Here is a 55,702-nt window from a genome sequence, read left to right as displayed (position 1 = left end):
CTCCTGGAAGTGGTAGGCGTAGGTCTCCGCGTCGATCTCGGTGATCCGGCCCTCCTCGGCGCGGACGGCCCCGGCGAAGTAGCGGAAGTGGTCGATCGCCAGAGGCAGGTCGGCGGCGAGCGTCTCCCGGACGGGCTTGCCGTTGTCCCAGCTCTCGGCGACGGCGAGCAGCTCCAGGTGGTCCTCGATCGCGTCGGCGATCGCGTTCAGGACGGCGGCGCGCTCGGTCGGCGAGCGGGCGGCCCAGTCGTCCTTGGCGGCGTGGGCGGCGTCGAGCGCCAGCTCGAGGTCGGCGGGAGTCGATTCGGCGACCCGGCAGAAGACCTCGCCGGTGACCGGGGTGCGATTGTCGCGGTAGCGGCCCTCGACCGGGGGCACGAACGCGCCGCCGATGAAATTGCCGTACTGCGGCAGGACGGTCACCGGGCTGTCGGCGGAGCCGGGCTCGGGGAAGGCGGTCGGGGTCTTGAGGGTGGTGGCCATGGAGGGTCCTCGGGTCGATGTTCGGAGTTCCTCCAGCGGACCATGCGTGCCTCCCGGGCACATCGCGGAACCGTGGCGGGCCGGCTGCGGCGGAGTACGCGACGGGGACCGTGGTCCGTCCGCGGTGCTCGTCCGGGGTCCGGTCTTCCCGTCCGGGGTCCGGTCGTCCCGAGGAGGTCCACGCGGGGGACGAACTACGCGGTCCCCGCCGGGGTCCCTCCCGATGACGCGCCGGGAGCCGCGGGTGAAGGTGGACGGGCCCGGCGTCCCGTCGGGACCACCCGAGGAGCACGCCATGAAGGCCGCCGTCGTCCACCAGTTCACCGACCCGCTCACGATCGACGAGATCCCCGTGCCGCGGCCCGGGCCCGAGCAGGTCCTGGTCCGCGTCGAAGCGTCCGGGCTCTGCCACACCGACATCCACGCCGCCCACGGCGACTGGCCGGCCAAGCCGTCGCCGCCGTTCGTGCCCGGCCACGAGGCCGTCGGCCTGGTCGAGCAGCTCGGGCTGGGCAACGCCCACGGCCTCGAGCTCGGGATGCGCGTCGCGGTGCCGTGGCTCGGCTACGCCTGCGGCGACTGCCGGTACTGCAACTCCGGTCGCGAGACGCTCTGCGCGTCCCAGGAGAACACGGGCTACTCCGTCGACGGCGGGCTCGCCGAGTACGTCGTGGGCTGGTCGCGCCACGTCGTCCGGGTCCCCGACGGCATCGACCCGGCGGACGCCGCACCGCTGACCTGCGCGGGCGTCACGACCTACAAGGCGGTCAAGGAGTCCGGCTGCACGTCGTCGAGCCGGGTCGTCGTCTTCGGCGTCGGCGGTCTGGGCCACCTGGCGGTGCAGTACGCGCGGATCACCGGCGCCGAGGTGATCGCGGTGGACATCAACCCGGAGCGGCTGGCGACCGCCACCGCCCTCGGCGCCGACCACGTCGTCAACCCGCTCGAGCAGGACCCGGTCGCCGTGATCCAGGCCCTCGGCGGGGCCGACGCGGCGATCGCGACGGCCGTCAGTCCACGTGCGTTCGAGCAGGCCCTCGGGTCGCTGTCGCGCGGCGGCACGCTCGTCTGCGTCGGCATGCCGGCGGAGAACGAGATGGGCGTCCCGATCTTCGAGACCGTCGTCGGCGGCCTGACCATCAAGGGGTCGATCGTCGGGACGCACCAGGACGTCGTCGACGTCTTCGAGCTGCACCGCCGCGGACTCACGCGGGTCGAGCGGACCGAGGCCCGGCTGGAGGACGTGAACGAGGCGATCGCCGCGGTCCTCGACGGGACGGCCGGTGCGGCGCGGACGGTGTTCCGGCTCCAGCCGGCGCCGCTGCGCCCCGAGGCCGTCGCCGGCGTGGGCGCGGTCGCCGCTCCGTAGTCGTCCGCAGCCGGTCGCGGATTCCGCACGGATGAGCGGCGGAGAGGGGCTTCGTAGCGTGGCGGGGCGGCCGGAGATCGGTCGTCCCTCCCTCTCTCCTCGGCGCGAAACGACCCCATGCTCCTCGAGCTCGCACGCTGGCAGTTCGCCTTCACCACCGTCTTCCACTTCATCTTCGTCCCGCTGACGATCGGCCTGTCGGGCCTCGTCGCGCTGATGCAGACGCGGTGGGTGCGTTCAGGCGACGACCAGTACCGGCGGATGACGCGGTTCTGGGGCAAGCTGCTGCTGATCAACTTCGCGATCGGCATCGCGACCGGCCTGGTGCAGGAGTTCCAGTTCGGCATGGCGTGGAGCGCATACTCGCGCTACGTCGGCGACGTCTTCGGCGCGCCGCTGGCCATGGAGGGCCTGGCCGCGTTCTTCCTCGAGTCGACGTTCCTGGGGATCTGGATCTTCGGTTGGGACCACCTGCCGAAGAAGCTCCATCTCGCGTCGATCTGGCTCGTCTTCGTCGGCACGAACCTCTCCGCCTACTTCATCCTCGCGGCGAACGCCTGGATGCAGCACCCCGTCGGCTACCGCATCGACCCGGAGACCGGCAACGCCGCCCTGACCTCGATCTGGGCGGTGCTCTCCAGCGGCAACGCCGTCTTCGCGTACCTCCACACGATCCCCGCCGCGGTCCTGACCGCCGCCGGGCTGATGGCCGGCATCTCGATCTGGCACCTCGGACGCCGAGCCGGACACGAGACCGCGTTCTTCCGCCGCTCGCTGTCCTGGGGTCTGAAGGGCATGCTCGTCGCCTCGCTCCTGACGATCGTCGTCGGCCACTTCTTCGGGCAGTACATGACCGAGAAGCAGCCGATGAAGATGGCCGCGGCCGAGGCGCTCTACACCACGGAGAAGAGCGCCCCGCTGTCCCTGATGACGATCGCCCCGCTGGAGAAGAAGCCCGACCGCCCGTCGTTCGAGCTGAAGATCCCGGGGCTGACCTCGTTCCTCGCGACCAACAGCTTCAACGGGACGGTCGAGGGCATCGACGACCTGCAGGCGCAGGACGTGCGTCGGTTCGCGCCCTACGAGCGGGCGCAGGGCCGCGACCCCGCGGAGGCCGAGTACTACCCGATCGTCGGCGTCACCTACTGGACCTTCCGTCTGATGATGGGGCTCGGCTTCTGGATGCTCGGGGTCGCCGTCGTCGGGCTGCTGCTGATGCGCCGGGCGCCCGGACGGATCGAGCGGCTCGCCACGCGCACGTGGTTCCGGCGCCTGGCGCTCGGGACGCTCGCCGCGGGCTTCCTCGGTCACGCCGCCGGCTGGATGTTCACCGAGGTCGGCCGCCAGCCGTGGGTCGTCACCGGCCTGCTGAAGACCCAGGACGCCGTGTCGAAGATCGGGGTCTCGACCATCGCGATCTCGCTGGGCGTGTTCATCGTGCTCTACGTCGCGATCGGCGCGATCGAGTTCCGGCTGTTCACGACGCTCGCCCGGAAGGGCCCCGAGGGTGGCGACCGGCCGCCGGCGGCCTCCGGGAACGGCGACGCACCGACGCCGGAGCGGGACGAGCTGGACGACCACGACCACGACGAGGACCACGAGCACCCGCACGTGCCGCTCCTCGTCTACTGACCTCCGACCGCGAATCGATCCGGCACACGCTCATGGACCTCCCCACCGTCTGGTTCCTCCTCATCGCCGCCTTCTGGGCCGGCTACCTCGTCCTCGAGGGCTTCGACTTCGGCGTCGGCATGCTCCTGTTCGTCCTGGCGAAGACCCCGGGGGAGCGCGACCAGATGGTCCGCACCTTCGGGCCCGTCTGGGACGGCAACGAGGTCTGGCTGATCGTCGCCGGCGCCTCGATGTTCGCGGCGTTCCCCAACTGGTACGCGTCGATGTTCAGCGCGCTGTACCTGCCGCTGCTGATCCTGCTCGTCGCGCTGATCCTGCGCGTGCTCGCCATCGAGTACCGCCGCAAGCACGAGGACGACATCGTCTGGACCACGCGCTGGGACCGCGTCCTGGTCGGCTGCTCGGTGCTCGCCCCGGCGATGGTCGCCGCCGCGCTCGCCGACGTCGTGCGCGGGATCCCGCTCGACGCCAACAGCGACTTCACGGGGACCCTCCTCGACCTGCTGAGCCCCTATGCGTTGCTCGGCGTCGTCGCGATCCTCTCGCTCTTCGTGCTCCACGGCGCGACGTTCCTCGGGGTCCGGACCGAGGGGGCGCTGCGCCAGCGCAGCCGTCGGCTGGCGCTTCGGGCGTGGCCGGTCGCGACGGTGCTCGTGGGGGCCTTCGGGCTGTGGTCGCTGTTCGGTCAGGGCGGCGGCGCGTCCGTCGTCGGAGCCGTCGGGGTCGCCGTCGCCGTCGCCGGCCTGCTCGCCGGCGGAGCGGCGCTCCTGCGCGGGCACGAGTCCGCCGCGTTCGCCGGGACGGTCGTGACGATCCTCGGCGCCGCGGTGCTGCTGTTCGCCCAGCTGTGGCCGAACGTGCTGCCCTCGACCGACGACCCGGCCGGCACGCTCAGCGTCGCGAGCGCCGCGTCCTCGCCCTACACGCTGAAGGTCATGACCTGGGTGGCGGTCGTCATGGCACCGATCGTCTTCCTCTACCAGGGGTGGTCCTACTGGATCTTCCGCCACCGGGTCGCCGCCGACGGGTTCTCGACGGCGGCGAGCCCGCTGGACGCCCTGCAGCGGCGGCGCGCCGCCGAGGACGCCTGAGATGGCCGCCGAGCCGCGCCGCGGTCGCGGGCGCCGCGACCTCACGGTCCTCGCCCCGGAGCTGCGGCCGCTGACCCGGCGCACGGCCGCGCTCGGCGTGGCCGCGACGGCGTGCACCCTGGCCGGCGCCGTCCTCCTGGCGCACGCCATCGCGATCGGGGTGGAGGGCGTGCCGCGGACCGACGACGCCGTCCGGACCCTCGGAGCGCTGGCCGTCGCGGTGCTGCTGCGGGCCGCCCTCGGGGCGGCCGCGGAGATCGACGGCCGCCGCACCGGGCACCGCGCGGTCGCGGCGCTGCGGCGACGCGTCGTGGTCATGACCCTCGCCTCCGCGTCCTCGGGTGCCGCCCGGCCCGGCGCCCTGGCGGCGACCAGCGTCCACGGCGCCGGCGCGCTGGCGGACTACGCCGGCCGCTACGTGCCCCAGCGCGCCGTCGCCGGGGTCGGGCCGATCCTCGCGCTCGCCGCGGTCGCCGCCTTCGACCCGCTGTCGGCCGCGCTCCTGGCCGTCGCCGTCCCGATCGTGATCCTCTTCCTCGCCCTGGTCGGCCTGCAGGCCCGCGACGCCGCCGAGCACCGCACCGCCGCGCTCGGGCTGCTCGACGGGCATCTGCTCGACGTGCTCCGGGGCCTCCCCGTGCTGCGGGCGTTCGGTCGGGAGGACGTGCAGATCCGGCAGGTGCGCGTCGCGGGCGAGTCCTACCGCCGCGGCACCATGGCCGTCCTGCGCGCCGCGTTCCTCTCGGGCTTCGTGCTCGAGTTCGTGGCGATGCTCGGCACCGCGCTGGTGGCCGTCGCCTGCGGCATCCGACTGGCCGCGGGCGACATGGCGTTCGCGCCCGCGATCGCCGCGCTGGTCCTCGCCCCGGAGGTCTTCGCCCCGCTGCGCCGCCTGGGCGCGGAGTACCACGCGGCGGCCGAGGCGGAGCCCGTCCTGCGGGCGCTGGTCGAGGGCGGCGACCGCGACCACCTCGTCCCCACCGGCGAGCCCGACGGACCGCTGCCCGATCCGGCCCGCGAGGCGCTGGTCCTGCGCGGCGTCCGGGTGGCCGCCCCGGGCCGCGAGCGCCCGGCGCTCGACGGCCTCGACCTGCACGTGGCGGCGGGTCGCACGACCGCGCTCGTCGGCCCGCCCGGCTCCGGCAAGACGACGGTCCTGCGCCTGCTGGCCGGCCTGCGCGGCCCCGACGGGGGGACCGTCGGCTGCGGCGACGTCGCCCTGGCCGACGCGGACCTCGACGGCTGGCGGGCGGGCGTCGCCTGGATCCCCCAGCACCCCGTCCTGCTCCCGGGCACGCTGCGCGAGAACGTCGCTCTCGGCGCGGACGCCGACGACGCCGCGCTCGGGGAGGCGCTCCGGGCGGTGGGACTCGGGCCGCTCCTGCGGGCGCTGCCGCACGGACTGGACACCGTCGTCGGTGACGGCGGGCTGCCGCTCTCGGCCGGTGAGCGGCGCCGGGTGGCGATCGCCCGCGCGATCGCGAGCCGCCCCCGCCTGGTCCTCGTCGACGAGCCGACGGCCAACCTCGACGCGGTCACCGCGGCCGGGGTCGTCGACGCCCTGGAGCACCTGCTGCGCGGTCGGACCGCCGTCCTCTGCACCCACGACTCGGCACCGCTGAGCCTGGCGGACGAGGTCGTCGCGCTCCGGGACGGGCGGCGCGACGGGCCGGTCGGGCCGGTCGGGGATCCGCCGCCCGGTCTCCCGGCCGCGGTGCCCGCGACGGCGGGGGCCCGGGCGTGAGCACCGTCGCCCGCGAGGGCACCCTCGCCACCGTCCGACGCGCGGTCCGGATCGCCTCGCCCGACGAGCGGCGCCGGCTTGCGGGGGCCGCCGCGCTGGGGGCGGTCTCCAGCCTGGCGGGCACCGCGCTCCTGGCCCTGTCGGGCTACCTCATCGCGCGTGCCGCGGAGCAGCCGCCGGTCCTGTCGCTGACGGTCGCGATCGTCTGCGTGCGGGGCCTCGGCGTCCTGCGTGCCGTCTCGCGGTACGCGGAGCGGCTCGTCGGGCACGACGCCGTCCTCGGCACGCTGACCCGCCTGCGGGCGGGGACCTTCGCCGCGCTCGTCCCCCGGATCCCCGGCGCGGTCGGCGGCCGCTCCAGCGCCGAGCTCCTCGACGGGATCGTCGCCGACGTCGACCGCGTCCAGGACGTCTTCCTCCGCTCGCTGGCCCCGCTCGCCGCGGGCCTGCTCGTCACCGTCGCGGGCGTGGTCGCGGCCGCACTCGTGCTGCCGGCCGCGGCGGTCGTCGTGCTCGTCGTCGCGGTCCTCCTCGGGGCGGTCGTCCCCGCGGTCGCCCGCCGTGCGGCCCGCGGGACCGCCGCCCGCCTGGCCCCGCTGCGCGCCCGGGTCGTCCGGGACGTCGCGACGACGCTCGACGCGGCCCCGGAGATCGTGATGTCGGGCGCCGCTGACCGGCACGCCGAGCGCGTCGCGAGCGCGTCCGACCGCCTCACGGCGCTGGAGCTGCGCGTCGCCACCCGCGACGCCCTCGTCGGGGCGACCGCGGTGGCGGTGGCCGGTCTGGGCACCGTCGCGGTCGTCGCGGTCGCGCTGCTCGCGCGCGCCGACGGGCGCATCGGTCCGACCTCCGTCGGGCTCCTCGCGCTCCTGGCACTCGGGCTGGGCGAGGCGTTGACCGGGCTGCCGCAGGCGGCCCGCGAGCTGCACGACAGCACCGACGCGGTCCGCCGCGTCGAGCGCCTGGCCGCGGCGCCGGCGACCGGTGGGGCGGCACGGCCGGAGGACGGCACCGGACGCCCCGACGGCGGGGTCGTCCGGCTCCGCGACGTCGCGGTCCGTCGTGGCGGTCGGACCGTCCTACGCGGCACGTCGATGACCGTCGGCGCGGGGGAGCGCGTCGCGCTCGTCGGGCCCAGCGGCGTGGGCAAGAGCACGATCGTGGACCTCCTGGTCGGGTTCGTCGACCCCGGGGAGTGGACCGGCGAGGCCTCCGTCGGCGGCTGCGACCTGCGCACCGCCGACGGCCGTGCGCTCCGCCGGACGGTGCTCGGTCTGCCGCAGGACCCCTACGTCTTCGACGCGAGCCTGCGGGCGAACCTCGTCCTCGCCCGACCCGACGCCGGCGACGACGAGCTGGTCGCGGCGCTGCGCGCCGTGGGGGCGGGGGCCTGGCTCGCCGGTCTGGAGGACGGCCTCGACACGCCGCTGGGCGATCGCGGGGCCCGGTGCTCGGGCGGCGAGCGCCAGCGGATCGGCCTGGCCCGCGGGGTGCTGGCCCGCGGCCACGCGCTCGTCCTGCTGGACGAGCCGGCCAGCCACCTGCCGCCCGCGGAGGCGGTGGAGGCCCTCCGGGCGGTCCTCGACGCCGTCCCCGGTCGCGCGGCGCTGATCGTCGCCCATCGGCCCGAGGAGGCCGCGCTGGCGCCGCGGGCCGTGACGCTCGCGGCTGACTGAGCGCGGGGAGTTCCCCGCACGTCGGCCACCGGGACCGCCGATCGCCGTGCCGGGCCGCCGCGGGTCAGACGGCGTCGCGCGCGTCGCGTGCGTCCATGCGGGCCAGCGACGAGTCCAGGAGGGCGTACTCGGCCTCGTCCAGCGCGGCGTAGGCCAGGGCGAGAGCGGCGTCGGCGTCGGCGCCGGCGCGGTCGGCGCGGGCCTCCGCGCGCTGGGCGTCGTGGTCGGCCTTCGCGTGGTCCTCGGTCCTGCGGATGCGCGCGACGTTGGTGCTCCAGCTCCGGTGCAGGTCACCCCACCAGGCGGAGACGTCGTCGCGGACGACGGCGGCGCCGGCCTGCAGGCCGGACGCTCCGTGGTGCGCCGCGTCGCGGGCGTGCGACACCTGCTCGGCGAGCTCGCCGCGGGTGCGCGACGCCGCCCCGTTGGCGGCGTCCTCGACCTGCTTGGCGCGGTGGGAGAGGGAGGTCAGGGGCGCGATCGTGGTCATGGACCGAGCGTAGGAGCGGCTGACGGCCCGCGCATGGGGGCGGAGCCCCCGGCGCGCTGCGGACAACCCCGGAGGACGGGCCGTGGAAGGCCCCGATGCCCGGCCGGGTCGCGATCGCGACAGTCGGCTGCATCGCCCCGACCGAGGACCACCGATGAGGACCACCGACCGCCGAGCGGTCACCGCGCCGGCGGCCCCTGCCGACGTCCCGGCGCGGTGGTCGGACGTTCCGCCGTCGCCGTCCGACCGGCGCGCGCGTCGGCTGGCGGGTCAGGTCCACGACGGTCAGATGGACCGCCTGGGCGGCCACATGCTCGACCACGTCCTCCGGGTCGCGGCGTCCGTGCCGCCGGCTGCGCGGACGGTGGCGCTCGTCCACGACGTCTGCGAACGGGACGGCGGGACACCGGACCAGGTCGCCGTCCGGCTGCACCTGACGGCCGAGGAGCGCGAAGCCCTCGTGCTCCTCACGAAGACCACCGGGGAGCGCCTCCTCGACCACACCCGTCGGGTGATCGCCGCCCCTGCCGGTCCCGCGCGGGACCTCGCGCTGGTGGTCAAGCGGGCCGACATCGACGACCACCGTGCGCGTGCCGCGGCCCCGGACCCCAGCTACGACGAGGTGCGAGAGCTGGTGCGGGGCGCGTTGTCGGCAACGACCGCGGCCGGTCCGGGGCTCCCGGACGGTGTGGCCGCGGCTCGGTAGTCGCCCGGTCCTGCTCGGACCCGCTCAGGCGGTGGCGGCCCCCGCGGTCGGCGCGGCCCCCGGGCCCGGCGGATCAGCGGGGCGCGCGAGGAGCCGCGCGAGCCGCAGGGCCGGCTCCAGCTCCGCGAAGACGTGCCCCGTGCGCTCGACGTCCTCCAGCGCGCCGACGGTGCGCAGCAGGCCGGCGTGTGCCGGGTCCGCGACCTTCAGCAGCACCTCGATGTCGCGGTCGTGCAGCTCCTGCACGATCGCCCCGAGGGCCCGCGCGCCGGTGGCGTCCAGCATCGCCAGGTCGCCGAGCCGCAGGACGACGACGCGGACGTCGGTCGTGGCGGTCAGCTCCCGCAGGAACCGGGCGGCGACGGCGAAGAACAGCGGCCCGTCGAGCCGGTAGACGAGGACGTGGCGGCGGAGGAGCTCGCGCTCCGTCTCGTCGTCCACGCCGAAGTCCTGCTCCACCCGCACCGCCTGCGCGGTCCCGGCCAGCTTGACGACGGCGACCAGCACGGCGACCGCGATGCCGAGCTCGACGGCGGTGACGAGGTCGAAGACCACGGTGGCCCCGGCGGTCAGCACGAAGACCGCGGCGTCGGTGCGGGTGGAGCGCAGGACGGCCGCGACCGTGTGCCGCTCGACCATCCGCCACGCCGTCACGAGCAGCACGCCGGCGAGCGCGACGAGGGGGATCCGGGCGACGACGCCCGACGCCGCCGCCATCAGGGCCAGCAGCACGAGGGCGTGGACGACCGCGGCGGCCCGCGTGCGGGCGCCCGAGCGGACGTTGACCGCCGTCCGGGCGAGCGCCCCCGTCGCGGGCAGGCCGCCGAAGAACGCCGACCCGACGTTCGCGACGCCCTGGCCGACGAGCTCGCGGTCGGGGTCGTGGCGCTCGCGGTCGCTCATGCCGTCGGCGACCTCGGCGGAGAGCAGGCTCTCCAGCGCGGCCAGTGCGGCGACGACGAGTGCCGGTACGACGAGCCCGCCGAGCCCGGTCAGGTCGGGCAGGGCGGGGGTCGGCAGACTGCTGGGCAGTGCGCCGATGCGCGCGACGTCGAGGCCCAGGACCCCGGCGAGCAGGGTCGCGACGACGATCGCGACGAGGCTCGCCGGCAGCGCCCGGTGCAGACGGGGCAGCAGGGCCGTCAGGCCGGCGGCGATTACGAGCAGGCCGACGACGCCGACGTCGGGGTGCTCGGCGAACCGGCCGATCGCCCGCCCCGCGACGAGCGCCGCGTTCTCGCCGTCGGGCTTCTCGACGCCCAGGGCGGAGGGCACCTGCTGCGCGGCGATGACCACGGCGATGCCGAGGGTGAAGCCCTCGACGACCGGCCACGGGATGAAGGCGACGAGCCGTCCGAGCCCCAGGACCCCCGCGAGGACGACGAAGACGCCCGCCAGCAGGGCGACCGCGGGGACGACGCCGACGCCGTGGGCGGCGACGAGCGGCACGAGGACGACGGTCATCGCGCCGGTCGGGCCCGAGACCTGGACCGACGACCCGCCGAAGACCGCCGCCAGCGTCCCCGCGACCACGGCGGTCACGAGCCCGGCGGTCGCGCCGACCCCGGACGCCGCGCCGAAGGCCAGCGCCAGGGGCAGCGCGACGACCGCGACCGTGACGCCGGCGACCAGGTCGCCGGTCCATCCGCGGGACCGCAGGCCGTCGTAGTCGGAGGCCCGGGGCGCGAGCGCGCGCAGGCGGGCGACGAGGGCCGGCACCGACGCCGCCCCGGTGCCGGGGTGCGTCATCGCCCTGACGGGTCGCGCCCGGACGGCACGGCCGGGCCGTCCGGGGCGGAGGTGCCCGGGACGGTGCGGCCTGCGGGGCGGTGCGTCAGCAGCGAGGCGGGGGAGTGCTGCACGGTCCGCGGGGACGCCGGGACGGACGGGGCCACGACGTGCTGCCTCCCGGCGGCGCCGGCGGGATCCGTGAGCAGAGCGAGGAAGCGCTGCTCGAGCTTGGCGAGGGCCTCCCAGTCCGTGAAGTCGGTGTCGTGCCCGGCGGCGGCGTCGAGGCCGTGCCGCGCGGCTTCCTCGCGCAGCCCCGCCCGGGCGAACGGCGGGGTGCCGTCGTGGTCCACCGCGCCCCCGATGCTCGCCGCGATGGCCGGGGAGACGTCCGACCGCAGGACGAGCTCCGCCAGGAGCGCCCGTGCCTCCGACCTCGAGCCCGCGCTCGTGCCGGCGGCCGCGAGCGAGACGGAGAGCACGAGCGTCGGCCCCCGGTCGATCGCCGCCCGATGGCGCGCCATCCACGCGACCGTGTCGCCGTCGTGGCTGCGGTGGTGGACGGGTGCGACGACGACGATCCCCGTGGCGTGCTCGGGGTCCGCCGACCGGGCGTCGTGCGCCGGGACGGTCCGCGCCCGCAGACCCGCAGCCGTCACGGCGGAGGCGACGTGCTCGGCGATCCGGCGCGCGTGGCCGTGGACGCTGGAGTAGAGGACGAGGACGGTGGGGCTGAGCACGGGTCCCGAGCGTAGGTCCGGCCGCCCGCTCGGACATCGGGGCGGAGCCGGCGTGATGCTGCGGAGGTCTACGCATCGCGCGCCGTCGCCGCCCCTAGATCCAGCCCTCCTCCCACGCGATCCGTGCGGCATCGGCGCGCGACGAGGCCCCGAGCTTCGCCATCGCCGCGGAGAGGTAGTTGCGCACGGTGCCCGGCGCCAGGTGCGCGGCGGTGGCGATCGCACCGGCGCTCAGGCCCTCGCGGACGAGCCGCAGCACCTCGAGCTCGCGGTCGCTGAGCGGGCAGGCGCCCTCGGTCAGGGCGGTGGCCGCGATCTCGGAGTCGACGTACCGGCCGCCGGCGTGCACGTCGCGGAGGATCCGGGCCAGTCGGTCGGCCGGGGTGGTCTTGGGCACGAAGCCGCGGACCCCGCCGGCCAGCGCGCGACGCAGGACCCCGGGGCGCGCGTGGCGCGTCACCAGCACGATCGGCACGGTGCGGTGCGCGAGGATCCGCAGGGCGGCCTCGACGCCGTCGAGCCGGGGCATCTCGAGGTCCAGCACGACGAGGTCGGGCTCGTGCTCGGCGGCCAGGGCGACGGCCTGCTCGCCGTCGCCGGCCTGCGCGACGACGGTCATGTCGGCCTCGAGCCCCAGGAGCGACGCGAGCGCGTCGCGCAGCAGGTCCTCGTCGTCGGCCAGCAGCAGACGGATCATCGGGGCGCCCGCCCGGTCAGCGCGAACCCGCGGCCGGGCAGCGCGCCGGCCTCGACGTGCCCGCCGACCGCCGCGAACCGCTCGCGCAGGCCGACCACGCCGGTGCCCGGCTCGTCCTCCGCGTCGTCCGGTGGGCGGGCGACGCCGTCGTCCTGCACCCGCAGCACGACGTCCGTGCCCTCGACCCGGACCGACAGCGTGCAGCGCCCGGCCTGCGTGTGGCGCAGCAGGTTGGTCGCCCCCTCGCGGACGAGGGAGCCGAACAGGGGCTGGAGCGGCTCGGGGACCTGCTCGGGCGTCCCGGTGATCGTGGTCTCCACCCCGGCGGCGCGCAGGATCTGGACCGCGTTCTCGAGCTCGGTGACGAGCCCCACCCGGCGGTAGCCCCGGACCAGCGCCCGGGTCTCCGCGAGCGCCTTGAGGGTCAGGTCCTGGACGTCCGCGGCGTGCCGCCGCGCACCGTCGTCGTCGGTGCCGACGAGCCGCCGGGCCAGCTCGGCCTTCAGCGAGATCGCCTGCAGGTGGTGGCCCTGGACGTCGTGCAGATCGGCCGCGAAGCGCAGGCGCTCGCGCAGGACGGCGAGCTCGCCCGCGGTGGAGCGGGCCTCGTCGAGGCGGACGGTCACGTCCCACAGCCACATCTGGAGGACGTCCGCCACGGCGATGAACACGACGGCGACGACGGTCGCGATCAGGATGCCGAGGACGTCGTTCCCGGAGGCGGCGGCCGCCGCCCCGCCGACGGCCGCGGCCAGCACCGCGCCCGCGACGATGAACGCCCGGCGGCGCCGCGCGGGGAGCCAGAGCGTCGCCGCGCCGAGCAGCCCGGCGAACGGCAGCCCCCACCACGTCTGGCCGGTGGAACCGTCGCCGGAGGAGAGCACGGCCAGCAGCGCGAGCGCGACGAGTCCGGCGGCCGGCACGCGCGGCCGCCGGAGCTCCCGCTCGTCGACCACGTCCATCGCGCCCAGCAGGAGCCGGAGCTGCTCGGCACCGACGACCAGCAGCGCCAGGGCGACCGCGGCGACGGCGGCCGGCGCGAGGTCCCGCCCGGCGAGGTCGACGACGGGCAGGGCCACGGTCATCACCGCGACGAAGATCAGCGACCAGCGCGTGAAGGTGCGGACCCGGGCCAGGTCGTCCGGCCGGCCGGACGACGGCGGCCGGGTGGCCGCGCCGCCGGGACCCGGAGCGTCGGCGTCGTCCGGACGTGCGTGGGCTGCGGCCATCACGATCAATGTAGCGGCGCCCTGACGCTCGCCCGCCCCGGGATGACAGGTGCACGTGATCCGGTGACGACCGGGCTCTGGTGGCCCCCTCGTCGTGCCGCGATGGTGCGGTCCATGGAGACGAACGACAGAGCGATCGACGTCCAGGGACTGCGTGCCGCCTACGGCGACCACGTGGCGGTCGACGGGGTGGACCTCACCGTCGACCGCGGGGAGCTGGTGGCCCTGCTGGGCACCAACGGCGCGGGCAAGACGACGACGATGGAGACCATCGAGGGGCATCGGGCGGCCCAGGGCGGGACGGTGACGGTGCTCGGCCACGACCCGTGGAGGGACCGCGACGAGATCCGCCCGCGGATGGGGATCATGCTCCAGTCCAGCGGCTTCGCCGGCGAGCTGACCGTCCACGAGACCGCGAAGCTGTGGACGCGCCTGCGCTCCCGGGCCGGCAGCCCCGACGCCGCGCTCGAGCGCCTGGACCTCGCGCACCGCCGCGACGTGCAGGTCAAGCAGCTCTCCGGCGGTGAGCAGCGCCGCCTCGACATGGCGATCGCGCTGCTCGGCGATCCCGAGGTGCTCTTCCTCGACGAGCCCTCGACCGGGCTGGACCCGCAGTCGCGACGACGGACGTGGGACGTCATCGCCGACCTCGTCGCCGGCGGCACCGCCGTCCTGATGACGACGCACTACATGGAGGAGGCCGAGAAGCTCGCCGACCGGATCGCGATCCTCGACGGCGGGCGGATCGCCCGCGAGGGCACGATGGCGCAGCTCGTGGCGGGCCTCGACGGCACGATCTCGTTCGTCCTCCCCGAGGACGACGACCCGCGGAACCCGCCGCCGGCCCTGCCCGACCTGGCCGGGACCGTCGAGGCCGCCCGCGGCGGGGTGGTCGTCGTGACCACCGACCACCTGCAGCGGGACCTCGCGACGCTGCTGGCCTGGGCCGACGGCCACGACCTGGCGCTCGGCCGGCTCCAGGCGTCCGAGAGCTCGCTGGACGACGTGTTCGCCGGGGTCCAGGCATGAGCCCCTCCACCGGGGGCTCGACCCGGACGACGCTCGACGACACCACGCAGGCACCCACCACCACGAAGGAGCACCCGACCATGCGTCCCGCCGCGACCCCGACGACCTCCCCGCCCACCGGGAACGTCTCGACGACGAAGGCGATCCTCGCCCTGGCGGGCAGCGAGGTCCGCCTCCTGCTCCGCAACCGCCTGGTCGCGACGACCGCGCTGGTCATCCCGGTCCTGATGGCGGTGGGGTACGGCGCCTCCGGCCTGCGCTACGGCGACGGGTCGGGCACCACCATCGCCCTCATGGTCCTCACCATGCTGCTCCTGACCGTCTACATGGCGGCGACCACCTCGATCGCGGCGCGGCGCACCGGTCTGGTGCTCAAGCGCATGCGCAGCGGCGAGACGCGGGAGTGGGCCATCCTCGCCGGGATGCTGCTGCCGACGGTCGTCCTGGCGGCGGCCCAGTCGGTGCTGATCGGCGCCGTGTTCGTCGCGTTCGGAGCCGACCTGCCCGAGAACCCGCTCCTGGTCCTCGCCGGCGCGGTCGGCGGGGCGGTGCTCTTCGCCCTCTTCGCACTGGTGACCGTCCGGGTCACCGCGACCCCCGAGACGGCGCAGGTCACCACGCTGCCGCTCTTCTTCGCGGCCCTGGCCGGCGCGTTCTGGACGATCACCAAGCCCCTCGACGAGGCCACGACGCTGATGATCGTCAACCCCGGCGGCGCGATCATGCACCTGGTCCAGGGCGGCTGGGACGGCGGCGGCGGCGACATGCTCACCGCGGCCGCGGCGCTCGTCTTCTGGGCCGGCCTGGCCTACGAGATCGCCAAGCGGACCTTCACCTGGGAGCCCCGGAGCTCGTGACCGCTCCCGGCCCGACCCCGGCCGCCGGCTGCTGCTGGGTGATGCAGTGGACGCCGCCGCCGCGCGCGAAGAGCTCGCGCGCGTCCACGCCCACGACGGTCCGGCCCGTGTAGGCGCCCCGCACGATCTCCGCGGCCCGTTCGTCGGCCTCGGGCTCGCCGAAGGCGCAGAGCACGACGCCGCCGTTGACGACGAGGTGGTTGATGTAGCTGTAGTCGACCGGGCCGTCGTCGTCGTGGGTGCACGCCGGCGCGGGGACCGGGACGACCTCGAGGAGCCGGCCGCGGGCGTCGCGCTCGCCGCGGAGCTGCTCGATCGTCGTCCTGCTCACCTCGTGGTCGGGGTGCGCGGGGTCCTGCTGGTCGTGGACGAGGACGACCCCCGGGCTCGCGAACGTCGCGACGATGTCGACGTGGCCGCGGGTGCCGAACTCGTCGTAGTCGCGGGTCAGACCGCGGGGCAGCCAGATCGCCCGCTCCACCCCGAGGGTCCGGGCGAGCTCGGCCTCGACGTCGGCGGCGCTCCAGCCGGGGTTGCGGCCCTCGTCGAGCTGGACGGTGCGGGTGACCAGCGCGGTGCCCTCGCCGTCGACGTGGATGCCGCCGCCCTCGTGGACCATCGGCGACGCGACGACCTCCGCGCCCGCCGCGCCGGCGACGGTGCGGGCGAGCTGCGCGTCGTGCTCCCACGAGGCCCACGCCTGCCCGCCCCAGCCGTTGAAGACCCAGTCGACGGCCCCGAGCCGGCCGTCGGCCCCGAGCACGAACGACGGGCCGCTGTCGCGGATCCACGCGTCGTCGATCGGGGTCACGAGGACCTCGACGCCGGGCGGGAGGTGACGCTCGGCGTCGGCGACCGAGCCGGGGTCGACGACCATCGTCACCGGCTCGAACGCGACGACGGCGGCGGCCACGGCGGCCCAGGCACCCCGGGCCCGCTCGGCGTCCTGCGCGCTGTCGCCGAGCGTGTAGCCCGCCGACGGCCACGCCATCCAGGTGCGGGCGTGGGGCGACCACTCCGCGGGCATGCGCCAGGCCCCGGACGGGCCGGAGCCGGTCATCGCGCGTCCTCCACCGGGTCGGTCAGCCGGCCGTAGGTGTCCGGACGGCGGGTGCCCAGGAACGGGAACAGGTCGAGCCAGTCGCGCCGCTGGTCGAGGTCGAGGTCGGCGACGAGCACCGCCGGCTCGTCGCGCGGCGCCTGCACGAGGACCCGGCCGTAGGGGTCGGAGATGAACGACGACCCGTAGAAGACGTTGCCCGTCGTCGTGCCGTCGGGACGCTGCAGCCGCTCGTCGCCGATGCGGTTGACGACGACCATGAACGTGCCGTTGGCGATCCCGTTGCCGACGATGACCTGCTGCCACAGCGGCTGGGTGTCGAACTCCGGGTGGTCGGGCTCGGACCCGATGGCGGTCGGGTAGACGAGGACCTCGGCGCCCGCGAGCGAGTAGGCCCGTGCGACCTCGGGGAACCACTGGTCCCAGCAGGTCGGCAGCCCGATCCGGCCGTCGGCGAGGTCCGGCCCGAGCCGCAGGACGGGGTAGGGGTCGTCGGCCGCGGGGCCGGGCCGGAAGTACCGGTCCTCGTAGTAGCCGGCGGTGACCGGGATGTGGAGCTTGCGCGTCCGGGCGACCATGGTGCCGTCCGGGGCGACGACGAACGCCGTGTTGAACCCGCGCCCGTCGGCCTCGGGGGCGCGCTCGAAGACCGACGCGTGGACGTGGACGCCGTGCCGCGCGGCGGCGGCCGTGGCGAACGCGTGCGTCGGGCCGCCGGGCAGGTCCTCGGCCGTCGCGTCGGGCGCGCCGTCGGGGACGACGTCGGCGAAGTACCGCGCCAGCGTCAGCTCCTGCAGGAAGACGATCCGCGCCCCGTTCTCGGCGGCGAGGCGAATCCCCTCGTCGAGGCCGGCGAGGTGCCGCTCGAGGTCGGTGTCCCAGTGGTGCTGGACCGCCCCGACGCGCAGCGGCGCACGGTCGGTGTCCCGGACGCGGGCCGGCGACGTGCCGGACCCGAAGTTGGTGATCAGCTGCATGGGAGGACCTCCGCCGGCGGTTCGAGACCGTCCTGAAACTTTTTCAGGACGGGTCGAGCGTGCCAACGGGAGGCGCGGAAGTCAAGGCGCGCGGGCCGGGGCGGCCCGCGTCGGAGCGGGGTTACTCCGCCGTCCCCGGCAGGACGTGCTCGACGGCGGCGCGCAGGTGCTCCCGCGCGCGGTCGAGCGTCATCGTGCCGGCGAGCCAGCGCAGGCTCAGGCCCTCGATCATCGTCGTGAGGTACTCGGCGGCGTCCGCGGCGCCGCCGGGTGCGCGGGCGGAGCCGTCCGCCACGGCGGCCTCGACGGCGCGCACGACCTTCGCGTTCCAGTCGTCGGTCACCCGCCCGAGTGCCTCGCGGAGCGCGGGGTCGAAGATCGCCGACGCGCTGACCTCGTTCCAGACGACGGAGTTGTTGCGCACCTGCGGGGCCTCGTCGAGCTCGGCCAGGAGTGCCGCGACGAGCCGGGAGCGGACGCCGTCCGTGCCGTCCCCGACGACGGAGTCCAGCGTGCTCGGGGCCTGCGCGTTGGCGTGCTCCAGCGCCGCCCGGACGAGTCCCGAGCGGTCGCCGAAGTGGTAGTAGAGGAGCCCGTTGGAGATCCCCGCCGCGCGGGCGACGTCCTCGATCCGCATCTGCCGGACGCCGCGGTGGGCGATCACGGAGGCGGCCGCCTGCAGGATCCGCTCCCGGGCCTCGCCCCGGCGGATCGTGGACCCGGTGGCCGGCTCGTCGGGCATCGCGCGCAGGGTACCCCCGGGCGCCCCGGGCCGGAGGGGTCGTCCCGTCCCGGGCGCCGCGCGGGCGTCGGCGACGGCGGGGGACGGGGAGGACCGCGGCGGCCGGGCCCGGCCCCGCCGTCCGTCAGTCGACGACGCGGAGCTCGTCGAGCGAGAACTCGCGGCCGATGGCCTGCTCGAACTGGACCTCGACCTGGCGCTCGTCGTCCCGGGTCGAGAGGACGGTGCCGTAGTAGCCGGGCCACCCCTCGGTCCGCGAAGGCAGCCATACGCGGGTGCCGGCCTTGAGCTGCGTCCTCGTCGTCATAACCGGAAGCTACGCCCGCCGCCGCGCCGCGTCCGGGCCGTTCAGGGGGTCGCGGGCGGCCGGGCGGGCCGGTCTCCTGCTGGGGGTTGAGGATTCGCGTGGTGCCTGGACGAACGTCCAGGGCAAACTGGTCAACGGAACTGGACGGTGCGTGGAGGACGTCCGTCCAGCCCCGCGTCGTCGATGGGCTCCCTCCGTCGCCGATGCCCCGCCACGAGTGGTCTTCCGGGCACCGACGTGGGGTGACGCGTGCGGTGGACGGCGAGCGGCGGGGTGTGAGCGGATCCTGAGGATCGCTTGCGGAGCCGGCGGCCCCGGGGAGATAGTCGATCCATGGAAGAGCGCCCCCAGGGCCGGACCGACGACGCGAGGGCGGCGGGCGACCGGCTCACGCCCCACGTGTTCGCGGACTGGATCACCGAGGACGTCGCCCAGCGGCTCTACGCCTCGCGTCAGGACATCGCCGACGCGGTCGTCGGGCTGCCCGCCGTCGACGTCGACGCCGAGGAGATCCGCGACCGCCTGCTCCACGTGATCCGGAACCTGCAGGACCTCGCGACCCGCCTGCGCGCCCGGCCCGAGGCCCACGCCTCGCCGGAGGAGCTCGCACGGTGCGCCGCGGCGGTGGCAAGCGAGTGCGAGGAGGCCCAGGCCCTGATCGCGCGGTGTGCGGGATCGCTGACCGAGGACCGGCGGATCCGTGCCGAGGGCGAGCGCCTGGCGCGGGACGGTCGGCGCCTGCAGCGCGCCTCGGTGGCGGTGGGGTCGGGCGCGACCGCCTGACGCCGGTCGCGGGTCACCGGCTCCAGCGGCCCGGCGGCTCCCTCAGGTCACCGGCTCCAGCAGGAAGGTGTCCGTCGTGGCGTCGGCCCGGGCGTTGAACCCCGGGACGTACGCGCCCACGGCGCGACCCGTGGCGCGCTCGACGACCGCCTCCATCTCCGGGGCCATGCCCGTCTGCAGGCGCTCGTGGACCGCTTGGGCGACGCCGGCGTGGTCGTACTCGACGAGAGACCTCTGGGCGGGGGTGTTGACGCCGCGCAGGACGCAGACGACGGCGTCCCCGGCGACGTGGACGTCGATGCGCAGCGGGCCGCGCCCGTACCGCGCCTTGTAGACGCGGGCGATCCCGTCGGCGATCTCCACGGTCGTCGACGGCGGCCGGTCCTGGACGGTCACGCCGCCTTCGGCTGCGCCGGCGCCGTGTCGGGTCCGGGCCCACCAGCGGCCGCGCGCATCCTGGCGAGGCCGCGCTGGATGCGTGCCTTGACCGTGCCGAGCGGGAGCCCGAGCCGCACCGCGATCTCCGCGTGGGAGAGCCCGCGAAAGAACGCCAGCTCGACGACCTGCTGCTGGTCGGCGTCGAGGACGTGCAGCAGCCGCCGGGTGGCGAGGGAGCTGACGTTGCGCAGGGCCGAGGACTCCGTCCCGCCGAGGGGATCGGTGGGCTGCAGCTCGACGGACGCGTCGTCGAGCGCATCCCGGTCGGTCGTGCGCTGATACACCCGGAGCTGGTCGATCGCGCGGTTGCGCACGATCGCCAGGACCCACGACCGCGCGGTCCCTCGCGCCGGGTCGAAGCGCCCGGCGGCCCTCCAGACCGAGAGGAACGCCTCCTGGCAGACGTCGTCGGCGCGCTGCGCGGTGCCCACCGCCCGGAACGACACGGCCCAGGCCGACGAGATGTGCCGGTCGTAGAACGCCTCGAACGCCCGCGCGTCGTGGTGCGCGGCACGCCGCATGAGCGCGTCGTCGGGGACGCACGACAGATCCGCGGGGGACGTCGTCGAGGGGCGCTCGGAGGTGACCATCGGCCCAACGTAGACGGCCCCCCCGCGGACTACGAGGAACCGGCGGCGGTGTACACGTCTTGTCCAGGTTCTCCGATCCCGCCGGTCGCGGTGGGGCGTGGGCCCCGCCCCTCCCCGAGCGCGAGGGCGGCGGAGACGGGATCGCCGGAGAGGAACTCCGCCCCGATCCTCTCGGCGAGCCCCTCGAGCGCCCCGGACCCGCCGATCGCGCAGCGCCGTGTCGCGGCCAGGCCGCGGAGGACGGGTCCGTCGACGAGACGTCCGCCCAGCGACGCGGTCACCACGACGAGGTCCGCGTCGATCTGCTCCGCGGCGTCCGCGACGACCTCGATCGGGGTGTCGGCTCCCAGGTTGACGATGCGCCACCCCTGTTGATGGAGGGCGATGCCGAAGCAGACGAGCCCGAGCGAGTGGCGTTCCCCGGGCGCGCAGGCCAGCAGGGCGCGCGGTCCGGATCCCCGATCCCAGCCCCGGGCGACGGCCATCAGCCGCACCTCGAGGAACGAGCTCGCGAAGTGCTCCTGCGCGATGGTCAGGTGCGCGTCCGTCCAACGCCGGCCGACGTCGGACATGTACGGCAGCAGCACGTCGCGCAGGACCGCCAGGCGGGAGTGGGCGAGGAAGAGCCGCTCCAGCACCCGCTGCCCGGCGGTCTCGTCGAACGCGTCGAGCGCCTCGCGCAGGTCCCGGTGGGCGACCAGGACCTCCGCGGGCCCGACCACCTGCTCCGTCCCGACGGTGGCCCCCATCCGGATCTCGAGGGTGCGCTCCGCGGCGAGCGCGGCCGGCGTCCCGAAGGCCAGGTGGCCGCGCATGATCCGGACGCGCTGCTCGTCGAGGTTGGAGTACAGGCGCTGGTTGCCCGCCGTGCGCCGGGGGTGCAGCAGCGCGTAGCGGCGCTCCCAGGCCCGCAGGGTGTCCGACGGCACCCCGGTGTGGAGTGCGAGCTGGCCGATCTTCATCCACCGGACCGGGTCCGGGTCCACGCCCGGGTCGGGACCGCGAGGCCGCGCCGCCCGGTCGGGGAGGTCGTGCTGCGGCACCACGGGACTCTCGGGCATGCGGGCCTTCGGACGACCACGAACCGGAAACCCCGGCCGTCCGATCCGGGAACCGGATCGTCTCCTTGGGCACGTCGTGCGGGACGGCCCCGACGCGACGCGACCGCGCTTCGCCTCCGCCCTGCGCGACCAGCCTAGTCCCCGGAGGCGCGGGGCACCGGTCGTCGCCGCACCCGGGCCCGGCGTCGCACCCGGTCGGCGCCGCTCCCCGGCCCTACCCGCCGAGGAGCGGGTACGTGCCGCGGCTGAACACCATGGGGTGGTCGTCGCCGGAGACGACGTCGAGGTCCAGGACGCGACCGACGGCCAGGAAGTGGTCGCCGAGCTCGATCTCGCGGTCCAGCTCGCAGTCGATCCAGGCCACGATGCCCTCGCGCAGGATCGGCGCGCCGGAGTGCGGCGCGGGGTGGGTCTCGACGCCGTCGAACTTGTCCCCACCCTTGCGGGAGAACTGGCGGGCGATCCCGTCCTGGCCCTGGGCGAGGACGTTGACGACGAAGCGCCCGGCCCCACGGATCGCCGGCCAGCTCGTGGAGGCGTGCGTGGGGTAGAAGCCGACGAGCTGCGGCGTCAGCGAGATCGAGGTGAACGAGCCGATGACCATGCCGGCCCTCGCCCCGTCGGCGTCGACGCCGGTGACCACGACGACGCTCGTGGGGACGTGGGAGAGGACGTGCCGGAAGGCCGCCGGGTCACCGTGCGGGACGACGCGGCGCGTCTGCGGAGCCGAGCGCATCGGCGTCAGCCCGAGACGCGCGCCGACGGCCAGAGCACCCGGTGCTCCGTCGCCAGCAGCGCCTCCGTCGTCGATCCGACGAGCTGCTTCCAGGCGTCCGGCGCGCCGTCCCGCCCGGCCTCGTAGGCCCGGCGATCCGGCCACCAGAGCTCGCGGACCCCACCGTACGGGGGTGCGTCGTCGGCGTACGCCTCCGAGGACGGGCGGCAGAGCACGTGGCGGGTGGCCCCGAGCCGCTCGCCGAGCTCGTGCTCCTGCTCGCGCGACGGCCCGACCGCTCCGGCGCCGTCGTCGTCGGCGGGCAGGAGCAGCAGCAGCTTCACGCCCGGAGCGTCCTGGGGCACCGGGGGGCCGGGGGCGATGACGTCCGGCTCCGTCATGAGGAACGCGAGTCGGTCGACGTCGATGAAGAGCGGCTCGTCGGCGTGGCACCCCTCGACGTAGTTCGGGTCCTCGCCCATGCCGGCGGCGGTCGCGAGGTCGTCGAACCAGACCTCCGCGATGCCCTCGTAGGGCGGGTCGACCAGGCCGCCGCCCGGGGCGGCGAGGCGGTGGCTCTGCAGGTACCCCTGCATCGTCGTGATCCGCAGCGCGAGGTCGCCGTGCGGGTGACGCCAGTGGTCGTGGAACTCCTCGACCGGCACGTCGGGTCGACGGGGGATGAGCGCGAAGACCTTGATCATGGCCCGATGCTGCTCCCCGTCCCGGGGCCGCTGGGGAGCCTGCTCCGCCGGTTGTGGAGAAAACCACGAACGCACCCGACGAAACCCCCCGCACCTGCTCGGAGGCCCTGCGCAAGATCGGCGCGGAATGGGTCGGTCCCCCGCCGGAGGTGAGGGGGTCGGCGTCGGTGCGACGGAGGTGGGGCGATGAGCGATCTAGCGCAGTACGTGTTGTCGGGATTGTCGGCAGGGTGTGTGTTCGCCTTGGTGGCGTTGGGCTTCGTGATCGTGGCCAACGTGACCGGTGTCTACAACTTCGCCCAGGGTGATTACGTGATGGTCGGCGGCATGATCATGGTGGCGACCCAGACGGCCGGCTGGCCGCTCCTGGTCGGCGTCCTGACCTCCGCCGTGGCGGTCGCCCTCGTCGCCCTGGCGCAGGAGCGGTTGACCGTCGCGCCGGTCCGCAGACGGGTCGGGATGCTCGGGCTCGTGATCGCCAGCCTCGGCTTCGGCATCGTCCTGCGCGGTCTCGCGCTCCTGATCTGGGACAAGGACCCGCTGTCGCTCCCGTCCTTCCACGACGGCACGTTCGGGCTCCTCGGCGCGCGCCTCGACGACCAGACCTGGTTCATCTGGGGCACCACGGTCGTGGTCCTGATCGGCGTCGTCGGACTCTTCCGCTTCACCATCACCGGCAAGGCGATGCGGGCCTGTGCGTCCAACCCGACCGCCGCCCGGCTGCTCGGCATCCGCACGGGCCGCATGTCGATGTCGGCGTTCGTGCTCGCCGGCGCGATCAGCGGCACGCTCGGCGCGATGATCGTCCCGGTCTCGGGCGTCTCCTGGGACAGCGGCATCACGGTGGGCCTGATCGGCTTCATCGCCGCCGCGCTCGCCGGCTTCGAGCACCCCGGCCGGGCGGTCCTGGCCGGCCTGGGCCTCGGCGTCGTCCAGAGCGTCGGCGCCGGCGTGATCTCCTCGGAGTACCGCGACGCGATCGTCTACATGACGCTCATCGTCTACCTCCTCGGCCGCGACCTGTTCGACGCCGACGGCATGATCCGCCGGATCGTGGCGGCCCGCGCCACGAGCCGCACCAAGCGTCCGCGACGGGCGGTCAGCCGGGTGCCCGACGCCGGCGACGCCGTCCCCGACGGCCCCCGCTTCGCCTGGCCGATGCTCGTCCCCGTCGTCGCGCTGCTGCTCCTGGCCCTGGCGCCGTTCTTCCTGGAGTCCGGCAGCCAGGAGCTCTCCTCGGCGACCTTCGTCGTGCTCGCGGCGATCGCCGCGACGGGCCTGGGGCTCGTGATGGGCCTGGCCGGGCAGTTCAGCCTCGGGCAGGCGGCGTTCGTGCTCGTCGGCGGCTACACGGTCGCGATCCTCACCACCAAGCACGGCTGGGACCCGACCGCCGCGCTGCTGGCCGGCGTGGTCCTCTCGGTGATCGGGGGCGGCCTCATCGGCGCGATGACCCTGCGGCTGCAGGGCTTCAACCTGGCGATCGCCACGCTGGCGATCCACCTGTCGCTGCTCGTGGTCGTCTCGCAGGCGACGAGCCTGACCGGCGGGGCGCTGGGGATCATCGGCATCCCGACGCTCACCGTGCTCGGGCTCGACCTGGCCGACCCGTCCGACTTCTACTGGGCCGCGATGGTGGTGCTGGTCGCCTGCCTCTGGGTCGCCCGGAACATCTCCGGCTCGCGGGTCGGCCAGGCGCTGCGCGCCGTCGGCCAGGACGAGGACGGGGCCCGGAGCATGGGCATCAACCCCTTCCGCCTGAAGCTCGTGGTGTTCGTCGTGAGCGCCGGCATGGCCGGCCTGGCCGGCGGGCTCTGGGCGTTCACGCTGCAGTTCGCGGCCCCGGCCAACTGGGACTTCACGCTCACCATCAGCCTCGTCACCTACGTCATCGTCGGCGGCATCGGCAGCGTCTACGGCGGTCTGATCGGCGCGGTGGTCGTCGGCGGCCTCGAGTACTGGATCCGGTACCACGCGACCTCCGGCCTCGAGGGTGCCTCGCTGCAGTGGGAGCTGATCATGTACGGCCTGCTGCTCGTGGTCTTCGTCCTCTTCTTCAAGGACGGGCTGGCCAGGGCGTTCAAGGCCGACTCGGTGACCGGCGGGCTCGATCGCCTGCGCCGGCGGCGCACCTCCGCCTCCGGGCCTCCGGGAGCCGACATCCCCACGGCGGCCGGCACGAGCGGAGCGGCCCGATGAGCGCGGTGGAGCAGGTCGCACCCGGGACCCCGGCGCCGCCGGCCGCGCCCGTCCTGCGGGCCGAGGGCCTGCGCCGCACCTTCGGCACGTTCGTCGCGGTCGACGACGTCTCGATCGAGCTGCGGCCCGGCCGCGTCACCGCCCTGATCGGCCCCAACGGTGCGGGCAAGTCCACCGTCATCAACCTGCTCGCCGGGACGCTGATCCCGACGGCGGGTCAGGTGCGGATCGCCGACGTGCGCGTCGAGGGACTGCGGGCCGAGGAGGTCGCCCTGCGCGGCCTGGCCCGGACCTTCCAGACCCCGAAGCTCTACGAGGGCATGACCGTGCTGGACATGGTGATGCTGGCCCGCGACCGGTTCGGCCGGGCGTCGTTCCTGGAGATCGCCCTGCGCACGCCGCGCACCCGTCGCGACCGCCGGGCGTCGCACGCCGCGGCGATGGCGCACCTCGAGCGGGTAGGCCTCGCCCACCAGGCCGATCGGCTGGCGACCTCGCTGCCGGTCGGCAGTCAGCGGCTGGTCGACGTCGCCCGTGCGCTGGCGTCGGAGCCCGACGTCCTGCTGCTCGACGAGCCCGCCGCCGGCCTCGACCACACCGAGACGCACGACCTGACGGCGCTGATCCGCGAGATCGCGGCGGAGGGCCTCGCGGTCCTCCTCGTCGAGCACGACATGCGGATGGTGATGAGCATCGCCGACGACGTCGTGGTGCTCGACCGCGGGCGCCTCCTGGCGGCCGGGACACCGAAGGAGGTCGCCGCGGACCCCGCGGTGATCGAGGCCTACCTGGGGACGGTGGCGGCATGAGCGGGACGCTGGAGATCGCAGGACTCGACGCCGGCTACGGCCGTGTCGGCGTGCTGCGCGGGCTCGACATGGAGGTCCGGGACGGCGAGATCGTGGCCATCCTCGGCAGCAACGGGGCCGGCAAGAGCACGCTCCTGCGCACGATCAGCGGTCTGCTGAAGCCGACCGCCGGCACGATCCGCCTGGACGGCGCGGACGTCGCGGGCCGCAACCCCGAGGACGTCTCGCGATCGGGCCTGGTGATGGTGCCCGAGGGTCGTCAGCTGTTCTCGGGGATGACGGTGCGCGAGAACCTCCTGCTCGGCGCCTACGCGGAGCGCCGGCACAAGAGCGTCGTGCGGGAGCGCCTGGCGCAGGCCCACGCGCTGTTCCCGATCCTCGAGGAGCGGGCAGACCAGATCGCCGGCAGCCTCAGCGGCGGCCAGCAGCAGATGGTGGCCATCGGTCGCGGCCTGATGGCCGGGCCCAAGGTGCTGCTGCTCGACGAGCCGTCGCTCGGGCTGGCGCCGGCGGTGCTGGCCCAGGTCTTCGACGCGCTGCGCGCGCTGCGGGAGCAGGGCGTGACGATCCTCGTCGTCGAGCAGAACGTGATGATGACCCTGGCCCTGGCGGACCGCGCGTACGTGCTGCAGCGCGGCGAGGTCGTCATCGAGGGGACGTCGGAGGAGCTGCAGGCCGACGCCCGCGTGCGCGAGGCGTACCTGGGCTTCGAGGCGGCCGCGGCCTGAGCCAGGCGCCGACGTGTGGCGAGAGGTGGGTGTTTTGGAACTCCCCACGAAACGGCGCACACGTGGAGCGTTCTCACACTGCGGCCCCTCCTAGAGTCGCCTCAGTGACCAACACGGAGCACGGCACTGCCGGTTTCGAACACACACACGGAGAGAGGTGGGGCACATGTCGCGTCTGACGCAGATGGTGTCGGTTTGTGGGGTGGTGGTGCTGTCGTTCGGTGCCGCCGCGTGTGGGAGCAGCGACGACGGCGGTTCATCGGGCGGCGGGGGCGCGTCCTCCGGGCCGATCAAGATCGCCGGCTACATCGGGCCGGCGGCCCAGGGCGGCCCGGACTACCAGGACGGGATGAAGCTCGCCGCGAAGCAGATCAACGCCGCGGGCGGCGTCGACGGCCGGAAGATCGAGCTCGTGCTCAAGGAGACCGGGGCGACGCCGCAGGGCGCGGCCACGGCCTACCGCGACTCGGCCCGCGACAAGGCCGTCATCGGCGGCTTCAACGGGTCGGCCGGCGCGCTGGCCATCAGCGGTCTGACCGACCAGGTCAAGATGCCGGCCATCGCCGCCAGCGGCAGCGACAAGCTCATCGACCCGGTCAAGAAGTACATGTTCCAGAACTCCGCCGGCTCGGAGTACGCGACCTCCGCGATCTCGTACATGACCAACGTCCTGAAGAAGAAGTCGGTCGCGGTCCTGCACTACGACGCGGACTTCTCGACGGGCCTGGCCCCGGCGATCGAGGCGCGCTGCAAGGAGATCGGCTGCAAGGTCACCTCGGTCCAGGCGTCCTCGGGCACGGCGTCGACCGACCAGGTCACGGCGCAGCTGACGAAGATGAAGGCGTCCAACCCGGACGTCTACTACATCGAGACGCTGAACCCGAACGGCTACAAGGCCGCCAAGCAGCTCGGCATGTTCGACAAGCCGATCATCGGCGAGCAGTGGCTCTCCACCCCGGCCCTGGCCGCGGCCTGCGGCGTCAACTGCGAGACGGTGACCTACGGCGGGCACAAGTGCGCGCTGACGGACCTCGACCAGCTGAACGCGGACGACCCGATCAAGGCGTTCTGCCAGAAGTACGTCAAGGACTTCACCACGGAGTACCCGGACAAGCCCTTCGCGCTCTACTCGATCTACGGCTACGACGCGGTCAACACCTTCGCCGACGCGGCCCGCAAGGTGCTGAAGGCCGGCAAGGAGCTGACCCGCGACAACATCACGGCGCAGCTCGAGAGCGAGAGCGGCGACCTGCTGACGAGCCACGGCGCCGTCAAGTCCAGCCCGACCGACCACGCCCTCGTCGGCGAATGGGGCGAGGCCTACGTCGACACGCGCATCAAGATGAAGGGCAAGACCGTGACCTACGCCCTGGCGCCCGGTGCCGACAAGGCCGGCTCCACGCCGTAGGGCACCGCGGACCCGGCCGGGCGTCCCCGCGACGCCCGGCCGGCCCGGACGCCGGGGAGCCCGGCGGGGCAGCACCACCGATCCGAAGACCCTGGGGCCGCGCCGATCCGGCGCGGCCCCGCCCGACCGCAAGGAGACCCCATGACGGACCCCACCGATCGACTGGACGTGATCGACCTGATGCACCGCTACGCGACCGCCCTGGACACCCGGGACTGGGAGCTCCTGGCCGAGGTCTTCACCGAGGACGGAGCGACCGACTACGGCGAGCTCGGCGGCATCAACCGCGGACCCGACGCCATCGCGGCCCTGTGCCGCGGCGCGCTGGCCGGCCTCGACGCCAGTCAGCACCTCATCGGCAACGTCACCTGCGCGCTCGACGGCGACGTCGGCACCGCGTCCTGCTACTTCCAGGCGCAGCACGTCATCGCCGGGGCCGACGGCGGGGACCACCTCCTCGTGGGCGGCTCCTACACCGACGAGCTTCGCCGCGTCGACGGGCGCTGGCGGATCGCGCTGCGCACGCTGACCCCGACGTGGAGCTCCGGCAACCCGGAGATCTTCCGGATCGGGGCCGAGCGGCTCGCGGCGGCGGAGCCGGCCTGAAGCGCGAGAGGGGCCGACGGCGTCGGCCCCTCGTCGTCCCGCCCGGCTCAGCCGGCCGCGTCCGGCAGCGGGTGACGCGCCAGCTCGGCGCGGGCGATCGTCATCCGATGGACCTCGTCCGGACCGTCCACCATCCGCATCGTGCGCGCGTGGGCGTACATCTCGGCGAGCGGGAAGTCGTCGCTGACGCCGGCGCCGCCGTGCACCTGGATCGCGGCGTCGACGACGCGCTGCGCGACCGCGGGGGCGGCCACCTTGATCGCGGCGATCTCCGTCCGCGCGTGCTGGTTGCCGACGGTGTCCATGAGCCACGCCGTCTTCATCGTGAGCAGCCGGATCATCTCGATGTCGATGCGGGCGTCGGCGATCCAGTCCTGCACGTTGGCGCGGGAGGAGACCGGCCTGCCGAACGTGACGCGCTGCTGCGCGCGCAGGCAGAGCAGCTCGAGGGCGCGCTCCGCCAGGCCGATGGTGCGCATCGCGTGGTGGATGCGGCCCGGTCCGAGTCGCGCCTGGGCGATGCGGAAGCCGTCGCCCTCCTCGGCGACGACGTGGTCGACCGGCACGCGGACGTCCTCGAAGAGCACCTCGCCGTGGCCCTCCTGGTGCTGGTACCCGAACACCGGGAGGCTCCGGAGCACCCGCACGCCCGGGGTGTCGGCCGGCACCAGGACCATGCTCTGCCGGCGGTGGCGCCCGGCGTCGGGATCGGTCTCGCCCATCACGATGAAGACGCGGAGGTTGGGGTGCAGGGCCCCGGTGGTCCACCACTTGCGCCCGTCGATGACGTACTCGTCCCCGTCCCGTCGGATCCGTGTCTCGATGTTCGTGGCGTCGGAGCTGGCGACCGCGGGCTCGGTCATCGCGAACGCCGAGCGGATGGAGCCCTCGAGCAGCGGGTCGAGCCAGCGCTCCCGCTGCTCGGGCGTCCCGAAGAGCGTCAGCACCTCCATGTTGCCGGTGTCCGGCGCGTTGCAGTTGCAGGCCTCCGGGGCGATCCGCGACCGCCCCATGATCTCGGCCAGCGGCGCGTACTCGACGTTCGAGAGACCGGGCACCGACGGGTGGACGTCCGCGTGGGGATGGAACAGGTTCCAGAGCCCGCGGTCCCGGGCCTCCTCCTTCAGCTGCTCCATGACCGCCGGTTGGTGGTGCGGGTCGCCGGCGGCACGGAGCTGGGCCTCGTAGACCGGCTCCGCCGGCAGGACGCGGTCGTCCATGAACTCCCGGAGGCGACCCTGCAGGTCCAGGGTGCGGTCGGTCGGCTCGATGTTCACGGTGCTCCTTCGGCGCGTGGGCGGGAGGACCCCGACCGTCCTGGATGCAACCACCCGTCCGGGCCGGGCGGTGGGCCACGAGGGACGCTCTTGGAGCCGCCCACAAGTCCGGTGCCGCGGGGGCCGGGTCCGCTCCCGGCGGCGGTCCATGATCGCTCCATGCGGGGCCTGCGACGCGACGACACCGGGACGGCGGTCTTCCCGTTCGACCGCAGCCCGGGCAGCCGGTCGCTCCTGGGTGCCGAGGGCGCGGGTCTGGCGCGCCTGTGCGAGCTCGGTCTGCCGACACCCCCGGGGTTCACCATCAGCACCGCGAGCCATCGCTCCGGCGGGCCGGACGACGTGCTGCCCGCGACGGTCTGGGAGGACGTCCGGGCACGGCTCCCGGGGCTCGCCGGGGACGTGCTCGCCGAGGTCGGCGAGGCGGGCATGCCCCTGCTGCTGACGGTCCGCGTCAGCGCCCCGGTCCACATGCCCGGTCTGCTCGGACCGGTGGTCGACCTCGGGATGGGCGAGGGGACGCTGGCCGCCGTGGCCGCGGTCGCCGGTCCCGCGTTCGCCGGCAAGCGGTACCTGGCGTTCCTGCGGTCGTTCGGCAGCGAGGTCCGCGGGATCCCGGTCGAGCAGATCGACGGGGAGGCGGGGCGGCACGCCGATCCGCTCGGCGCGGCGCACGCCGTGCGGGCCCTGCTCGACGACCTGGGCGACCCCGTCCCGGACGACCTCGAGGACCAGCTGCGCGAGACCGTGGTGGCGGCCCGGGCCTCCTGGAGCAGCCCGGACGCGGTCGCGTACCGGGACCGGGCGCAGCTGTCCGACGACCACGGGGTGGCGGTCGTCGTCCAGGCGATGGTGCACGGGGACCGGGACCTCGACTCCGGCCGGGGCGTCGCGTTCTCCCGGGATCCGGCCACCGGCTCGCCGAGCGCCACGGGGACCTTCGTCCCGCACGCCTCGGGCGGCGACGCGGTCCCCGGCCACCTCCCGCTGACCGCGATGCGGGCACGGCTGTCGACGCCGCTGGCGGAGCTGGATGCCGCGCTGCCGCTCGTCGAGGCGTCCTACCGCGACATGTGCGCGGTGGACTTCGCCGTGCAGTCCGGACGCCTCTGGTTCCTGCGCGCGAAGCCCGCGGCGCGCAGCGGGCCCGCCGCCGTCCGGATCGCGGTCGACCTCGTCGACGACGGCCTGATCACGACGCCGGAGGCGCTGGCCCGGATCCCCCTCTCGGTGATGGTCCGGCTGCAGGCCCCGGTGTTCGCCCGCGACCAGCACGTGGAGGTCCTGGCGCTCGGCGATCCGGCGGCCCCCGGCGCGGTGAGCGGCGTGGTGGCGTTCCACCCCGAACGGGCGTCCGCGCTCGCCGCGGCCGGCGCCGACGTCGTGCTGATCCTGCCCCGGGTGCGGCGCGGGGACGCCCGCGGCGCGCTGGCGAGCGTGGCCCTGGTGACCTCGGGCCCGAGCGTGCCGGAGCCGGAGGCCCTCGAGCGCTATGCCCGCCCGACGATCTTCGGCGCCGCGGCGATCGAGATCGACCCGGACGGCCGGCGCGCCACGGTGTCCGGTCGGCCGCTCGTGGAGGGCGACGTCGTCTCCGTGGACGGGACCACCGGTGTGCTGATGGCCGGAGCGGTCCGCATGGTCCCGGCGCAGCCCGATCTGCGGATCGCGCGCGTCCTGCAGTGGGCGGACGAGCGGCGGAGCGTCGACCTCGTCGCGGCGGCCCCCGCCGGCGCGGTGGTCGTGCACGGCCCCGACGAGGTCGCCGCGCCGGTCGACGGCCCGGCGGTCGTCGACGTGCCGCCGGCGGCGGACGGCTGCGCGATCCCGCTGGCCCGGACGGTCGGGGCCCTGATGGACGCCGGTGCGTCCTCGCTCGTGCTCAGGGTCGCCGTCGGCCCGGGGATCGACGGCGTCCGGCCCCCGGCCGGTCCGTGGACCGCCATCGTCGCCGACCGGCACTCGTGGGCCGTCCGGCTGCTGGCGGGGCGCATCGAGGTCGTCGGGACGACCTGACGGTCGGTCCCGGGCACGCGGCGACCGGTCGACGGGCCGTCATCCGGCGCGCCCCACGGCGACCGCCCGGATGCGCCTCCTTGGAGACTTCTCCACATGGCCATCGGCGGGCCGGAGCGCTCCGCGGGGCGACGCGGACAGGATGGGCGATGCGCGTGAGTGCGACCGTCGAGCTGCCCGGCAGCGAGGACCCGCGGCACGGAGCCGGTCCGGGCCGCGGGCCGGGAGCATCCGGGATCCGGGGCCTCGTCCCCGCGGCGGAGGACGCGTCACCGACGGCGTTCGGCTGCGCGGCGGTCGAGCTCTCCGAGGCGGCGGCGGCGCGGCGGGTGGACGAGGCGGTCGCCGCGCTGCGCGCGGGCCGCAGCGTGCTCGTGGTGGACGGTGCGGGCGGCGGTACGGTGGTCGCGACGGCGGACGCCGCGGACGCGCGCACGGTGACGTTCATGGCGGTCCATGCCCGCGGTCTCGTCCAGCTGGCGCTCACCCCGGAGCGGTGCGACCGGCTCGGCCTGTTCGCGATGGTGCGCACCGGAGGCGACCGGCCGGCGACGGGGATGACCCGGTCGATCGAGGCCCGTCGCGGGGTCGGGACGGGCATCTCCGCCGCAGACCGCGCCCGGACGATCGCGGCAGCGATCGCGGACGACGCGGCGGCCGACGACCTCGTCGGCCCCGGGCACATGTTCCCGGTCCGCACCCACGTGGCAGGGGTCCGCGGGGCCGCCGGCCCGGCGGAGGCGGCGGTGGACCTCGCCCGTCTGGCGGGGGCACGCCCGGCGGGCGTTCTGTGCGTGGTCCTCGACGACGAGGGCGCCGTGGCGACCGGCGACGCGCTCCGGTCGTTCGCCGTCCGCCACGGCCTGCGCTCCGTCGCCATCGGGGACGTGGTGGCCCGGCGCGCGGCGGCGACGCCGCAGCTCGAGGTCCGGCGGGACGAGGTGATCGGTGCCGGTGGAGGTGCGGGCTCGCGCATGGTGCGCTTCCGGTCCCTCGACGACGGGGCGACGCACGTCGCGTTCGTGCGCGGCGACGTCGGCGACGGTGCGGCGGTCCCCACCTGGATCGGCGCGCGCGACGTCGTGGCGGGCGTCCCGGTGGGCGGCCCCGGCGGATCGGACGCCGCACGCGCGCTGACCGCCCTGGGGCGGGCGGGCCGGGGCGTCGTGGTGCTGGCCTCGCGGCCGTGCGCGGCGCCGCACGGCGTCGTCGCCGCGGGCGGCGTCCCGGGGGACGTCTCCGCCGGCCGCAGCGGGCGGCCCGTCGACGTCGGGGCGGCCGTCCTGCGCACGCTCGGGGTCCGGCGCGTCAGGTCCCTGCTGCCCGGCGACGCGGAGCTGGCCGCCCTCGGACGTCGCGGTCTCGTGGTCGAGGGCCCCGTCGTCGACGCGGCGTGAGGTCGGCGCTCGGCCGCCGCGACGCGGGACCGGCACCCGATCGCCGCGCCTCCGTGGAGGCGATCCGGGGAGGGTTTCGGAACGAACTCCAAACGAGGCGGATGACCCCCTCCGGGTGGTGAGTGCCCCGGCCTAGTGTGCGACCACGATCAACCGAACGTGAGGGACACCGATGGCTACCACCGAGAACAAGACCAGCCGACAGGTCGTGGAGGACTTCCTCGAGACGTTCTCCACGGGCAACGTGGAGAACATCCTGGACAGCATGACCGACGACGCCACGTGGTGGGTCGCCGGAACCATGGAGGGCATCTCCGGCACCTACGACAAGCAGCAGTTCGGAGAGCTCACGGGCGGCATCGCGGCCGGCGCCAAGACCGGCGCGATCACGCTCACGCCGCACGCCTGGACCGTGGACGGCGATCGCGTCGCCGTCGAGACGGAGTCCTACTGCGAGCTCAACAACGGCCGCGTCTACAACAACCTCTACCACTTCCTCTTCGTGGTGAAGGACGGGAAGATCCAGCGCGTCAAGGAGTTCTTGGACACCGAGCACACCGTTGCGGTGTTCCTCACCCCGTAGCGGTCGCCCCGCACCACCACCGCCACCACAGAGGACACACATGAGCTCGTTGAAGAACAAGGTCGCCATCGTCACCGGCGGCGCCCAGGGCATCGGTCAGGCCATCGCCCGTCGCCTCGGGAGCGAGGGGGCGATCGTCGTCATCGGCGACCTCCGGGACGACGACACGACCGCCCGGTCGATCACGGACGCCGGCGGCACCGCGGAGCACCACGTCTTCGACGTGCGCGTCGAGGCCGACTGGAAGGCCCTGGTCGACGACGTGGTCGGGCGCCACGGTCCCGTGACCCTGCTGGCGAACGTCGCCGGCGTGGTCAACATGCAGTCCGAGGACGAGGTCACGGGGCTCACCGAGGAGGCCTGGGACACCGTGATCGACACGGACCTGAAGGGCGTCTGGCTCGGGATGAAGCACGCGATCCCGTCGATGGTCGGGGCCGGAGGCGGCAACGTCGTCAACATCTCGTCGCTCGCGGCGCTCAAGGGCATGCTGAACCTCGCGTCCTACTCGGCGGCCAAGGCCGGCGTCATCGGGCTGACGCAGCAGGCCGCCTACAGCTACGCGGAGAGCAACGTCCGCGTGAACGCCGTGGCGCCGGGCACGATCGACACCCCGATCCTGGCCGACATCACCCCGGAGCAGAAGGCGATCAACGCCAACGCGCACCTGATCAAGCGTCTCGGTCGTCCGGAGGAGATCGCCAACGCGGTCGTGTTCCTGCTCTCGGACGAGGCGTCGTTCATCACCGGGCAGACGCTGCCCGTCGACGGCGGCTGGGAGATCAACGGCCGCAACCACTGAGGGAGGGACGGGGCTCCGGCGCGCCGGTGCGGCGACCGGACCCGGGCGTCGGAGGATCGGACCGGTGGGGCCTCGCGGCCTCGCCGGTCCGTCGCCGTTCCGGGGTCCGGCGCCGGCGTCCGAGGGCCTGCGAACCGGTTCGTAGAACCCTACGAAAGGGCCCCGAAGGTCCTCCCGGCGGGGACCCCGGGCCGAACTACGTTGGCACCACGGCTGCACGAGGGGCAGCGACCAGACACTCACCCGCCTGCGGGCGGAAAGGACGGGACCTCCCATGGACGTCGGTATCCAGCTCATCTTCCAGAACACCCACGACGGCATGTCCGACGCCGACATGTTCCGGTCCGAGACGGACCTCGCGATCCACGCCGAGACGGCGGGCTTCGACTACGTGATGGCTCCCGAGCATCACTTCGATCCCAACTACTCGATGATGCCCGACAACATGCAGTTCTCCGCCCATCTGCTGGCGAAGACGAGCCGCATCAAGGTCGGCACGGGCGCGATCATCCTGCCCTGGTGGCCGAACCCGCTCCGCGTCGCCGAGAAGATCGCGATGCTCGACATCCTGGGCGAGGGACGCTTCATCCTCGGCTTCGGGCGCGGTCTGGCGCGCGAGGAGTACGAGGCCTTCGGCGTCGACATGGCCGAGGCCCGTGGGCGCTTCGACCAGGCGGCCGAGATCATCCTCGACATCCTGGACACCGGCGTCGCCGAGTACGACACCGAGTTCTTCAAGCAGGAGCGCGTCGAGATCCACCCGACCCCCGAGCGCGGCTGGCGCGACCGGGAGTTCTTCTCGGTCGCGATGACGCCGGACTCCGGCGTGGCCGCCGCGAACCTCGGCGGCACGATGATGTCGTTCGTCCAGCTCCCCATCGAGCAGCACGCCGAGGCCATCGAGGCCTGGCGCGCCCGCTGGCGCGAGGTCCGCCCGGCCGTCGAGCCCGGCGCCCCGCTCCTGACGGACTTCACGTACTGCCACGAGGACGCCGAGGTCGCCGAGAAGGTCGCCCGCGAGTACCTCTCCAAGTACTACCTGTCGGTCATCAAGCACTACGACTTCAACGGCGACCACTGGGGCAAGACCAACGGCTACCAGGCCTACCAGGCCGGCGCCGACGCGATCAAGGAGGCCGGCCTCGAGGCGGCCTGCGAGGGCTTCATCGCCTCGCAGTGCTGGGGCACGCCCGACCAGATGGTCGAGAAGTACCAGCAGCGCTTCGACCTCATCGGCGAGCTGCGCTGCTCCATGGCCGTCTCCTACGCCGGGATGCCGCACGACATGGTCCGCGGCAGCATGGACCTCATCGGCGAGAAGGTCATCCCGCGCCTGCACGAGTTCTCCGCCGCGCCCGCCGCGGTCTGATCGCGGAGGTCGGCGGCGCGGTGCCGCCGACCTCCGCGGGTCGCAGGACCCGCGCGCATCGTCCCGCCACGGGACGCGCCCGGAGCACGGCCGGCGGAGACCCCGCCGGCCGTCATCCGTCCCCCCCCCAGAAGCACCATCCGAAGGCCGAGGAGCACATGGCGTACCTGAACGTCGACGGCGACCGTCGCATCTACTACGAGCACTACGCCGGCGACGCACGCGCGATCGTCCTGATCCACGGCTGGGGGGCGAGCACGCGCTGCTGGGACACGACGCTCCCCGCGCTCCTGGCCGCCGGCCACGAGGTCGTCGCGCTCGACGTCCGCGCCGCCGGCAAATCGGACAACGACTTCGCGGACGTGACGATCGACGCGACGGCGTCCGACGTCATCGCGCTGATCGAGGCGACCGGTCTCGACCGGCCCGTCATCAACGGCTGGTCGGCCGGGGGTGGCATCGCCGGCGAGGTCGCGATCCGGCTCGGCGACCGCTCGTCCGGGCTCGTCCTGACGTGCGGGGCGAGCCCCCGGTACACCCAGGGCCCGGACTGGCCCCACGGCGGCACGCTCGCCGACATCGAAGGGACCGTCGCGGGAATCCGCGCCGACCGCGCGGCCGGGTTCCGCGGCGTCGCCGGCGCGGTGTGCGCGGCGGACTCCGACGTCTCGCCGGACGCGGTGGACTGGATGTGGCACCAGTTCATGGAGCTCGGCGTCCGCGGCGACGACCTGCTGCTGAGCCTCGCCGAGATCGACCAGCGCGACGGCCTGCGCGCCCTGCCGGTCCCGGCCCTGATCTTCGGCGGCAGGCAGGACCTCTTCGTGCCGTTCGACGCCACGAAGGCCACCGCCGACCTGATCCCCGACGCGCGGTTCGTCGAGACGCCCGGCGGCCACGCCCCGTTCCTCGAGGTCCCCGACCTCTACCGCGACGAGCTGCTCGCGTTCCTCGCGAAGGTCGTCTGATCATGGCCGACGACAGCCCGGCCGACGACGTCCGTTTCGGCCTCTGGTACGACCTGCGCAACCCGGCGCAGTGGCGCCGGCCCTTCGAGCGGTTCTATGCCGAGGTGCTCGACCAGATCCAGTGGGCCGAGACCCAGGGGATCGGCTCGGTCTGGCTGACGGAGCACCACTTCTGCGACGACGGCTACACGCCCTCGCCGCTCGTGGTGGCCGCGGCGATCGCCGCCCGGACGAAGGACCTGCGGATCTCGACGAACCTGATGCTGCCGGCGCTGCACGACCCGGTGCGTCTGGCCGAGGACGCCGCGACGCTGGGGATCCTCAGCGACGGACGCTTCGACCTGGGCATGGCGGTCGGCTACCGCGAGCTCGAGTTCGAGGCGTTCGGGCGCAACATCAAGCACCGGCCGAGCCTCCTGGAGGAGACCGTCGAGGTCGTCCGCCGCGCGTGGTCGGGTCGCTCGATCGCCTTCGGTGGCAAGCGCTTCGACTACCCCGACCTCACCGTCCACCCGCAGCCGGCCCGGGCCCCGGGGGTCTTCATCGGCGGCATGTCGCCGCCGGCGATCGATCGCGCCGCCCGGCTCGGCGACGGCTTCCTCAGCACCCAGAACGCGCACCACGAGATGTACCTCGAGGGGCTCGACCGCGCCGGTCGTCCCCGGTCGGAGGGCGCGATCTACGCCGGCCAGTGGGCCATCGTCTCCGAGGACCCGGAGGCCGAGTGGGCGCGGATCGGACAGCACGCGCTCTACCAGCTCAACGAGTACATCGGCTGGGGGGCCTTCGGCCCGCCGGAGACCACGCCGAAGTTCCCGGACGCCCAGTCGATCATCGACGCCGGCGGGTACATCCTGTGGGACGTCGAGACGGCGATCCGCGAGATCTCCGACCTCCTGGTCGGACAGCCGCTGATCCGCGACGTCCACTTCTGGGCGCAGCTCCCCGGCGAGTCGGTGGAGAGCGGCAGCGCCCGCATCGAGACGTTGACGTCGAAGGTGTTCCCCGCCGTACGCGAGCGCGTGGCGGCGGCGAAGGCCCCCGCGGCCTGAGGCGGAGCCGGGCGTCGCGGGGGCTCAGGCCCCCGCGACGTAGCGGTCGCGCAGCAGCCGCTTGTAGAGCTTCCCCGTCGCGTGGCGGGGCAGCTCGTCCGCGAAGTCGATCGAGCGCGGGCACTTGTACTTCGCCAGCTGCGTGCGGCAGAACGCCAGCAGCTCGGCCTCGAGCTCGGGTCCCGCGGCGGTCGGGTCCGCCGGCTGGACGACGGCCTTGACCTCCTCGCCGAGCTCCTCGTGCGGCACGCCGAAGACCGCGACGTCGGTCACCTTCGGGTGGGTGACGAGGACGGCCTCCGACTCCTGCGGGTAGATGTTCACGCCGCCGCTGAGGATCAGGTCGCTGCGGCGGTCGCTGATGTAGAGGTAGCCGTCCGCGTCGAGGTGGCCCAGGTCGCCGACCGTGGACCAGCCCCGGTCGTTGCGCGACGCCGCGGTCTTCTCGGGGTCGTTGCGGTACGAGAACGACGGGCCGCCCTCGGACCAGATCGTCCCCGTCTCGCCCGGCGGCAGCTCGTGGCCGTCGTCGTCCAGGACGTGGGGGATCCCCAGGAGCGACCGGCCGACCGAGCCGGGGCGCTCGAGCGACTCCTCGGACGTGATGGCGGTGAACATGTTGTTCTCCGTCGCCGCGTAGTACTCGTGGATCACGGGGCCGAACCACTCGATCATCCGCCGCTTGACCTCCGGCGGGCAGGGAGCGGCCGCGTGGATGACGCACCGCAGCGACGAGACGTCGAACGCCAGGCGCTCCTCGTCGGGCAGCTTCAGCATCCGCACGAACATCGTCGGCACCATGAGCGCGTGGGTGACCCGGTGGCGCTCGATGAGCTCCAGCGCCTCGCGGGCGTCGAAGCGCTCCATGACGATCGCCGTCCCCCCGGTGCGGTGGACGGTCATGTTCACCCGCAGCGGGGCCGAGTGGTAGAGCGGCGCCGGCGACAGGTAGACCATGTCGCGGGTGAAGCCGAAGCGCTCCCGCATGAGCGTCGCGACGCCGGGCGGGGTGCCCAGCGGCGCGAGCGACAGCACGTCCTCGATGCCCTTCGGCCGCCCCGTGGTGCCGGAGCTGTAGAGCAGGTCGATCCCCTCCGCCTCGTCCGCGACCGGTTCGGGCGACACGTCCGCGACGAGCGCCTCGAGGTCCTCGAACCCGTCGAGGGGTCCCTCCGTCGACAGCAGCGCGGGAGGGTCCTCCAGCAGCGCGACGGCCTCGAGCACGACGCCGGCGCAGCCCGGGGTCGTGAAGACGACGCGGGTCGCGCTGTCCTGCAGCAGGTACGCGATCTCGGGCGCCGTCAGGCGGGTCGACGCGGCGGTGTACCGCAGCCCCGAGCGCTGCGCCGCCCATGCGACCTCGAAGAACCGTGCGCCGTTCTCCATCACCAGGGCCACGCAGTCGCCGGCCCGGAGCCCGCGGTCGCGGAGGAGTCGCGCGATCCGGCGCGACCGGTCCGTCAGGCGGCCGTAGGTGACCTCCTCGGCGCTCCGCGCCATCCGGTAGGCGACGGCGTCGGGGCGCTCCGCGGCGTGGTCGTCGGGGAACGCGCGGGTCTGCGCCTCGCGCACGCGAGGGGTGGACGAGGACGTGGACTGCGGTGACACCGGTGCGCTCTCCCTTCCGGCCGACGGCCGGTCCCCGCCAGCGTAGGTCCGGCCGTCGGTGGCGCCCGGGGGTGCTCGGGGGCCGATTTGGAGGACCCTCCGAAACGGCCCTGGCGCCCCCGGTCCTGCGTCCCCCGGCCCGGGCCTACGCTCGACCGATGCCCGACGCGCGCGCAGAGCGACCCACCGACCCGTCCGCGGGCGGGCCGTTGGCCGGGGTGCGGGTGATCGAGCTCGCCGGGATCGGGCCGGCGCCCTTCGGCTGCATGATGCTGGCCGACATGGGCGCCGACGTCGTCCGCGTCGACCGGGCGAGCGCGGCGGGCGACCCCGGGGCCGTCGATCGCGCGCTCAACCGCGGTCGCCGGTCGATCGCCGTGGACCTCAAGCGGCCGGAGGGGGTCGAGGTCGTGCTGCGCCTGACGGACGGGGCGGACGTCCTCGTCGAGGGCTTCCGGCCGGGTGTGGCGGAGCGGCTCGGCGTCGGGCCCGACGTGGTGCGCGGGCGCAACCCGCGGCTCGTCTACGCCCGGATGACCGGCTGGGGGCAGGAGGGCCCGTACGCGCAGGCCCCGGGCCACGACCTCAACTACCTCGCGCTCTCCGGTCTGCTCCACGCGATCGGCCGCGCGGACCGGCCCGTCGCGCCGCTGAACGTCGTGGCCGACTTCGGCGGCGGCGGTGCGCTGCTCGCGACGGGCGTCCTCGGCGCGCTGCTCGAGCGGACGCGCTCCGGGGTCGGGCAGACCGTCGACGTGGCGATGGTCGACGGCGCCGGCCAGCTCGCCACGGCGATCCACGGGATGCGCCACGAGGGGTACTGGGAGGACGAGCGCGAGGCGAACCTGCTCGACGGCGGGGCGCACTTCTACGACGTCTACGCCACCGGGGACGGGCGCTTCGTCTCGGTCGCCGCGGTCGAGCCGCAGTTCTACGCCCTGCTGCTCCGCGGCATGGGCATCGACCCGGCCGAGCTGGGCGACCAGGACGACCGCTCGCGCTGGCCGGCGGGCTCCGCGCGGTTCGCCGAGGTCTTCGCCACCCGGACCCGCGACGAGTGGTGCGCGATCCTCGAGCCCCTCGGTGCCTGCTTCGCCCCGGTCCTCACCCTGGACGAGGCGCCGCACCACGCCCACGCGGTCGCGCGCGGCGGCTTCGTCGACGTCGACGGGCACGCCGTCCCCGCTCCGGCCCCGCGCTACGACCGGACGCCGCTCACCGCCGGCGCCGCCCCGGTCCCGGTCGGCGCCGACACCGACGCGACGCTCGCGGCGGCGGGCTTCGCCCCCGACGAGGTCGCCCGTCTGCGCGAGGTGGGGGCGGTGGCCTGAGGGCACGGGGGCGCACCTGGTCGGGGTCGCCGTCCGGGGGACGGACGACGAGACCCGGATCGCCGGCGCGGGACCATCGACGGTCCCGCCCCGGCACGCCCGGTCACCTCACTTCGTCAGGAAGCCCGCGTCCACCGGGATCGCCGTGCCCGTCACGTAGCGGCCCGTGTCGGAGACGAGGAACAGCATCGCGTTGGTCGTGTCGTCGCAGTCGATCCACGGGATCGGGATCGCGTTGGCCTGGCGGTGCGGGGAGCCCTCGCGCTCGGCGTCCTCGCGCGTCGGGTTCTCGACGTCGGGCATGAACAGCTTCCGGGTGAAGGCGTTCTGCACCATCGGCGTGTCGACGTTCGTCGGGCAGATGACGTTGACGCGGATGTGGTCCGGGCCGAGCTCGAGGGCGAGCGACTTGGCGATCCCGACCATCGCGTGCTTCGTCGCGACGTAGTGGACGATGTTGGCCATCCCCTTGAAGCTCGCGACGGAGCCGATCAGCACGATCGATCCTCCGCGACCGCCGGGGCTCGAGGTCCCCATGTGCGGGAGGGACGCGGCGATCGCGTGCCACGTGCCGTTGAGGTTGATGTCGATCAGCTCGTGCCACATGGCGTCGGACATCTCGCGCGCCGAGGAGACGGAGGCGATCCCCGCGTTGGGGATGACGATGTCCAGGCGACCGAACGCGTCGATCCCCTCCGCGAGGACCCCGCGGACCGCGTCGGCGTCGCGGACGTCGGCCTCGCGGGCGACGATGCGCCGGCCGGTCGCCTCGACCAGGCGCACCGTCTCCGCCAGGTCGTCGGCGTCCGGGCCGGGGTAGGAGACCGTGTCGATCGTCCGGTTGACGTCCAGCGCGACGATGTCGACGCCGCGCTCCGCCAGCCGCACGGCGTGGTTGCGGCCCTGGCCGCGCGCCGCGCCGGTGATGAACGCGACCTGTCCCTCGAGATCTCCCATGTCCTGGCTCCTCCGTGGATCGTCGCCGGGCGGTGCGCCGCGGCCTCCCGAGCCTCGCCCAGCCGCGCGCCCGCGCGCTCGGGCCGCGCGGGTCCCGTTCGTCGGGCGCGACAAGGACGGCGGCGCCCGGTCGAGCAGGACCCGCGACCGGTCCATACCGTCGCCGGATGCCCGACAACCCCCCGGCACCCGAGAGCCGCTCCGCTGGCGACGACGCCGCGCCCGGCGTCCCCACCGACCCCACCGCCCTGCTGATCGACTTCGGCGGGGTCCTGACCAGCGGCGTCTTCGCGTCGTTCTCGGCGGCCTGCGTGGCGGAGGGGCTGGAGCCCGACCGCTTCCTGCAGGCGATCCGCGGCACCCCGGAGGCGGGCGGGCTGTTCACCGCCGTCGAGCGCGGCGAGCTGGCCGACGACGAGTTCGAGCGGGCGTTCGCCCCGATGCTGGGACCCGACGTGCGGCCCGAGGGCCTGCTGCGCCGGCTGACCGCGGCGCTGCGGCCGGACGAGCCGATGCTCGCCGCCGTCCGCGACCTGCGCGCCGCCGGCGTCACGACCCTCCTGCTGTCGAACTCGTTCGGCATGCACGCCTACGACGACTACGACCTCCCCGGGCTCTTCGACCACGTCGTGCTCTCCGGTGACGTCGGCGTCCGCAAGCCCTCCGGTGCGATCTACCGCCTGGCGCTCGAGCGCGCCGCCGTGACCGCCGACCGCGCGGTCTTCGTCGACGACCTCGAGCAGAACGTCGTCGCCGCCGGTCGCGCAGGGATCCACGGCGTACTCCACGTCGAGGCGGCCACGACGATCCCCGCTCTCGAGGCGGCCTTCGGCGTCCCGCTGGGCGCCGGCTGACGCCCGGCGCGGGGCGCCCCGGCGCCGCCCGGCCGACGCCTCTCGCGGGTCGCGGCGGGACGGCCGCCCGCCGCCCTCGCGGGTCGGCCCCGCCTCAGACCAGGCTCGACGTCGAGGCGTACTCCGGGTAGAGCTTCTCGGCGGCCGCACGTCGCGTCGGGATGTGGTCCGTCGGGACGTCCCGGGGCTCGTAGCCGCGGAGGATCCTCTTGGCGACGGTGACGCGATGGACCTCGTCCGGGCCGTCGTAGAAGCGGGCGGCACGGGACCAGCGGTACATCTGCTCGAGCGGCATGTCGGTCGAGTAGCCCAGTGAGCCGTGGACCTGGATCGCCTTGTCGAGGACCTCGTGCATCACCGGTGCGCCGGCGTACTTGATCATCGCGATCTCGGTGCGGGCCGCGGACGCGCCGACGCGGTCCATCGTCCACGCCGCGTGGAGCGTCAGGAGGCGCGCGGACTCGATCGCCGCGGCCGAGTCGGCGATCCAGTTCTGGATCGTCTGCTTCTCGCTCAGCAGGCCGCCGTGGACGCTCTTGGAGACGGCGCGCTCGCACATCGCGTCGAACGCGCGACGGCAGACGCCGATCCAGCGCATGCAGTGGTGGATCCGCCCCGGGCCGAGGCGCTTCTGGGCGAGGACGAACGCGCCGCCCTCCTCGCCGAGCAGGTGGTCGGCCGGCACCCGGACGTCCTCGTAGAACACCTCGGAGTGCTGGTGGTTGAGGCCGTCGGACTCCGGCTCGTGCATCAGCCCGATGTCGCGCATCGACAGGCCGGCGCTGTCGGTGGGCACGATGAACATCGACATCGTCCGGTACGGGTCCGCGCCCTCGGACGTGTCGGTCCGGACCATGACGATGTGGAAGTCGCTCCGGGCCGCGTTGCCCACGAGCCACTTGGTGCCGTTGATGACCCACTCGTCGCCGTCCCGGACGGCGGTCGACGTGAACTGGCGCGGATCCGAGCCGGTCCCCTGCTCGGTCATGGAGAACGCGCTGTAGAGACGGCCGTCGAGCAGCGGCTGGCCCCAGCGCTCCCACTGCGCCGGATCTCCGGCGATGGCGATCAGCTCGGAGTTGCCGGAGTCCGGCGCGTTGTTGCCGAAGACCGGGGGCGCCAGGTCGGAGCCGCCGAGGATCTCGTGCATCAGGCCGAGCTTGACCTGCCCGAAGCCCTGGCCTCCGTGCTCGGGGCCGAGGTGCGCGGCCCACAGGCCCTGCTCCTTGACCTCCTCCATGAGCGGCTTGATCACCTCGCGGTACGAGCGCCAGTCCAGGTCGAGCGTCTCGAGCGGGTAGATCCGCTCGCGCACGAAGGACCGCATCCACTCCAGCTTCTGCTCGAACTCGGGTTCGGTGGAGAAGTCCCAGGCCATACCTCCAACCTAGGCCTCGCGCGCGGCCGCGCCCACCGGCCGTCCGGGGGCGTTCTCGGAGCTTCCTCCAAATCGGCGCCCCCGGCGGGGGTCCGCCGTCCCCGCCGTGGGCGAGACTCGAGCCGTCGTGTCCGAGACCGCCGTCCGCCCGCCCACGCCCGTCCAGCCCGCGCTCGCGGCGTGGCTCGAGCAGGAGCTCGGCGTCGCGGGGCCCTTCGCGCTGGACCGCCTGACGGGCGGCAACTCCAACGAGACGCTGCTCCTGACCGCCGGGGACCGGCGGTGGGTCGTGCGCCGCCCTCCGGCCGAGGCCATCTCGAAGAGCGCGCACGACATGGGACGGGAGCACCGGATCCTCGTCGCGCTCGACCGCACCGACGTCCCGGCGCCGGCGCCGGTCGCCGCCTGCTCGGACCCGGACGTGCCGGGTGCCCCGTTCATGGTCATGGAGGCGGTCGACGGTCACGCGATCGCCGACGAGCTGCCGGCCGACTACCCGCCGGGTGCCGAGACCCTCCGGGCCGTCGGGTTCGCGGCGATGGACGCCCTCGCCGCCCTGCACCGCGCGCCGTGGCGGACGATCGGACTGGCCGACTTCGGCCGGCCCGACGGGTTCCTCGGCCGGCAGGTCGGCCGGTGGAGCGGCCAGCTCGAGCGCTACCGCCACCGCCCGCTGCCGTGGTTCGACGAGCTCGCGACGTGGCTCCAGGAGCAGCGGCCGCCCGACGGCGAGCCGGGCATCCTCCACGGCGACTTCCACCTCGACAACCTGCTGCTGACCCCCGGCCCCGAGATCGCGCCCGCCGCGATCATCGACTGGGAGATGGCGACGATCGGCGATCCGCTGCTCGACCTGGGCCTCTTCCTCGGGTTCTGGGGCACCGAGCGCCCCGCCGAGCCCGCGATGCCCCACGTCCAGGGCGTCTCCCGTGCGCCCGGCAGCCCGTCCCGCGCCGAGCTCGCCGCGCGCTACGCGGAGGGCAGCGGCCGCTCCGTCGAGCACCTCGACTGGTACATGGCGCTCGCGTTCTGGAAGCTCGCCGCGATCGTCGAGGGCGCGCACGCCCAGTACGTGCAGGGCCAGCTCCTGACCCCGTACGCCGCCCGGCTGGAGCACGACGTCCCGCGCCTGCTGACCGAGGCGGCCGGGTTCGCCGGCCTCGCCCCGCGCCCGTGACACCGCCCGTCACGGCGACCGCCGGCCGCGGCCCGCGCCGCCGCCACCTGGCACCCCGACCCGGAAGACCCGCATGACCGACCCGACCGATCCCGCACGTCCCCTCGAAGGCAAGGTCGCGCTCGTCACCGGCGGCAGCCGAGGGCTGGGCCGCGAGACGGTCCTCGCCTTCGCCCGCGCGGGCGCCGACGTGGTGATCGCCAGCCGGGACCACGACAGCTGCGAGGCGCTCGCCGCGACCGTCCGTTCCGAGACCGGCCGTCGCGCCCTGGCGTTCGGCTGCCACGTGGGCCGCTGGGACGAGCTCGATGACCTGGTCGAGGCGAGCTACGCCGAGTTCGGCAGGGTCGACGTGCTCGTCAACAACGCGGGCATGTCGCCGGTCTACGACACCCCGGCGGACGTCTCGAAGGCCCTCTGGGACAAGGTCGTCGACGTGAACCTCGCGGGCCCGTTCCGCCTGATGGCGGCCGTCGGCGCCCGGATGGCGGCGGGCGAGGGCGGGTCGATCATCAACGTCTCGAGCGTCGCCGGCACCAACCCCACGCCGCACGTGCTCCCGTACGCCGCGGCGAAGGCCGGCCTCGACGCCCTGACGGTCGGCTTCGCCCGGGCCTTCGGGCCGACGGTCCGCGTCAACGGGATCGTCCCCGGCACGTTCCTCACGGACATCGCGAAGGCCTGGGACCAGGAGGCCTTCGCACGGGAGTCCGCGGGCTTCGCCCTCCAGCGCGGCGGCCGCCCGGACGAGATCGTCGGGGCGATGCTCTACTTCGCCACCGCCGCCAGCAGCTACACGACCGGGTCGCTGCTGCGGGTGGACGGGGGATACCTCCAGCCCGCGGAGTGAGCGGGCCGGGTCGGGCACGGACGACGCTCAGGCGTCGGCCGCCGCGTCGGCCTCGGTCGCCGTGCCGGGCCCGGGTGCCTCGACGCCCGCCTCCCACGGCAGGACGCCCTTCAGGCGCAGGATCAGCAGTGCCAGCTGCACGCTGAACTGGGCGTCCGAGTCGTCCGTGACGTCGAGCTCCGTCAGGGTCTCGGTCCGCATGATCCGGTACCGGATCGTGTTCTCGTGGACGCCCATGGCCTGCGACGTGCGGCGGACGGAGCGGCCGTTGCGGCAGAAGACGTGCAGCGTCGTCAGGAGGTCCGCACGGGACTTGTCCGTGAGCAGCCTCCCGAGCGTCTCCTCCACGAAGCGGTCGGCCTCCGCCGCGTTGGAGGTCGAGAGGAACAGCCGCCCGGCCCCCAGGTCGTTGGCGGCGAGGACCTGGCTGCGGTCGTCGCCCGCGAAGGTGTTGAGGCACCGGACGACCTGCGTGGCCTGCTCGTAGGCGCGGACGTAGTCCGTCGGCCGGCGACAGACCGTCGAGATGCCGGCGATCAGCGCGCCGTCGGCGTCGAGCGCCGCGCAGGCGGCCGTGGCGCGGGCCTTCACGGCCTCCAGGCCCTTCACGTCGTCGGACGGCAACGGGACGATCACGCCCACGCCGTCCGTCACGGCGGTGGCCATGGGGCGCGCCCCGTCCTCGGCCGCGAACGCCTCGGCCACCGCCCGGGCGTCGGGCACGATCGTGCCGGACTCCGCGGCGGTGGTGATGAGGCACAGGGCGTGCGGCGCGTCGATGCGGATGCCCATGTGCTCCGCACGCCGCTCGAGCGCCGAGATGTCCCGGTTGCCGCGGATCAGCTCGCCGGCGAGGGACGCCCCGACGTTCCACTCGGCGGCGGCCGCGCGCCGCTCGGCGCTCATGCCCCAGGCGATGACGGTGGCGCCGCGACGGGCGACGATCATGTCGAAGTTCGTCAGCCGGCTGCCGTGCTCGAGCAGCAGCAGGTGGCCCCACTGGTCCGTGCCCGCCGCGACCGGCGCGACGATGCAGCGGTTGTGGACGCCGGCGTACGGCATGGGGCCGACCACGCCGGGCCGGTTGTCCCGCAGACCGGCGAGCGCACGCCGGACGTCGGGGTGTGCCCGCGTCTCGGTGGACAGCAGCTTCGGGAGCATCCCGTCCTCGGAGCCGGGCGGCCGGCCCACCGCGATCTGCCGGAACTCGGCGTCGTGGATCGCGCAGGCCTTGCCGGTCAGGTCGGCGATCGCGGACGCGATCTCGCGCATGTTGCTGCCCTCGAGGACCAGGGCCGTCAGCCGGTCGTCGACGACCGCGGCGCGGCGCATGCTGGCGTTCTGGGTCGCGACGGTCGTGAGCCTGGCGCGCAGGTCCGAGGTCAGCCGGGCCTGCTGGATCGCGATCGCCGCGAGGTTCGCGAACATCGAGGCGATCGCCTCGTCGGCGGCCGTGTAGGACCGGCGCTGGTCCGCGTCGTCGAGGTAGACGATGCCGACGACGTCGCCACGCAGCACCATCGGCACGCCGAGCATGGAGCGGACGTCCCACGAGCGCATGGTGGACTTGATCGGTCGCGTGTCGCTGCGGGTGTCCTGCACGACCACCGGAGCCTTGGTGGCCACGATCTCGCGGGTGAAGGCGTCGCCGGCGCCGCCGGACGTCAGGCGCTTGACGCCCTCGTCGATGTCGTGCAGCCAGTGCCCGACCTGGCCGCGGTACAGGCTGGAGCGCTCGTCCCGCAGGTACAGGCTGCAGCGGCGCACACCGACGAGCGCGCAGATCTTCCGCGCGATCAGGTGCAGCAGGTCGTCCAGCTCGTGGAGCTCGGACAGCGCCTCGGACACGTCGCCGAACGCCGCGATCGCCTCCGCGTACGGGGCCGCCGCCCGCGGGCCCTCCAGGCGGCCATCGGCGGGCGCCTGGATCTGGTGGTGCGGGGCGGTGATCTGGGAACCCACGGGTCTCTCGAATCGACGATCCTGGACTCGGCGGCGGGGGCCGTCGCGGATCCCGACGGTCCCACGACGGGGCGGACCGGATGCACCCCGCCGCGCGCTGATTCGTAGTCCCCTCCAACACTAGGGCCGGACGGGCCCGCTGCGGGAACCATCGCCACCGTCCGGACGGACGGCGGCTCAGGCGTCGAGGACCCGCAGCGCCTCCTCGGCGAGGAGCGGCGCCGCCCGGGCGATGACGTCGGGGTCCAGGCCGTCGTCGCCCATGACGCCGGCCGCGTAGCGCGCGTGGATGCCCTCGGCGATGCAGGCGAGCTTCCAGTAGCCCAACGCCATCCAGAACTCGACCTCGGACACGTCGGCCCCGGTGCGGGTGGCGTAGCGGTCGACGAGGAAGCGACGGTCCGGGAACCCCTCCACGCGCGTCGGCGTGCCCGTCAGCGCCGGGGTGCGGTCGTCGTCGGGGGCGATCCAGTAGGTGAGCAGCAGGCCCAGGTCGGCGAGCGGGTCCCCGAGCGTGCAGAGCTCCCAGTCGAGCACCGCGCTGACGGTGCCGTCGGGCCGGAACACCGTGTTGTCGAGACGGAAGTCGCCGTGCACGACGCCGAGGCGCCGCTGCGGCGGGACGCGGGCGGACAACCGTCGGTGGCCGTCCTCGATCGCGGGGATGTCGCGGGAGCGCGACGCGGACCACTGCTTGTGCCAGCGGCGCAGCTGCCGTTCGGCGAAGCCGTCGCGTCGCGACAGGTCCCCCAGCCCGACGGCGTCCGGATCGACGGCGTGGAGGTCGGCCATCGCGTCGATCAGGGACTCGGCGAGCCGATGACGGCCGGCGACGGGGACGTGCGCCTCGACGGCCCGCTCGTCGCGGAGGATCACGCCGTCGACGAACTCCATGACGTAGAACGGCGCGCCCGTGACGTCCAGGTCGGTGCAGAGGCCGAGCACGGGCGGCACGGGGACGGCGGTCGGGCCGAGCGCCGAGATGATCCGGTGCTCGCGGGCGACGTCGTGGGCCGACTCCAGCACCAGGCCGGTCGGCGGTCGGCGGAGCACGACGCGTCGCCCGTCGGCGTCGGTGACGGCATAGGTCAGGTTCGAACGGCCGCCGGCGACGAGGTCGAAGTCGAACGGCCCGCGGAGCCCGGCGTGGGCCTCGAGCCAGGCCGGGACCCGGTCGGCGTCGATCCCCGGCAGCGTCACCGCGGCGCCCGCGGTCGCATCGGTCATCGAGTGCTCCGCAGGGCGGGCGCGGGGCGGGGAGGTCGGTGGGACGAGAGTCGGGCCACGATCGTGGTGCTCCTTGCAGGGCGGGGAGGGCTTGGGATCGAGGGTACGGCGGACCGATCCGCGCGCACCCGTGCGGCGACCGGCGACTTGGAGACGCGCACATGAACGTCCACCGATCCGGCCCGTTCCCCGCACGCGGGGGCCGGGGACGCCCCGGCGGTCGCCGCCGGACGGCGGGGCGGGAGGGCGCGAGGATGCTTCGCGCGGCGGATCTTGTGGAGGACTACGAATGCTCCGGGGTGGCGATCCCCGGCCCGAGGCCTCGTGGGAGACCGTGGGAGACGGTCGATGCCGATCCGCCGAGAGGAACGCCGTGCCGAGACCCATGCGCCCGAGGGACGCCGCGACCGGAGGGACGCGGAGCTTCGTGAGGGCGATCCGATGAGCGTCCGCGCCACCGACACGGACGGGGTCCTGGTGATCACCCTGGACCGCCCGGAGGCCTACAACGCGTTCGACCGCGCCCAGGCCGAAGGCCTCTCCGCCGCCCTCGACCGGCTCGATGCCGACGACGCCCTGACGTGCGGCGTGATCACCGGGGCGGGCGGTCGGTTCTGCGCCGGGTCCGACCTCCGGGCCGTCGCCGCGGGCGCGTCGATGCGCGTGCCGCCGCGCGGCTTCTACGGCATGCTCGAGCGGCCGCCCGCGAAGCCCGTGATCGCCGCGGTCGAAGGCGCCGCGGTGGGCGGGGGCTGGGAGCTCGCGATGGCGTGCGACCTGGTGGTCGCGGCGCGAGGGGCGGTCTTTGCGCTCCCGGAGGTCCACCGGGGCGTGATCGCCTCGGGAGGCGCCCTCGCCCGGCTGCCGCGCCGCGTGCCGTACCACCTGGCGATGGAGCTGCTCCTGACGGGCCGGTCCGTGCCGGCGGAGGAGGCCGCGCGGCTCGGATTCGTCAACCGGGTCACGGAGGACGGCGGTGCCCTCGCCGGCGCGCTGGCACTGGCGGCGGAGGTCGGACGGGGCGGACCGGTCGCGGTCCGTGCCACCAAGGAGGGCGTCGACCGCTCGCTGGACGGCGACGCGGACCACGGCTGGGCGGTGTCGCGCGAGCTCGTCGAGCGCGTCGTCGCGTCGGAGGACATGGCCGAGGGGGTCGCCGCGTTCCTCGAGAAGCGCGAGCCACGGTGGACGGGGCGCTGACGCAGCCGTGCTCCGGTACCGGCGCGCGGGCCTCGCTGGATCGGCCCCGCGACCGCCTACGCGGCCCGCGAGGTCGTGCGGAACCGCCCCGGGGCCTGGCCGCGCGCCCGGCTGAACGCCCGGCTGAAGGCGGGCACCGAGGCGTACCCGACCCCCTCGGCGACGGTGTCGATCGGGTCGTCGGTGTCGCGCAGGCGCCGGGCCGCGAGGTCCATCCGCCAGCGGGTGAGGTAGGCGGCGGGCGTCTCGCCGACCAGCTCCGGGAACCGCCGGGCGAGCGTCGCGCGCGAGACGGAGACCTCGGCGGCGAGCATCCCGGTCGTCCACGGATGGGACGGGTCGTCGTGGATGCGCGCGACCGCGGCGCCGATCACGGGATCGCGCAGGACGCGCAGCCAGCAGCCGTCCCGCGGCGCCGGGCTGTCCGCGAGCCAGACGCGCAGGAGCTGGATCAGCAGGATGTCGACGAGGCGGTCCAGCACGACGGTGCCGGCCAGCTGGGGGTCGGCGAGCTCGCGGCCGAGCAGCCGGACGGTGTCCTGCAGCCCGGGACCGCCGTCGTGGGCCCGCAGGTGGACGACGTCCGGGAGCGTCTCGAGCACCTGGGTCGTGACGACGGGGTCGTGCGAGTAGTGCGCGCAGACGATCTGCGTCCGGGTCGGTCCCCGGCCCATGCGCGTGGTGCCGACCCCGGTGCGCTCGAACCCGTCGTACGTGCCCTCGTCGGTGCGGGCCAGCGCGACGGGGTCGCTCGCGATGGCGTGGGCGACGCCCCGGGGGAGCAGGACGACGTCGCCCGGCATCAGCTCGACCGCCTCGTGCCCGGGCACCGCCAGCCACGCCGTGCCGGCCGTCACCGCGTGGAACGCCGCGTCGCGCGTCCGCGGGGCCCACCAGCCCCAGTCCGCCCCGGCGTCGATGCGGCTCCCCAGGGTCCCGCGGACCCCGGAGACCGCGAGCACGTCGGCGAGCACGTCCATCGCCCCGAGTGTAGCGACGGCTCGTCGATGAGTCGATCGGCAATGAATGTGCGGCTCTCAGGCATTGTCCGTCGCACTATCTCGTCGTACCTTCGATGCATGGACATCACGGGAACCACCGCCCTCGTCACCGGCGCCAACCGCGGCCTCGGCCGCCACTTCGCCTCCCAGCTGCTCGAGCGGGGCGCCCGGCGCGTCTACGCCGCGGCCCGGGACCCCTCGACGATCGACCTGCCCGGCGTCGTCGCGGTGGCGCTGGACGTCACCGACCCCGCGTCGGTCGCGGCCGCCGCGGCGCTGGCGGGCGACACGACGCTGCTGGTCAACAACGCGGGGATCTCCCAGCCGCAGCCGCTGCTCTCGGGCGACCTCGAGGTCATGCGGCGCGAGATGGAGACCAACCACTTCGGCATCCTCGCGACGCTCCGGGCCTTCGCCCCGATCCTCGCGGCGAACGGGGGCGGCGGCGTGCTGAACGTCCTCTCGGCGATGTCGTGGGGCGCGAGCCCGGGGGTCAGCGGCTACGGCGCCTCGAAGGCGGCCGCGTGGAGCCTGACCAACCACGCCCGCCTCGAGCTGGCGGCGCAGGGGACCCAGGTCACGGGCCTGTACCTCGCGCTCACCGACACCGACATGACCGCCGGCTTCGACGCCCCGAAGAACGACCCCGCCGACGTCGTCCGGGCGGCGCTCGACGGCCTGGCGGCGGGCGCGGCGGAGGTCGTCGCCGACGAGGACACCGCGCGGGTCAAGGCCGAGCTGTCCCGCGATCCCGCAGAGGCGATCGCGCTGTAGGGGCCCGACCCGCCGGGGTCCTCGTCGTCCGTCGGGCGACGGCGCACGCGGGCCGGCGACCGGCGACGCGCGCTATCCGCCCAGCGCCGCGGCGAGCCCGTGGCGCCCGGCGACGCCGAGCTTGCGGTAGGCGTTGCCCAGGTGCAGCTCGACGGTCTTGGTGGTGACGAAGAGCTCAGCGGCGATCTCCCGGTTCGTGCGGCCCGCCGCCGCGCGCTCCACCACCCGGCGCTCCGACGTGGTGAGGGCCGCCGGACCATGCAGCGCCGTCTTCCGCGGACGGCCTCCCGCCGCGTGCAGCTCCCGGCGGGCGCGGGCCTCCAGGAGGGTCGCGCCGGCCGAGGCGGCGAGCTCGAGGCCCTCGCGCAGGACCACGCGGGCGTCCGCCGGGCGACCCGCGGCCCGCAGGCCGGCGCCGAGCTGGACCTGCGCCTTCGCCAGCTCGAGCCGGGCCGGCGTGCCGCGGGCCACGTCGACGGCCTGCTGCAGGCGGAGGAGGCCGTCGTCGCCCTGCACCGTCCCCAGCACCCGCAGGGCCCGGGCGACGACGCCCGGCGCACCCCATGCCCGCGCACCGTCGAGCGCCGAGGTCGCCGCGGCGATCGCCTCGTCCCGGCGGCCCAGGCCGTCGAGGGCCTGCGCCTGCAGGAGCAGCGGAGGCGTGTCGATCGGTGCGGCGAGGAAGGCGAAGCGTCGCGCGGCGTCGCGCGCGGCGTCCAGGGCCTCCGCGAAGCGCCCGTCGGCGAGCAGCAGGCGGACGTCCGCGTCGGCCAGGAGGCGTGCCGCGTCCGCGGCGTCCTCGGTGCCCGCGCCGGCGTCGTCCAGGGCGGCGCGGGCGCCGTGCAGGTCGCCGCGCTCGCGCAGGACCCACGAGCGGAACGCGAGCCCGTGGAGCTGCGTCCGCGGCGCGGCCCGCCAGTCCCGCGCGGACTCGACGGCCCCCGCGAGCGACGCCTCGGCGGCGGCCAGCTCGCCCCGGCGCGCCAGGCAGTAGCCGCGGAACAGGCCGACCGCGGTCCTCGAGGCGTGCGACCCGCGCCGCTCGCCCTCCTCCAGGAGTGCCGCCCATCCCGCGTCGGCCTCGGGCCGGTCGGCCAGGTCGAGGACGAGCACCGCGGTGACCGACAGGAACACGCTGTCGGCGCGGACGAGCTCGCCGTCCTCCAGCGCCGCGAGCGCGAGCGCGGCGCACTCCTCCGCCGAGCCGCCGTCGTAGGCGCGCAGCCGCGAGGTCGCGGCGGCGAGCATGCGCGCCCCGATGCCCGGGGGCAGGGGGAGCTCGCGGCCGGCGGCCAGCCCCGCGGCCGTCGGCAGGACCCGGGGGTCGTACAGGGAGGCCATGAGCTCGACCGTCAGGAGCCGTCGGCGGAGGTCCTCCGATCCCGGGCCGAGCGCGGCGGCGGCGTCCCGGAGCACCGGCCGGCTCTCCCGGACCTGGCCGCGGAAGAGCAGCAGCCGCGCGAGGTCCAGGGCCACGAGCGCCCGGTCCTCGGGCCCGTCGACCAGGCGCAGCGCCTCGCGCAGGCGGTCCTCGGCGACGGCGCTGTCGACGGGCATCGCCGCGCGGCCGGCGGCGAGCACCAGGCCCGGGCGGGCGTCGTCGGGCGGCGGTTCGGCCAGCGCGCGCTCCAGGAACGCCACGGCGTCGGCCGGCGCCCCGGCGCGCGACGACGCCTGCGCCGCGTCGACCAGGACGTCGCAGACCCACGCCCGGCCCGCGGCCGGCGTCCGGAGCAGGTGGGCGGCGACGGTCCCCGGCGACCCGTGGCGGTCGTGCAGCAGCGTCGCCGCCCGGTCGTGCGCGACGGCCCGCTCGGGTGCCGGGATCGCCTCGTACACCGCGGAGCCCACCAGCGGGTGGACGAAGCGCGGCGCCGGACCGTCGGCGAGGATCTCCGCCCCGATCAGGGCGGACGCCGCCCGCCGGGCCTCGTCGGGCCCCAGGCCGGCCAGCTCGGCGGCCGACGCGGGGTCCGCGGCGTCGCCGAGGACGGCGATCGCGCGCGCGAGCTCGCCGCTGCCCGCAGGCAGGCCGTCGAGGCGGACGAGCACGGTCCGCAGCACCGCCCGCGGCCCCAGCGCGGACACCGCGGACAGCTCGCCCGGCACCGGGGCGACGCGCTCCGCCCGCAGGGTCTTGACGAGCTCCGTCAGGAGCAGCGGGTTGCCGCCCGTGGACGCCCGGCACGCCGAGGCGAACGACGGCGCCGCCTCGCGGCCCAGCGCGGCCGTCAGCAGCGCGCCCGTCGCGGTGTCGCTCAGGGGCCGGGGGCGGAGCACGACGGCGAGCGGGTCCCCCGTCAGGTCCGCGAGCAGCGCGGCGCTCGGCGTGCGCTCGAACGGGCGCAGCGTCGCGAGCACCGACGTCCGCAGGCGCTCGAGCCGCCGGGCGAGGTAGCCCAGCACCTGGAGCGACGGGTCGTCGCAGAGGTGCAGGTCGTCGACGACGAGCAGCAGCGGACCCTCGGCGGCCAGGTCCTCGACGCGACGGGCGAGCGCCGCGAGGACCGCGAAGGACGCGTCGTCGACGACCCGGTCGCCCGCGGTGGGCACCGGGGCCGCGGAGAGCGCCTCGTCCGCTGCCGCGTCACCGGCGAAGAGCTGCCCGACGACGCCGAACGGCAGTCGGCGCTCGCGTTCGCTGCCGCGGGCGGACAGGACGCGGACGCCGGCGGCGGTCGCCAGCGCGCGGGCGTGGAGCAGCAGGCGGGTCTTGCCGATGCCGCCCGGTCCCTCGATCACGAGCAGGCCCGGTCGTCCGTCGCCGGCCCCGGCCACCGCGGCGGCGACGGTCTCCAACTCGTCGTCCCGCTCCAGCAGCCGGGAGGACCCGGTGGGGATGGGGGACACGGGGGGATCGTAGGCGCCCCGCGATCCCCCCACCCGTCGTGCGTCGCGCGTTACCGCAGGCGGGTCGCCCGGGACGCCGCGGTCGTGGTGCCGCCGGCCGTCGTGGCGCGCACGCTCACCGCGACCGTCAGCCGCTTCTTGGAGCGGAGCGCGCGAACGGCCTTGGCGGGCAGCCGGAGGGTCACGGTCTTCTTCGACGCGGTCGACCGCGTCGTCGCGAGCCGGACCTTCGTGGTCTTCCGGCCGCTCTTGAACGACACGGTGCCGCCGACGACGAGCGAGGCGCGACGGTCGCACCGGACCGTCACCCCGAAGCGGCCCTTCTTCACCTTCGACGGCCGGGCGACCGTGCACTTCGCCTTGGCCTTCGGTGCGCCGGTGACGGGACCTGCGGGGCTCGGGACGGGCGTCACGACGGGCGCCGGGGTCGTGGCGACGGGCGGCGTGGCCGTCCCGGCACCGCCGCCCGCC

50 protein-coding genes and 1 pseudogene (1 of these 51 cut by a window edge) are annotated in these 55,702 nt (G+C 74.8%); 27 read left to right on the top strand and 24 right to left on the bottom strand.

Annotated features, from left to right (window positions below; genetic code table 11):
• A protein-coding gene (locus Q7T67_RS20825) for an aldehyde dehydrogenase family protein (protein WP_304794597.1) crosses the window boundary here: on the bottom strand, positions 1-483 show its 5' portion. 1,062 nt of this gene lie to the left of the window's left edge; the window shows 483 of its 1,545 coding nt (coding positions 1-483); it begins with the start codon at positions 481-483; its stop codon lies beyond the left edge, outside the window.
• Between the two features lie 295 nt (positions 484-778).
• Between Q7T67_RS20825 and Q7T67_RS20820 the strand changes: the two genes are divergently transcribed.
• The 5 genes from Q7T67_RS20820 (at position 779) to cydC (ending at position 7,995) form a co-directional block, all read left to right on the top strand.
• Complete coding sequence (locus tag Q7T67_RS20820) at positions 779-1,852, top strand: zinc-dependent alcohol dehydrogenase (RefSeq protein WP_304794594.1); 1,074 nt, start codon at positions 779-781, stop codon at positions 1,850-1,852.
• Positions 1,853-1,969: 117 nt separating this feature from the next.
• Entirely contained in the window at positions 1,970-3,484 is a 1,515-nt protein-coding gene (locus Q7T67_RS20815; protein ID WP_304794591.1) for a cytochrome ubiquinol oxidase subunit I, read from the top strand.
• 32 nt (positions 3,485-3,516) lie between these two features.
• Positions 3,517-4,575: a cytochrome d ubiquinol oxidase subunit II gene (gene cydB, locus Q7T67_RS20810; protein WP_304794589.1), complete on the top strand. Its 1,059-nt coding sequence runs from the start codon at positions 3,517-3,519 to the stop codon at positions 4,573-4,575.
• A 1-nt stretch (position 4,576) separates the two neighbouring features.
• Positions 4,577-6,319: a thiol reductant ABC exporter subunit CydD gene (gene cydD, locus Q7T67_RS20805; RefSeq protein ID WP_304794586.1), complete on the top strand. Its 1,743-nt coding sequence runs from the start codon at positions 4,577-4,579 to the stop codon at positions 6,317-6,319.
• Positions 6,316-7,995: a thiol reductant ABC exporter subunit CydC gene (gene cydC / locus Q7T67_RS20800; protein ID WP_304794583.1), complete on the top strand. Its 1,680-nt coding sequence runs from the start codon at positions 6,316-6,318 to the stop codon at positions 7,993-7,995. The genes cydD and cydC overlap by 4 nt, the downstream gene beginning before the upstream one ends.
• A gap of 64 nt (positions 7,996-8,059) precedes the next feature.
• Here the strand turns inward: cydC and Q7T67_RS20795 are convergent, their stop codons facing one another.
• Positions 8,060-8,485, bottom strand: coding sequence for a hypothetical protein (locus Q7T67_RS20795; protein ID WP_304794580.1), 426 nt, complete (start codon positions 8,483-8,485; stop codon positions 8,060-8,062).
• Between the two features lie 154 nt (positions 8,486-8,639).
• On the opposite strand from Q7T67_RS20795, the gene Q7T67_RS20790 reads away from it, so the two are divergent.
• Positions 8,640-9,191 (top strand): hypothetical protein, encoded by a 552-nt coding sequence (locus tag Q7T67_RS20790; protein ID WP_304794577.1) that lies wholly within the window; start codon positions 8,640-8,642, stop codon positions 9,189-9,191.
• A 24-nt stretch (positions 9,192-9,215) separates the two neighbouring features.
• On the opposite strand, the gene Q7T67_RS20785 is transcribed toward Q7T67_RS20790, so the two are convergent.
• The 4 genes from Q7T67_RS20785 to Q7T67_RS20770 form a co-directional block, all read right to left on the bottom strand.
• Positions 9,216-10,940, bottom strand: coding sequence for a SulP family inorganic anion transporter (locus tag Q7T67_RS20785; protein ID WP_304794574.1), 1,725 nt, complete (start codon positions 10,938-10,940; stop codon positions 9,216-9,218).
• Positions 10,937-11,659, bottom strand: a complete 723-nt coding sequence (locus Q7T67_RS20780) for a flavodoxin domain-containing protein (RefSeq protein WP_304794571.1) — start codon at positions 11,657-11,659, stop codon at positions 10,937-10,939. The genes Q7T67_RS20785 and Q7T67_RS20780 overlap by 4 nt, the downstream gene beginning before the upstream one ends.
• 94 nt (positions 11,660-11,753) lie before the next feature.
• Positions 11,754-12,356, bottom strand: a complete 603-nt coding sequence (locus tag Q7T67_RS20775; protein ID WP_304794568.1) for a DNA-binding response regulator — start codon at positions 12,354-12,356, stop codon at positions 11,754-11,756.
• On the bottom strand, positions 12,353-13,585 hold the full coding sequence (locus Q7T67_RS20770; RefSeq protein ID WP_304794565.1) for a sensor histidine kinase: 1,233 nt from the start codon (positions 13,583-13,585) through the stop codon (positions 12,353-12,355). Before Q7T67_RS20770 ends, Q7T67_RS20775 begins: the two co-directional genes overlap by 4 nt.
• A 114-nt stretch (positions 13,586-13,699) precedes the next feature.
• On the opposite strand from Q7T67_RS20770, the gene Q7T67_RS20765 reads away from it, so the two are divergent.
• Both Q7T67_RS20765 and Q7T67_RS20760 read left to right on the top strand, forming a co-directional pair.
• Positions 13,700-14,614: an ABC transporter ATP-binding protein gene (locus Q7T67_RS20765; RefSeq protein WP_304794563.1), complete on the top strand. Its 915-nt coding sequence runs from the start codon at positions 13,700-13,702 to the stop codon at positions 14,612-14,614.
• On the top strand, positions 14,611-15,471 hold the full coding sequence (locus Q7T67_RS20760; protein WP_304794560.1) for an ABC transporter permease: 861 nt from the start codon (positions 14,611-14,613) through the stop codon (positions 15,469-15,471). The genes Q7T67_RS20765 and Q7T67_RS20760 overlap by 4 nt, the downstream gene beginning before the upstream one ends.
• On the opposite strand, the gene Q7T67_RS20755 is transcribed toward Q7T67_RS20760, so the two are convergent.
• The 4 genes from Q7T67_RS20755 to Q7T67_RS20740 all read right to left on the bottom strand — a co-directional run bounded on the left by Q7T67_RS20755 (position 15,446) and on the right by Q7T67_RS20740 (position 18,557).
• Positions 15,446-16,531, bottom strand: a complete 1,086-nt coding sequence (locus Q7T67_RS20755) for an agmatine/peptidylarginine deiminase (protein ID WP_304794558.1) — start codon at positions 16,529-16,531, stop codon at positions 15,446-15,448. The genes Q7T67_RS20760 and Q7T67_RS20755 overlap by 26 nt on opposite strands.
• The gene (locus tag Q7T67_RS20750) at positions 16,528-17,508 is read right to left on the bottom strand and encodes a nitrilase-related carbon-nitrogen hydrolase (RefSeq protein WP_304794556.1); all 981 of its coding nucleotides are present in this window, start codon (positions 17,506-17,508) and stop codon (positions 16,528-16,530) included. The genes Q7T67_RS20755 and Q7T67_RS20750 overlap by 4 nt, the downstream gene beginning before the upstream one ends.
• 121 nt (positions 17,509-17,629) lie before the next feature.
• Positions 17,630-18,250 (bottom strand): TetR/AcrR family transcriptional regulator, encoded by a 621-nt coding sequence (locus tag Q7T67_RS20745; RefSeq protein WP_304794553.1) that lies wholly within the window; start codon positions 18,248-18,250, stop codon positions 17,630-17,632.
• Positions 18,251-18,374: 124 nt separating this feature from the next.
• Positions 18,375-18,557: a hypothetical protein gene (locus tag Q7T67_RS20740; protein WP_304794550.1), complete on the bottom strand. Its 183-nt coding sequence runs from the start codon at positions 18,555-18,557 to the stop codon at positions 18,375-18,377.
• 333 nt (positions 18,558-18,890) lie between these two features.
• On the opposite strand from Q7T67_RS20740, the gene Q7T67_RS20735 reads away from it, so the two are divergent.
• Positions 18,891-19,340 carry a hypothetical protein gene (locus Q7T67_RS20735; RefSeq protein ID WP_304794548.1) on the top strand — a complete coding sequence of 150 codons (450 nt, stop codon included), beginning with the start codon at positions 18,891-18,893 and terminating at the stop codon, positions 19,338-19,340.
• Between the two features lie 42 nt (positions 19,341-19,382).
• On the opposite strand, the gene Q7T67_RS20730 is transcribed toward Q7T67_RS20735, so the two are convergent.
• From Q7T67_RS20730 to Q7T67_RS20710, 5 genes are all read right to left on the bottom strand, one after another.
• On the bottom strand, positions 19,383-19,736 hold the full coding sequence (locus tag Q7T67_RS20730; RefSeq protein WP_304794544.1) for a Na-translocating system protein MpsC family protein: 354 nt from the start codon (positions 19,734-19,736) through the stop codon (positions 19,383-19,385).
• Positions 19,733-20,368, bottom strand: coding sequence for an RNA polymerase sigma factor (locus tag Q7T67_RS20725; RefSeq protein ID WP_304794541.1), 636 nt, complete (start codon positions 20,366-20,368; stop codon positions 19,733-19,735). The genes Q7T67_RS20730 and Q7T67_RS20725 overlap by 4 nt, the downstream gene beginning before the upstream one ends.
• 29 nt (positions 20,369-20,397) lie before the next feature.
• Positions 20,398-21,429 carry a MerR family transcriptional regulator gene (locus Q7T67_RS20720; RefSeq protein ID WP_304794538.1) on the bottom strand — a complete coding sequence of 344 codons (1,032 nt, stop codon included), beginning with the start codon at positions 21,427-21,429 and terminating at the stop codon, positions 20,398-20,400.
• A gap of 214 nt (positions 21,430-21,643) precedes the next feature.
• Positions 21,644-22,165, bottom strand: coding sequence for a flavin reductase family protein (locus Q7T67_RS20715; protein ID WP_304794536.1), 522 nt, complete (start codon positions 22,163-22,165; stop codon positions 21,644-21,646).
• A 5-nt stretch (positions 22,166-22,170) separates the two neighbouring features.
• Positions 22,171-22,848: an EthD domain-containing protein gene (locus Q7T67_RS20710; RefSeq protein WP_304794533.1), complete on the bottom strand. Its 678-nt coding sequence runs from the start codon at positions 22,846-22,848 to the stop codon at positions 22,171-22,173.
• Positions 22,849-23,034: 186 nt separating this feature from the next.
• Between Q7T67_RS20710 and Q7T67_RS20705 the strand changes: the two genes are divergently transcribed.
• The 5 genes from Q7T67_RS20705 to Q7T67_RS20685 all read left to right on the top strand — a co-directional run bounded on the left by Q7T67_RS20705 (position 23,035) and on the right by Q7T67_RS20685 (position 28,598).
• Positions 23,035-25,047 (top strand): ABC transporter permease, encoded by a 2,013-nt coding sequence (locus tag Q7T67_RS20705; protein WP_304794530.1) that lies wholly within the window; start codon positions 23,035-23,037, stop codon positions 25,045-25,047.
• Entirely contained in the window at positions 25,044-25,856 is an 813-nt protein-coding gene (locus Q7T67_RS20700; protein WP_304794527.1) for an ABC transporter ATP-binding protein, read from the top strand. The genes Q7T67_RS20705 and Q7T67_RS20700 overlap by 4 nt, the downstream gene beginning before the upstream one ends.
• Positions 25,853-26,584, top strand: coding sequence for an ABC transporter ATP-binding protein (locus Q7T67_RS20695; RefSeq protein ID WP_304794524.1), 732 nt, complete (start codon positions 25,853-25,855; stop codon positions 26,582-26,584). The genes Q7T67_RS20700 and Q7T67_RS20695 overlap by 4 nt, the downstream gene beginning before the upstream one ends.
• Before the next feature lie 166 nt (positions 26,585-26,750).
• On the top strand, positions 26,751-27,992 hold the full coding sequence (locus Q7T67_RS20690) for an ABC transporter substrate-binding protein (RefSeq protein WP_304794521.1): 1,242 nt from the start codon (positions 26,751-26,753) through the stop codon (positions 27,990-27,992).
• Positions 27,993-28,133: 141 nt separating this feature from the next.
• Positions 28,134-28,598: a nuclear transport factor 2 family protein gene (locus Q7T67_RS20685; protein WP_304794518.1), complete on the top strand. Its 465-nt coding sequence runs from the start codon at positions 28,134-28,136 to the stop codon at positions 28,596-28,598.
• Positions 28,599-28,645: 47 nt separating this feature from the next.
• Here the strand turns inward: Q7T67_RS20685 and Q7T67_RS20680 are convergent, their stop codons facing one another.
• A complete protein-coding gene (locus Q7T67_RS20680) occupies positions 28,646-29,818 on the bottom strand; it encodes an acyl-CoA dehydrogenase family protein (RefSeq protein ID WP_370695435.1) in 1,173 nt (390 codons plus the stop codon).
• Between the two features lie 216 nt (positions 29,819-30,034).
• Between Q7T67_RS20680 and Q7T67_RS20675 the strand changes: the two genes are divergently transcribed.
• The 7 genes from Q7T67_RS20675 (at position 30,035) to Q7T67_RS20645 (ending at position 38,062) form a co-directional block, all read left to right on the top strand.
• On the top strand, positions 30,035-31,891 hold the full coding sequence (locus tag Q7T67_RS20675) for a PEP/pyruvate-binding domain-containing protein (RefSeq protein WP_304794512.1): 1,857 nt from the start codon (positions 30,035-30,037) through the stop codon (positions 31,889-31,891).
• Between the two features lie 149 nt (positions 31,892-32,040).
• Positions 32,041-33,288 carry a 3,4-dihydroxy-2-butanone-4-phosphate synthase gene (locus tag Q7T67_RS20670; protein ID WP_304794509.1) on the top strand — a complete coding sequence of 416 codons (1,248 nt, stop codon included), beginning with the start codon at positions 32,041-32,043 and terminating at the stop codon, positions 33,286-33,288.
• A gap of 172 nt (positions 33,289-33,460) precedes the next feature.
• Positions 33,461-33,871, top strand: coding sequence for a nuclear transport factor 2 family protein (locus Q7T67_RS20665; RefSeq protein WP_304794507.1), 411 nt, complete (start codon positions 33,461-33,463; stop codon positions 33,869-33,871).
• Positions 33,872-33,911: 40 nt separating this feature from the next.
• Positions 33,912-34,673, top strand: coding sequence for an SDR family NAD(P)-dependent oxidoreductase (locus Q7T67_RS20660; RefSeq protein WP_304794504.1), 762 nt, complete (start codon positions 33,912-33,914; stop codon positions 34,671-34,673).
• Between the two features lie 274 nt (positions 34,674-34,947).
• Positions 34,948-36,042 carry an LLM class flavin-dependent oxidoreductase gene (locus Q7T67_RS20655; protein ID WP_304794501.1) on the top strand — a complete coding sequence of 365 codons (1,095 nt, stop codon included), beginning with the start codon at positions 34,948-34,950 and terminating at the stop codon, positions 36,040-36,042.
• A 158-nt stretch (positions 36,043-36,200) separates the two neighbouring features.
• Positions 36,201-37,010: an alpha/beta fold hydrolase gene (locus Q7T67_RS20650; protein ID WP_304794498.1), complete on the top strand. Its 810-nt coding sequence runs from the start codon at positions 36,201-36,203 to the stop codon at positions 37,008-37,010.
• A gap of 2 nt (positions 37,011-37,012) precedes the next feature.
• On the top strand, positions 37,013-38,062 hold the full coding sequence (locus Q7T67_RS20645; protein ID WP_304794495.1) for an LLM class flavin-dependent oxidoreductase: 1,050 nt from the start codon (positions 37,013-37,015) through the stop codon (positions 38,060-38,062).
• 24 nt (positions 38,063-38,086) lie between these two features.
• Here the strand turns inward: Q7T67_RS20645 and Q7T67_RS20640 are convergent, their stop codons facing one another.
• Positions 38,087-39,562 (bottom strand): acyl-CoA synthetase, encoded by a 1,476-nt coding sequence (locus tag Q7T67_RS20640; RefSeq protein WP_370695434.1) that lies wholly within the window; start codon positions 39,560-39,562, stop codon positions 38,087-38,089.
• A 266-nt stretch (positions 39,563-39,828) separates the two neighbouring features.
• Here Q7T67_RS20640 and Q7T67_RS20635 point away from each other — a divergent pair, with 266 nt between their 5' ends.
• Entirely contained in the window at positions 39,829-41,001 is a 1,173-nt protein-coding gene (locus Q7T67_RS20635; RefSeq protein WP_304794490.1) for a CaiB/BaiF CoA-transferase family protein, read from the top strand.
• Positions 41,002-41,109: 108 nt separating this feature from the next.
• Here Q7T67_RS20635 and Q7T67_RS20630 read toward each other — a convergent pair whose 3' ends face one another.
• Positions 41,110-41,958, bottom strand: coding sequence for a mycofactocin-coupled SDR family oxidoreductase (locus Q7T67_RS20630; RefSeq protein ID WP_304794487.1), 849 nt, complete (start codon positions 41,956-41,958; stop codon positions 41,110-41,112).
• Between the two features lie 167 nt (positions 41,959-42,125).
• Between Q7T67_RS20630 and Q7T67_RS20625 the strand changes: the two genes are divergently transcribed.
• Positions 42,126-42,812, top strand: a complete 687-nt coding sequence (locus tag Q7T67_RS20625) for an HAD family phosphatase (RefSeq protein WP_304794483.1) — start codon at positions 42,126-42,128, stop codon at positions 42,810-42,812.
• Positions 42,813-42,906: 94 nt separating this feature from the next.
• On the opposite strand, the gene Q7T67_RS20620 is transcribed toward Q7T67_RS20625, so the two are convergent.
• On the bottom strand, positions 42,907-44,190 hold the full coding sequence (locus Q7T67_RS20620) for an acyl-CoA dehydrogenase family protein (RefSeq protein ID WP_304794480.1): 1,284 nt from the start codon (positions 44,188-44,190) through the stop codon (positions 42,907-42,909).
• 127 nt (positions 44,191-44,317) lie between these two features.
• Here Q7T67_RS20620 and Q7T67_RS20615 point away from each other — a divergent pair, with 127 nt between their 5' ends.
• Both Q7T67_RS20615 and Q7T67_RS20610 read left to right on the top strand, forming a co-directional pair.
• Positions 44,318-45,367, top strand: coding sequence for a phosphotransferase family protein (locus Q7T67_RS20615; RefSeq protein ID WP_304794477.1), 1,050 nt, complete (start codon positions 44,318-44,320; stop codon positions 45,365-45,367).
• A gap of 73 nt (positions 45,368-45,440) precedes the next feature.
• Positions 45,441-46,217: an SDR family NAD(P)-dependent oxidoreductase gene (locus Q7T67_RS20610; RefSeq protein ID WP_304794473.1), complete on the top strand. Its 777-nt coding sequence runs from the start codon at positions 45,441-45,443 to the stop codon at positions 46,215-46,217.
• A gap of 27 nt (positions 46,218-46,244) precedes the next feature.
• Here Q7T67_RS20610 and Q7T67_RS20605 read toward each other — a convergent pair whose 3' ends face one another.
• Positions 46,245-48,179, bottom strand: coding sequence for a GAF domain-containing protein (locus Q7T67_RS20605; RefSeq protein ID WP_304794470.1), 1,935 nt, complete (start codon positions 48,177-48,179; stop codon positions 46,245-46,247).
• Between the two features lie 177 nt (positions 48,180-48,356).
• Positions 48,357-49,406 carry a phosphotransferase family protein gene (locus tag Q7T67_RS20600; protein ID WP_304794468.1) on the bottom strand — a complete coding sequence of 350 codons (1,050 nt, stop codon included), beginning with the start codon at positions 49,404-49,406 and terminating at the stop codon, positions 48,357-48,359.
• 441 nt (positions 49,407-49,847) lie between these two features.
• Between Q7T67_RS20600 and Q7T67_RS20595 the strand changes: the two genes are divergently transcribed.
• Positions 49,848-50,606 carry a crotonase/enoyl-CoA hydratase family protein gene (locus Q7T67_RS20595; protein ID WP_304794465.1) on the top strand — a complete coding sequence of 253 codons (759 nt, stop codon included), beginning with the start codon at positions 49,848-49,850 and terminating at the stop codon, positions 50,604-50,606.
• A 56-nt stretch (positions 50,607-50,662) separates the two neighbouring features.
• On the opposite strand, the gene Q7T67_RS20590 is transcribed toward Q7T67_RS20595, so the two are convergent.
• Complete coding sequence (locus tag Q7T67_RS20590) at positions 50,663-51,586, bottom strand: AraC family transcriptional regulator (RefSeq protein WP_304794463.1); 924 nt, start codon at positions 51,584-51,586, stop codon at positions 50,663-50,665.
• A gap of 99 nt (positions 51,587-51,685) precedes the next feature.
• On the opposite strand from Q7T67_RS20590, the gene Q7T67_RS20585 reads away from it, so the two are divergent.
• A complete protein-coding gene (locus tag Q7T67_RS20585) occupies positions 51,686-52,381 on the top strand; it encodes an SDR family oxidoreductase (RefSeq protein WP_304794460.1) in 696 nt (231 codons plus the stop codon).
• 72 nt (positions 52,382-52,453) lie between these two features.
• On the opposite strand, the gene Q7T67_RS20580 is transcribed toward Q7T67_RS20585, so the two are convergent.
• Complete coding sequence (locus Q7T67_RS20580; protein ID WP_304794457.1) at positions 52,454-55,231, bottom strand: helix-turn-helix transcriptional regulator; 2,778 nt, start codon at positions 55,229-55,231, stop codon at positions 52,454-52,456.
• A 50-nt stretch (positions 55,232-55,281) separates the two neighbouring features.
• Positions 55,282-55,702: pseudogene (locus Q7T67_RS20575) on the bottom strand (hypothetical protein); the annotation flags it as partial.

It is taken from the genome of Patulibacter sp., from assembly GCF_030655195.1.
In the GTDB taxonomy this organism is placed as follows: Bacteria; Actinomycetota; Thermoleophilia; order Solirubrobacterales; family Solirubrobacteraceae; genus Patulibacter.
This window is presented reverse-complemented; position numbering and strand designations above follow the sequence as displayed.

Coding starts and splice junctions, on each gene's coding strand:
- Q7T67_RS20820 (WP_304794594.1), top strand. CDS start 779: ATGAAGGCCGCCGTCGTCCACCAGTTCACCGACCCGCTCACGATCGAC.
- Q7T67_RS20815 (WP_304794591.1), top strand. CDS start 1,970: ATGCTCCTCGAGCTCGCACGCTGGCAGTTCGCCTTCACCACCGTCTTC.
- cydB (WP_304794589.1), top strand. CDS start 3,517: ATGGACCTCCCCACCGTCTGGTTCCTCCTCATCGCCGCCTTCTGGGCC.
- cydD (WP_304794586.1), top strand. CDS start 4,577: ATGGCCGCCGAGCCGCGCCGCGGTCGCGGGCGCCGCGACCTCACGGTC.
- Q7T67_RS20795 (WP_304794580.1), bottom strand. CDS start 8,485: ATGACCACGATCGCGCCCCTGACCTCCCTCTCCCACCGCGCCAAGCAG.
- Q7T67_RS20790 (WP_304794577.1), top strand. CDS start 8,640: ATGAGGACCACCGACCGCCGAGCGGTCACCGCGCCGGCGGCCCCTGCC.
- Q7T67_RS20785 (WP_304794574.1), bottom strand. CDS start 10,940: ATGACGCACCCCGGCACCGGGGCGGCGTCGGTGCCGGCCCTCGTCGCC.
- Q7T67_RS20775 (WP_304794568.1), bottom strand. CDS start 12,356: ATGATCCGTCTGCTGCTGGCCGACGACGAGGACCTGCTGCGCGACGCG.
- Q7T67_RS20770 (WP_304794565.1), bottom strand. CDS start 13,585: ATGGCCGCAGCCCACGCACGTCCGGACGACGCCGACGCTCCGGGTCCC.
- Q7T67_RS20765 (WP_304794563.1), top strand. CDS start 13,700: ATGGAGACGAACGACAGAGCGATCGACGTCCAGGGACTGCGTGCCGCC.
- Q7T67_RS20760 (WP_304794560.1), top strand. CDS start 14,611: ATGAGCCCCTCCACCGGGGGCTCGACCCGGACGACGCTCGACGACACC.
- Q7T67_RS20755 (WP_304794558.1), bottom strand. CDS start 16,531: ATGACCGGCTCCGGCCCGTCCGGGGCCTGGCGCATGCCCGCGGAGTGG.
- Q7T67_RS20750 (WP_304794556.1), bottom strand. CDS start 17,508: ATGCAGCTGATCACCAACTTCGGGTCCGGCACGTCGCCGGCCCGCGTC.
- Q7T67_RS20745 (WP_304794553.1), bottom strand. CDS start 18,250: ATGCCCGACGAGCCGGCCACCGGGTCCACGATCCGCCGGGGCGAGGCC.
- Q7T67_RS20740 (WP_304794550.1), bottom strand. CDS start 18,557: ATGACGACGAGGACGCAGCTCAAGGCCGGCACCCGCGTATGGCTGCCT.
- Q7T67_RS20735 (WP_304794548.1), top strand. CDS start 18,891: ATGGAAGAGCGCCCCCAGGGCCGGACCGACGACGCGAGGGCGGCGGGC.
- Q7T67_RS20725 (WP_304794541.1), bottom strand. CDS start 20,368: ATGGTCACCTCCGAGCGCCCCTCGACGACGTCCCCCGCGGATCTGTCG.
- Q7T67_RS20720 (WP_304794538.1), bottom strand. CDS start 21,429: ATGCCCGAGAGTCCCGTGGTGCCGCAGCACGACCTCCCCGACCGGGCG.
- Q7T67_RS20715 (WP_304794536.1), bottom strand. CDS start 22,165: ATGCGCTCGGCTCCGCAGACGCGCCGCGTCGTCCCGCACGGTGACCCG.
- Q7T67_RS20710 (WP_304794533.1), bottom strand. CDS start 22,848: ATGATCAAGGTCTTCGCGCTCATCCCCCGTCGACCCGACGTGCCGGTC.
- Q7T67_RS20705 (WP_304794530.1), top strand. CDS start 23,035: ATGAGCGATCTAGCGCAGTACGTGTTGTCGGGATTGTCGGCAGGGTGT.
- Q7T67_RS20700 (WP_304794527.1), top strand. CDS start 25,044: ATGAGCGCGGTGGAGCAGGTCGCACCCGGGACCCCGGCGCCGCCGGCC.
- Q7T67_RS20695 (WP_304794524.1), top strand. CDS start 25,853: ATGAGCGGGACGCTGGAGATCGCAGGACTCGACGCCGGCTACGGCCGT.
- Q7T67_RS20690 (WP_304794521.1), top strand. CDS start 26,751: ATGTCGCGTCTGACGCAGATGGTGTCGGTTTGTGGGGTGGTGGTGCTG.
- Q7T67_RS20685 (WP_304794518.1), top strand. CDS start 28,134: ATGACGGACCCCACCGATCGACTGGACGTGATCGACCTGATGCACCGC.
- Q7T67_RS20680 (WP_370695435.1), bottom strand. CDS start 29,818: ATGGACGACCGCGTCCTGCCGGCGGAGCCGGTCTACGAGGCCCAGCTC.
- Q7T67_RS20675 (WP_304794512.1), top strand. CDS start 30,035: ATGCGGGGCCTGCGACGCGACGACACCGGGACGGCGGTCTTCCCGTTC.
- Q7T67_RS20670 (WP_304794509.1), top strand. CDS start 32,041: ATGCGCGTGAGTGCGACCGTCGAGCTGCCCGGCAGCGAGGACCCGCGG.
- Q7T67_RS20665 (WP_304794507.1), top strand. CDS start 33,461: ATGGCTACCACCGAGAACAAGACCAGCCGACAGGTCGTGGAGGACTTC.
- Q7T67_RS20660 (WP_304794504.1), top strand. CDS start 33,912: ATGAGCTCGTTGAAGAACAAGGTCGCCATCGTCACCGGCGGCGCCCAG.
- Q7T67_RS20655 (WP_304794501.1), top strand. CDS start 34,948: ATGGACGTCGGTATCCAGCTCATCTTCCAGAACACCCACGACGGCATG.
- Q7T67_RS20650 (WP_304794498.1), top strand. CDS start 36,201: ATGGCGTACCTGAACGTCGACGGCGACCGTCGCATCTACTACGAGCAC.
- Q7T67_RS20645 (WP_304794495.1), top strand. CDS start 37,013: ATGGCCGACGACAGCCCGGCCGACGACGTCCGTTTCGGCCTCTGGTAC.
- Q7T67_RS20640 (WP_370695434.1), bottom strand. CDS start 39,562: ATGGCGCGGAGCGCCGAGGAGGTCACCTACGGCCGCCTGACGGACCGG.
- Q7T67_RS20635 (WP_304794490.1), top strand. CDS start 39,829: ATGCCCGACGCGCGCGCAGAGCGACCCACCGACCCGTCCGCGGGCGGG.
- Q7T67_RS20630 (WP_304794487.1), bottom strand. CDS start 41,958: ATGGGAGATCTCGAGGGACAGGTCGCGTTCATCACCGGCGCGGCGCGC.
- Q7T67_RS20625 (WP_304794483.1), top strand. CDS start 42,126: ATGCCCGACAACCCCCCGGCACCCGAGAGCCGCTCCGCTGGCGACGAC.
- Q7T67_RS20620 (WP_304794480.1), bottom strand. CDS start 44,190: ATGGCCTGGGACTTCTCCACCGAACCCGAGTTCGAGCAGAAGCTGGAG.
- Q7T67_RS20610 (WP_304794473.1), top strand. CDS start 45,441: ATGACCGACCCGACCGATCCCGCACGTCCCCTCGAAGGCAAGGTCGCG.
- Q7T67_RS20600 (WP_304794468.1), bottom strand. CDS start 49,406: ATGACCGATGCGACCGCGGGCGCCGCGGTGACGCTGCCGGGGATCGAC.
- Q7T67_RS20595 (WP_304794465.1), top strand. CDS start 49,848: ATGAGCGTCCGCGCCACCGACACGGACGGGGTCCTGGTGATCACCCTG.
- Q7T67_RS20590 (WP_304794463.1), bottom strand. CDS start 51,586: ATGGACGTGCTCGCCGACGTGCTCGCGGTCTCCGGGGTCCGCGGGACC.
- Q7T67_RS20585 (WP_304794460.1), top strand. CDS start 51,686: ATGGACATCACGGGAACCACCGCCCTCGTCACCGGCGCCAACCGCGGC.